At 72.6% G+C, this 55116-nt stretch carries 56 protein-coding genes and 1 pseudogene (2 of these 57 running past the window's edge); 31 read left to right on the forward strand and 26 right to left on the reverse strand.

Annotation, left to right across the window (positions count from 1 at the left end; all coding sequences use genetic code 11):
- Both ACIG87_RS13070 and ACIG87_RS13075 read right to left on the reverse strand, forming a co-directional pair.
- Window positions 1–184, reverse strand: the 5' end (the start) of a protein-coding gene (locus tag ACIG87_RS13070) for a hypothetical protein (protein ID WP_396850709.1). Its footprint begins 782 nt before the window's first position; only the first 184 of its 966 coding nucleotides appear in the window; it begins with the start codon at window positions 182–184; its stop codon lies off the left edge, out of view.
- A 13-nt stretch (window positions 185–197) separates the two neighbouring features.
- Entirely contained in the window at window positions 198–791 is a 594-nt protein-coding gene (locus ACIG87_RS13075) for a hypothetical protein (RefSeq protein WP_396850710.1), read from the reverse strand.
- 432 nt (window positions 792–1223) lie between these two features.
- Here ACIG87_RS13075 and ACIG87_RS13080 point away from each other — a divergent pair, with 432 nt between their 5' ends.
- The 7 genes from ACIG87_RS13080 to ACIG87_RS13110 all read left to right on the forward strand — a co-directional run bounded on the left by ACIG87_RS13080 (window position 1224) and on the right by ACIG87_RS13110 (window position 9789).
- Window positions 1224–3563 (forward strand): nitrate- and nitrite sensing domain-containing protein, encoded by a 2340-nt coding sequence (locus ACIG87_RS13080; RefSeq protein ID WP_396850711.1) that lies wholly within the window; start codon window positions 1224–1226, stop codon window positions 3561–3563.
- The gene (locus ACIG87_RS13085) at window positions 3563–3985 is read left to right on the forward strand and encodes a roadblock/LC7 domain-containing protein (RefSeq protein WP_396850712.1); all 423 of its coding nucleotides are present in this window, start codon (window positions 3563–3565) and stop codon (window positions 3983–3985) included. The genes ACIG87_RS13080 and ACIG87_RS13085 overlap by 1 nt, the downstream gene beginning before the upstream one ends.
- Window positions 3975–4364, forward strand: coding sequence for a DUF742 domain-containing protein (locus ACIG87_RS13090; RefSeq protein WP_396850713.1), 390 nt, complete (start codon window positions 3975–3977; stop codon window positions 4362–4364). The genes ACIG87_RS13085 and ACIG87_RS13090 overlap by 11 nt, the downstream gene beginning before the upstream one ends.
- On the forward strand, window positions 4345–4947 hold the full coding sequence (locus tag ACIG87_RS13095) for a GTP-binding protein (RefSeq protein ID WP_396850714.1): 603 nt from the start codon (window positions 4345–4347) through the stop codon (window positions 4945–4947). Before ACIG87_RS13090 ends, ACIG87_RS13095 begins: the two co-directional genes overlap by 20 nt.
- 198 nt (window positions 4948–5145) lie before the next feature.
- Window positions 5146–6177 carry a lactonase family protein gene (locus ACIG87_RS13100; RefSeq protein ID WP_396850715.1) on the forward strand — a complete coding sequence of 344 codons (1032 nt, stop codon included), beginning with the start codon at window positions 5146–5148 and terminating at the stop codon, window positions 6175–6177.
- A 165-nt stretch (window positions 6178–6342) separates the two neighbouring features.
- Window positions 6343–8085 carry a VWA domain-containing protein gene (locus tag ACIG87_RS13105; protein ID WP_396850716.1) on the forward strand — a complete coding sequence of 581 codons (1743 nt, stop codon included), beginning with the start codon at window positions 6343–6345 and terminating at the stop codon, window positions 8083–8085.
- A 216-nt stretch (window positions 8086–8301) separates the two neighbouring features.
- Window positions 8302–9789 carry a sugar transferase gene (locus ACIG87_RS13110; protein ID WP_396850717.1) on the forward strand — a complete coding sequence of 496 codons (1488 nt, stop codon included), beginning with the start codon at window positions 8302–8304 and terminating at the stop codon, window positions 9787–9789.
- 55 nt (window positions 9790–9844) lie between these two features.
- Here ACIG87_RS13110 and ACIG87_RS13115 read toward each other — a convergent pair whose 3' ends face one another.
- Window positions 9845–10975, reverse strand: coding sequence for a PP2C family protein-serine/threonine phosphatase (locus ACIG87_RS13115; protein ID WP_396850718.1), 1131 nt, complete (start codon window positions 10973–10975; stop codon window positions 9845–9847).
- A gap of 96 nt (window positions 10976–11071) precedes the next feature.
- Here ACIG87_RS13115 and ACIG87_RS13120 point away from each other — a divergent pair, with 96 nt between their 5' ends.
- Window positions 11072–11575: a MarR family winged helix-turn-helix transcriptional regulator gene (locus ACIG87_RS13120; RefSeq protein WP_396850834.1), complete on the forward strand. Its 504-nt coding sequence runs from the start codon at window positions 11072–11074 to the stop codon at window positions 11573–11575.
- Window positions 11576–11627: 52 nt separating this feature from the next.
- Here the strand turns inward: ACIG87_RS13120 and ACIG87_RS13125 are convergent, their stop codons facing one another.
- Complete coding sequence (locus ACIG87_RS13125; RefSeq protein ID WP_396850719.1) at window positions 11628–12890, reverse strand: ROK family protein; 1263 nt, start codon at window positions 12888–12890, stop codon at window positions 11628–11630.
- 65 nt (window positions 12891–12955) lie between these two features.
- Here ACIG87_RS13125 and xylA point away from each other — a divergent pair, with 65 nt between their 5' ends.
- The 4 genes from xylA (at window position 12956) to ACIG87_RS13145 (ending at window position 18407) form a co-directional block, all read left to right on the forward strand.
- Window positions 12956–14143 carry a xylose isomerase gene (xylA, locus tag ACIG87_RS13130; RefSeq protein WP_396850720.1) on the forward strand — a complete coding sequence of 396 codons (1188 nt, stop codon included), beginning with the start codon at window positions 12956–12958 and terminating at the stop codon, window positions 14141–14143.
- Between the two features lie 11 nt (window positions 14144–14154).
- Window positions 14155–15618 (forward strand): xylulokinase, encoded by a 1464-nt coding sequence (gene xylB, locus ACIG87_RS13135; RefSeq protein ID WP_396850721.1) that lies wholly within the window; start codon window positions 14155–14157, stop codon window positions 15616–15618.
- 136 nt (window positions 15619–15754) lie between these two features.
- On the forward strand, window positions 15755–17167 hold the full coding sequence (locus tag ACIG87_RS13140; protein ID WP_396850722.1) for an MFS transporter: 1413 nt from the start codon (window positions 15755–15757) through the stop codon (window positions 17165–17167).
- Window positions 17168–17849: 682 nt separating this feature from the next.
- Entirely contained in the window at window positions 17850–18407 is a 558-nt protein-coding gene (locus tag ACIG87_RS13145) for an AAA family ATPase (RefSeq protein ID WP_396850723.1), read from the forward strand.
- Between the two features lie 589 nt (window positions 18408–18996).
- On the opposite strand, the gene ACIG87_RS13150 is transcribed toward ACIG87_RS13145, so the two are convergent.
- The 5 genes from ACIG87_RS13150 to ACIG87_RS13170 all read right to left on the reverse strand — a co-directional run bounded on the left by ACIG87_RS13150 (window position 18997) and on the right by ACIG87_RS13170 (window position 25370).
- On the reverse strand, window positions 18997–20667 hold the full coding sequence (locus tag ACIG87_RS13150) for an alpha-amylase family glycosyl hydrolase (protein ID WP_396850835.1): 1671 nt from the start codon (window positions 20665–20667) through the stop codon (window positions 18997–18999).
- A 140-nt stretch (window positions 20668–20807) separates the two neighbouring features.
- The gene (locus ACIG87_RS13155; protein WP_396850724.1) at window positions 20808–21878 is read right to left on the reverse strand and encodes a LacI family DNA-binding transcriptional regulator; all 1071 of its coding nucleotides are present in this window, start codon (window positions 21876–21878) and stop codon (window positions 20808–20810) included.
- A 68-nt stretch (window positions 21879–21946) separates the two neighbouring features.
- Window positions 21947–22909 carry a carbohydrate ABC transporter permease gene (locus tag ACIG87_RS13160; RefSeq protein WP_396850725.1) on the reverse strand — a complete coding sequence of 321 codons (963 nt, stop codon included), beginning with the start codon at window positions 22907–22909 and terminating at the stop codon, window positions 21947–21949.
- 1 nt (window position 22910) lies between these two features.
- On the reverse strand, window positions 22911–23960 hold the full coding sequence (locus ACIG87_RS13165; RefSeq protein ID WP_396850726.1) for a carbohydrate ABC transporter permease: 1050 nt from the start codon (window positions 23958–23960) through the stop codon (window positions 22911–22913).
- A gap of 69 nt (window positions 23961–24029) precedes the next feature.
- Window positions 24030–25370: an ABC transporter substrate-binding protein gene (locus ACIG87_RS13170; RefSeq protein WP_396850727.1), complete on the reverse strand. Its 1341-nt coding sequence runs from the start codon at window positions 25368–25370 to the stop codon at window positions 24030–24032.
- Between the two features lie 278 nt (window positions 25371–25648).
- Here ACIG87_RS13170 and ACIG87_RS13175 point away from each other — a divergent pair, with 278 nt between their 5' ends.
- Window positions 25649–26173, forward strand: a complete 525-nt coding sequence (locus ACIG87_RS13175) for a peptidoglycan DD-metalloendopeptidase family protein (RefSeq protein WP_396850728.1) — start codon at window positions 25649–25651, stop codon at window positions 26171–26173.
- 49 nt (window positions 26174–26222) lie between these two features.
- Here ACIG87_RS13175 and ACIG87_RS13180 read toward each other — a convergent pair whose 3' ends face one another.
- The 5 genes and pseudogenes from ACIG87_RS13180 to ACIG87_RS13200 all read right to left on the reverse strand — a co-directional run bounded on the left by ACIG87_RS13180 (window position 26223) and on the right by ACIG87_RS13200 (window position 28674).
- Complete coding sequence (locus ACIG87_RS13180) at window positions 26223–26717, reverse strand: TspO/MBR family protein (RefSeq protein ID WP_396850729.1); 495 nt, start codon at window positions 26715–26717, stop codon at window positions 26223–26225.
- Between the two features lie 169 nt (window positions 26718–26886).
- Complete coding sequence (locus ACIG87_RS13185; protein ID WP_007464364.1) at window positions 26887–27030, reverse strand: GPGG-motif small membrane protein; 144 nt, start codon at window positions 27028–27030, stop codon at window positions 26887–26889.
- A pseudogene (locus tag ACIG87_RS13190) lies at window positions 27021–27795 on the reverse strand (metallophosphoesterase). The gene ACIG87_RS13185 and the pseudogene ACIG87_RS13190 overlap by 10 nt, the downstream one beginning before the upstream one ends.
- A 10-nt stretch (window positions 27796–27805) precedes the next feature.
- A complete protein-coding gene (locus ACIG87_RS13195; protein ID WP_396850730.1) occupies window positions 27806–28072 on the reverse strand; it encodes a hypothetical protein in 267 nt (88 codons plus the stop codon).
- Window positions 28069–28674, reverse strand: coding sequence for a nucleotidyltransferase family protein (locus ACIG87_RS13200; RefSeq protein ID WP_396850731.1), 606 nt, complete (start codon window positions 28672–28674; stop codon window positions 28069–28071). Before ACIG87_RS13200 ends, ACIG87_RS13195 begins: the two co-directional genes overlap by 4 nt.
- 154 nt (window positions 28675–28828) lie before the next feature.
- On the opposite strand from ACIG87_RS13200, the gene ACIG87_RS13205 reads away from it, so the two are divergent.
- From ACIG87_RS13205 to ACIG87_RS13220, 4 genes are all read left to right on the forward strand, one after another.
- Window positions 28829–29569 carry a dTMP kinase gene (locus ACIG87_RS13205; RefSeq protein ID WP_396850732.1) on the forward strand — a complete coding sequence of 247 codons (741 nt, stop codon included), beginning with the start codon at window positions 28829–28831 and terminating at the stop codon, window positions 29567–29569.
- A gap of 151 nt (window positions 29570–29720) precedes the next feature.
- Window positions 29721–30635 carry a MurR/RpiR family transcriptional regulator gene (locus ACIG87_RS13210; RefSeq protein ID WP_396850733.1) on the forward strand — a complete coding sequence of 305 codons (915 nt, stop codon included), beginning with the start codon at window positions 29721–29723 and terminating at the stop codon, window positions 30633–30635.
- Window positions 30632–31606, forward strand: coding sequence for an N-acetylmuramic acid 6-phosphate etherase (locus ACIG87_RS13215; RefSeq protein ID WP_396850734.1), 975 nt, complete (start codon window positions 30632–30634; stop codon window positions 31604–31606). The genes ACIG87_RS13210 and ACIG87_RS13215 overlap by 4 nt, the downstream gene beginning before the upstream one ends.
- Before the next feature lie 451 nt (window positions 31607–32057).
- A complete protein-coding gene (locus ACIG87_RS13220) occupies window positions 32058–33047 on the forward strand; it encodes an RNA polymerase sigma factor RpoD/SigA (RefSeq protein WP_396850836.1) in 990 nt (329 codons plus the stop codon).
- A gap of 129 nt (window positions 33048–33176) precedes the next feature.
- Here the strand turns inward: ACIG87_RS13220 and ACIG87_RS13225 are convergent, their stop codons facing one another.
- On the reverse strand, window positions 33177–34166 hold the full coding sequence (locus ACIG87_RS13225) for an NlpC/P60 family protein (RefSeq protein ID WP_396850735.1): 990 nt from the start codon (window positions 34164–34166) through the stop codon (window positions 33177–33179).
- 484 nt (window positions 34167–34650) lie between these two features.
- Between ACIG87_RS13225 and ACIG87_RS13230 the strand changes: the two genes are divergently transcribed.
- Entirely contained in the window at window positions 34651–35166 is a 516-nt protein-coding gene (locus ACIG87_RS13230; protein ID WP_396850736.1) for a DUF6232 family protein, read from the forward strand.
- 132 nt (window positions 35167–35298) lie between these two features.
- Here ACIG87_RS13230 and ACIG87_RS13235 read toward each other — a convergent pair whose 3' ends face one another.
- The gene (locus ACIG87_RS13235; RefSeq protein ID WP_396850737.1) at window positions 35299–35625 is read right to left on the reverse strand and encodes a DUF3817 domain-containing protein; all 327 of its coding nucleotides are present in this window, start codon (window positions 35623–35625) and stop codon (window positions 35299–35301) included.
- Window positions 35626–35649: 24 nt separating this feature from the next.
- Window positions 35650–36081 (reverse strand): hypothetical protein, encoded by a 432-nt coding sequence (locus ACIG87_RS13240; protein ID WP_396850738.1) that lies wholly within the window; start codon window positions 36079–36081, stop codon window positions 35650–35652.
- Window positions 36082–36209: 128 nt separating this feature from the next.
- Between ACIG87_RS13240 and ACIG87_RS13245 the strand changes: the two genes are divergently transcribed.
- The 3 genes from ACIG87_RS13245 (at window position 36210) to ACIG87_RS13255 (ending at window position 37481) form a co-directional block, all read left to right on the forward strand.
- Entirely contained in the window at window positions 36210–36530 is a 321-nt protein-coding gene (locus ACIG87_RS13245; protein WP_396850739.1) for a DUF6158 family protein, read from the forward strand.
- Window positions 36530–36847 (forward strand): hypothetical protein, encoded by a 318-nt coding sequence (locus ACIG87_RS13250; protein WP_396850740.1) that lies wholly within the window; start codon window positions 36530–36532, stop codon window positions 36845–36847. Before ACIG87_RS13245 ends, ACIG87_RS13250 begins: the two co-directional genes overlap by 1 nt.
- Window positions 36848–36938: 91 nt before the next feature.
- Window positions 36939–37481 carry a DUF1360 domain-containing protein gene (locus ACIG87_RS13255; RefSeq protein WP_396850741.1) on the forward strand — a complete coding sequence of 181 codons (543 nt, stop codon included), beginning with the start codon at window positions 36939–36941 and terminating at the stop codon, window positions 37479–37481.
- A gap of 72 nt (window positions 37482–37553) precedes the next feature.
- Here ACIG87_RS13255 and ACIG87_RS13260 read toward each other — a convergent pair whose 3' ends face one another.
- Genes ACIG87_RS13260 through ACIG87_RS13270 form a run of 3 tightly spaced genes read right to left on the reverse strand, consistent with a single transcriptional unit; the run spans window position 37554 to window position 39159 of the window.
- Window positions 37554–37763 (reverse strand): hypothetical protein, encoded by a 210-nt coding sequence (locus ACIG87_RS13260; protein ID WP_396850742.1) that lies wholly within the window; start codon window positions 37761–37763, stop codon window positions 37554–37556.
- A 30-nt stretch (window positions 37764–37793) separates the two neighbouring features.
- The gene (locus ACIG87_RS13265) at window positions 37794–38036 is read right to left on the reverse strand and encodes a hypothetical protein (RefSeq protein WP_396850743.1); all 243 of its coding nucleotides are present in this window, start codon (window positions 38034–38036) and stop codon (window positions 37794–37796) included.
- A 37-nt stretch (window positions 38037–38073) separates the two neighbouring features.
- On the reverse strand, window positions 38074–39159 hold the full coding sequence (locus ACIG87_RS13270) for a 3-deoxy-7-phosphoheptulonate synthase (RefSeq protein ID WP_396850744.1): 1086 nt from the start codon (window positions 39157–39159) through the stop codon (window positions 38074–38076).
- 311 nt (window positions 39160–39470) lie between these two features.
- Between ACIG87_RS13270 and ACIG87_RS13275 the strand changes: the two genes are divergently transcribed.
- The 10 genes from ACIG87_RS13275 to ACIG87_RS13320 all read left to right on the forward strand — a co-directional run bounded on the left by ACIG87_RS13275 (window position 39471) and on the right by ACIG87_RS13320 (window position 50211).
- Window positions 39471–40625: an alkaline phosphatase PhoX gene (locus ACIG87_RS13275; protein WP_396850745.1), complete on the forward strand. Its 1155-nt coding sequence runs from the start codon at window positions 39471–39473 to the stop codon at window positions 40623–40625.
- Window positions 40626–40845: 220 nt separating this feature from the next.
- Entirely contained in the window at window positions 40846–41061 is a 216-nt protein-coding gene (locus tag ACIG87_RS13280) for a hypothetical protein (RefSeq protein WP_396850746.1), read from the forward strand.
- Between the two features lie 110 nt (window positions 41062–41171).
- Window positions 41172–42464, forward strand: a complete 1293-nt coding sequence (locus ACIG87_RS13285) for a M16 family metallopeptidase (protein ID WP_396850747.1) — start codon at window positions 41172–41174, stop codon at window positions 42462–42464.
- Window positions 42461–43807, forward strand: coding sequence for a M16 family metallopeptidase (locus ACIG87_RS13290; protein ID WP_396850748.1), 1347 nt, complete (start codon window positions 42461–42463; stop codon window positions 43805–43807). Before ACIG87_RS13285 ends, ACIG87_RS13290 begins: the two co-directional genes overlap by 4 nt.
- 267 nt (window positions 43808–44074) lie before the next feature.
- On the forward strand, window positions 44075–45100 hold the full coding sequence (locus tag ACIG87_RS13295) for an aspartate-semialdehyde dehydrogenase (protein WP_396850749.1): 1026 nt from the start codon (window positions 44075–44077) through the stop codon (window positions 45098–45100).
- 219 nt (window positions 45101–45319) lie between these two features.
- Window positions 45320–46024, forward strand: a complete 705-nt coding sequence (locus tag ACIG87_RS13300) for a TMEM175 family protein (RefSeq protein WP_396850750.1) — start codon at window positions 45320–45322, stop codon at window positions 46022–46024.
- A 76-nt stretch (window positions 46025–46100) separates the two neighbouring features.
- Entirely contained in the window at window positions 46101–46517 is a 417-nt protein-coding gene (locus ACIG87_RS13305; RefSeq protein WP_396850751.1) for a CBS domain-containing protein, read from the forward strand.
- Between the two features lie 465 nt (window positions 46518–46982).
- Entirely contained in the window at window positions 46983–47354 is a 372-nt protein-coding gene (locus ACIG87_RS13310; RefSeq protein ID WP_396850752.1) for an SCP2 sterol-binding domain-containing protein, read from the forward strand.
- Window positions 47354–49414: a glycogen debranching N-terminal domain-containing protein gene (locus tag ACIG87_RS13315; protein ID WP_396850753.1), complete on the forward strand. Its 2061-nt coding sequence runs from the start codon at window positions 47354–47356 to the stop codon at window positions 49412–49414. Before ACIG87_RS13310 ends, ACIG87_RS13315 begins: the two co-directional genes overlap by 1 nt.
- Window positions 49415–49461: 47 nt before the next feature.
- Window positions 49462–50211, forward strand: a complete 750-nt coding sequence (locus ACIG87_RS13320) for a lysophospholipid acyltransferase family protein (protein ID WP_396850754.1) — start codon at window positions 49462–49464, stop codon at window positions 50209–50211.
- Between the two features lie 52 nt (window positions 50212–50263).
- On the opposite strand, the gene ACIG87_RS13325 is transcribed toward ACIG87_RS13320, so the two are convergent.
- From ACIG87_RS13325 to ACIG87_RS13350, 6 genes are all read right to left on the reverse strand, one after another.
- Window positions 50264–50995 carry a hypothetical protein gene (locus ACIG87_RS13325; protein WP_396850755.1) on the reverse strand — a complete coding sequence of 244 codons (732 nt, stop codon included), beginning with the start codon at window positions 50993–50995 and terminating at the stop codon, window positions 50264–50266.
- A 75-nt stretch (window positions 50996–51070) separates the two neighbouring features.
- Complete coding sequence (locus tag ACIG87_RS13330) at window positions 51071–51787, reverse strand: response regulator (protein ID WP_396850756.1); 717 nt, start codon at window positions 51785–51787, stop codon at window positions 51071–51073.
- Window positions 51757–52947, reverse strand: a complete 1191-nt coding sequence (locus ACIG87_RS13335) for a hypothetical protein (RefSeq protein ID WP_396850757.1) — start codon at window positions 52945–52947, stop codon at window positions 51757–51759. The genes ACIG87_RS13330 and ACIG87_RS13335 overlap by 31 nt, the downstream gene beginning before the upstream one ends.
- The gene (locus tag ACIG87_RS13340; RefSeq protein WP_396850758.1) at window positions 52937–54151 is read right to left on the reverse strand and encodes a sensor histidine kinase; all 1215 of its coding nucleotides are present in this window, start codon (window positions 54149–54151) and stop codon (window positions 52937–52939) included. The genes ACIG87_RS13335 and ACIG87_RS13340 overlap by 11 nt, the downstream gene beginning before the upstream one ends.
- A gap of 197 nt (window positions 54152–54348) precedes the next feature.
- The gene (locus ACIG87_RS13345; RefSeq protein WP_396850759.1) at window positions 54349–54969 is read right to left on the reverse strand and encodes a DUF4240 domain-containing protein; all 621 of its coding nucleotides are present in this window, start codon (window positions 54967–54969) and stop codon (window positions 54349–54351) included.
- A gap of 129 nt (window positions 54970–55098) precedes the next feature.
- Window positions 55099–55116, reverse strand: partial view of a DUF397 domain-containing protein gene (locus ACIG87_RS13350; protein WP_396850760.1) — the final stretch only. The gene runs 180 nt beyond the window's last position; 18 of the gene's 198 nt are visible here — the last part of the coding sequence; the start codon falls outside the window, past its right edge — the gene reads right to left on this strand; the stop codon is at window positions 55099–55101.

Genomic DNA, 55116 nt, shown 5'->3' on the forward strand with positions numbered 1-55116 from the left:
TCGGGTCGTCGAAGGTGCCGCGGTCGTCGAGGGCGTCCTCAGGTGTCCCCGCGTGCCGGTCCCGGTCGTGCCGGCCGGCGGCGTCCGTGTCGGTGTCCACCGCGTCCGGGGGCGGCACCGCCACCGGGGTGGACCGGACGACCTCCGGGTGGTCGTTGTTGAGCTGTTGCTGGTCCTGGCGCATGGCGGTGTTCTCCTCAGCGGGTGGTGGCGTCCTGCGGGCTGTCCGGGTGCTGCTGCTCCATGGGGCGGTGCCCGACCGGTTCCGCACCGAGCAGGTCGGCGAAGAGGGCCCGGTAGTGGACGACGGCCTGGCGGAGGTCCTCGGTGCCGGCCTCGCCCCGCTCGTTGCGCAGCCGGATCTCGTGCGCCTCCCGGTAGTGGGTCAGGGTGCGGGCGTGCTCCACGGAAAGGTGGGCGACCTGCTCGGTGAACTCCCCGGTCGGGTAGCCACGGTCGGCGATCAGCTGGCTGACCAGTTCGTCGGCCTCGCCGACGGTCTCGGCCGGTGCGTCGACGAAGCGGACCTGGAGTTCCTCCCAGGCGGCGGTGTAGCGGGCCCGGTCCTGCGGGCTGAGCGGGGTGAGTGTCAACTCCGCGTGGCGGCGCTCCCGCTCGCGTAGTTCCCGCTCGGCGGCGCCGCGGCTGTCCTGCTCCGCGACCACCCGGTCGTACTCCGGCCCGAACCGGGACCTGAGGGCACGCCGACGGTTGGCCACCACGGCCACGGCGACCAGCGCCGCCACCACCAGTACGGCGAGAACCAGTAGGACTATCTGCGTGGGCGACATGGCTCCTCCTTCGCCCTGCGGTATTCCCTCCCCGCACCGACCGCCAATCCCGATCCGGCGATTTTCCTCCGTCGCTGCCGGATCGGATCGTGACGAACTGGTCACGGCACACCCTCCGGGGACGACCGGGGGCGTGGGAGACCATCATGTTTCGCGCCGGTCCCGACGACGGCCGCCGGTTTGCCGTGGGGCTCGCGGCCGTGGTCGATGCCTGATCAACCCGGCTGCGACCCGATACTCCACCGCTCCGGCGGGGGCCGTCGTCGAACCCGGCGCCGACGACGCAGCGGTGACGCCGGAAGACGCACGGTAGTGCTGAGCGTCAGGATTACGTATCCTGCCCAAGGTGCCGTGCCGGTGCCCGGCACCGATGCCGGAACCGCCCGGCCGGTGCCGGCGCCACCGCTGACACTCCCGCCCGGGCGAGGACTCATGGACACCCGCGACTGGCCGATCCGCGCCAAGCTGACCGCCCTGGTCGTCACCCCGGTGGCCGCCCTGCTGGCGCTCTGGATCTTTGCCACCACGCTGACCTTCGGGCCGGCTCTCAACCTGCTCGCCGCCAGGACCCTGCTGTCGGACTTCGGACGACCCGGCGAACGGGTGGTGGCCGAGCTGCAACGCGAGCGCCGGGCCTCGGTGGTCCAACTGGCCGGCACCGACACCCTGCCCGCCCTCGGCGAGCAGCGGCGACGCACCGACGAGGCGGTCGCCGAACTGCGTCGGATGATGGACGGGGAGCAGCTGCGGGACGCCGCCGGCGACCTGCTCGACGCCCGGCTCGACGCCCTCGGCGCCGCCCTGGAGGCGCTGCCGGCCGGTCGGGGGTTCATCGACCGCAGGCAGGTCGACCGGGCCGGCGCGATCGGGCTCTACAGCGGCATGATCTCCTCGGCGTTCCAGGCGTTCGCCGCGACGGCGGCCCTGCCCGACGTCGAGCTGAACCGGCAGGCGCTCGCCCTGACCGCGGTCGGCCGCTCCCGCGAGCTGCTCGGCCAGACCGACGCGGTGCTGGCGGGCGCGTTCGTCACCGGCCGGTTCACCGAAGGCGAGCACCTGCGGCTGATCCAGACCATCGCCAACGAGCGGTTCGTCGCCGAGACGGCCGTGGCCGACCTGCCGGCCGCCGACCGGGCCGCCTACCAGCGGCTGGTCACGGGGGAGGCGTTCGTCCGGCTGCGCACCATGCAGGAGCAGCTGCTGACCGCCGGGCCGTCCGCCGCCCCGCCGGTCGACCCCCGGGACTGGCAGGCCAGTCAGGAGGCGGTCCAGCAGGAGCTACGCGACTTCGAGCTGAGTCAGGCCGACGGGCTCACCCAGCGTTCCGTGCCGGTCGCCGTCAAGATCCTGGTCCGGCTCGGTGCCGCCGGGGTGCTGGGACTCGTCGCGATCGTGGTGTCGTTGCTGGTCGCCGTCCGGGTCGGCCGGACGCTGGCCCGCCGGTTGACCGCGGTGCGCAGCGCCGCGCTGGAGCTGGCCGAGCACCGACTGCCCGACGTGGTGACCCGGTTGCGCCGGGGTGAGCAGGTCGACGTGGCCCGGGAGGCCCCGCCGTTGTCCTACGGCGCAGACGAGATCGGCGACGTCGGCCGGGCGTTCACCGAGGTCAGCCGGGTGGCGGTCCGGTCGGCGATCGACGAGGTGACGTTGCGGCGCGGGCTGAACGAGGTCTTCCTCAACCTCGCCCGGCGCAGCCAGGGGCTGGTGCACCGGCAGCTCGCCGTGCTCGACCGGATGGAGCGCCGCGCCGAGGACCCGGACGAGCTGGCCGAGCTGTTCCGCGTCGATCACCTGGCCACCCGGCTGCGCCGGCACGCCGAGGACCTGGTCATCCTGGCCGGGGCCGCGCCGGGGCGGGGCTGGCGGCAGCCGGTCGCGCTGCTGGACGTGCTGCGCGGCGCGATCTCCGAGGTCGAGGCGTACGACCGGGTGGACATCGGCCGGGTCGAGCCGGCCGGGCTGCTCGGCCGGGCGGTCGCCGACGTCATCCACCTGCTCGCCGAGCTGATCGAGAACGCCACCGCGTTCTCGCCACCCGAGCGTCGGGTCGAGGTGACCGGGGCGTCGTCGGCCGACGGTTACCTCGTCGAGATCAGCGACCACGGGCTCGGGATGTCCCCGCAGGCGATCGAGGACGCCAACCGACGGCTGGCCACTCCGCCGGAGTTCGATCCGGCCGACAGCGCCCGGCTCGGCCTGTTCGTGGTGTCCCGGCTGGCCGCCCGGCACGACGTCCGGGTCACCCTGCGTACCGGGACGCCGGTCGGGCTCATCGCGCTGGTGCGTATCCCCGCCGATTTGATCACCGAGGAACCGCCGATCGCCCCGCCGGCCCGTGATCGTCCGGCGACGTCGGTGACCCGGCTGACCACGCTGCCCCGGCCGCGTACCGCCCGGACCACCCGGGAACGGCCGGAGCAGACCGTGCTGCCGTTCGCCCCGGCCCGTACCTCGTCGGTGGAGGCCGCCGTCGACGGCGACGGCCTGCCCCGCCGGGTCCGCCGCCGGGGGCCGGTGGCCCACCCGCGCCCCCAAGCCGGTCCCGACGTGCCCACCGCACGCTCGCCCGAGGAGGTGCGGCGGCAGATGTCGGCCCTCCAGGCCGGCACCGCCCGGGGACGCCTGGAGAGCAGCGGCGTCCACCCGGTGTCGCCGGCCCGTTCCGATCCGGCCGTCGGCGACGGCACGGGGAAGCGGGTCGGCGTCGAACCATCCCCGTCGCCGGCCGGCCCGGCGACGCCCGATTCGACCGCGACTGAGAGGGACGCCTAGTGGTGCACACGACAAGGCAGGACGCCGACCTCGGCTGGTTGCTCGACGAACTGGTGGAGCGGGTGCCGGCGGCCCGACAGGCGGTGGTCCTCTCCGCCGACGGCCTGCTGCTCGGCGCCTCCGCCGGGCTGGAACGCTCCGACGCCGAACACCTCTGCGCGCTGGCCTCCGGCTTCTCCAGCCTGGCCAAGGGGGCCAGCCGGCAGTTGGCCGCCGGTGGCGTCCGACAGACCGTGGTGGAGATGGAGGAGGCGTACCTCTTCGTGACCGCCGCCGGGCAGGGTGCCTGCCTGGCCGTGGCCTGCGCGGCGGACGCGGACATCGGCCTGGTGGCGTACGAGATGGCGATGCTGGTCGTCCGGGTCGGCGAGAACCTGACCGCGCCGTCCAGGGCGGCGGCGGGGATCGCCGATGCGGGCTGAGCAGCCAGGTCCCCAGCACGAGTGGTTGGACGGCGCCGCCGGTCCGGTCGTCCGCCCGTACACCCTCACCGGTGGTCGGGTGCGGCCCGCCGTCGGCGGTTTCGACCTGGTGGCCTTCGTGCTGGCTGCGGCGGGCATCGACCCGTACGGCCAGCCGGGTCTCCAACCGGAGCACCGCCGGCTGGTGGAGTGCGCCCGGCACCCGGTGGCGGTCGTGGATCTCGCCGCCGACCTGGACCTCGCCCTCGGCGTGGTCCAGGTCCTCCTCGGTGACCTGCTCGCCCGTGGGCTGGTCACCGTGCACGAACCGCCGGCCGCCGCCGGCCTTCCCGACGACGACATTCTCAAGGCGGTGGTCAGTGGACTACGTGCGCTCTGATCGCGACTCATCGGCGGCCCGGCTGCCCCTGGCCCTCAAGATCCTCATTGCCGGCGGTTTCGGTGCCGGCAAGACGACGCTGGTGAGCGCGCTCAGTGAGGTCCGGCCGTTGCAGACCGAGGAGGTGCTGACCGACGCCGGCATCGGCACCGACGACCTCTCCGGGGTGGAGGGCAAGTCGACCACCACGGTGGCGATGGACTTCGGTCGGATCACCATCACCGACGATCTCCAGGTCTACCTGTTCGGCACCCCGGGTCAGGACCGGTTCTGGTTCCTCTGGGACGAGTTGGCCTTCGGCGCGCTCGGCGCGGTGGTGCTGGCCGACACCCGCCGACTGGCCGACTGCTTCCCGTCGATCGACTACTTCGAGCAGCGCGGCATTCCGTTCGTGGTCGGGGTCAACTGCTTCGAGGACACCCGCCGGTTCGGCACCGACGCGGTCCGGCAGGCGTTGGACATCGAGCCGGAGGTGCCCGTGGTGCTCTGTGACGCCCGGGACCGGCAGTCCGGCAAACTGGTGCTGATCTCGCTGGTCGAGCACGTGGCCCGGCAGCGCGGCGAACCGGTGCCGGTAGGCTGACCGACCCGGTTTCGTCGACCGGGCCCGGCTCGGTGTGTCGTCCGGGCCCGGCTCGGTGTGTCGGCCCGCCCCGGTCCGGTGCGCCGGCCCAGCCCGGCCCGGCCCGGCGGGGTGAGGAAGTCCGGGAAATCAGGGGTGACGGCCGGTGATTCCGGGAAGTCTGGAGATCGACGGCGGGATTCGGCGGAGGGTGGTTCGGTGACGGGCACGATCGTCCACATCGGCGGTTACACGGCGCAGACGGGTGGGCGCGGGGAGGGCATCGTCGCCGCCCGGCGTGATCCGGAGTCGGGGGAGCTGACCCCGCTCGGCACGGTCGCGGTGACCCCGGCACCGTCCTTCCTCGTGCGGCATCCCGTCCGGCCGGTGCTGTACGCGGTCAACGAGCTGTCCGAGGGGCAGGTGAGCGCCTTCGACGTCGACCCCGACGGCGGTCTGACCCCGCTGGGGGTGTGGTCGACCGGGGGTGCCGATCCGGCCCACCTGGCGGTCACCCCCGACGGTGGGCACCTCTTCGTCGCCAACTACGGCGGGGGCAGCGTCGCCGTCCTGCCGTTGGACGGGCGGGGGGTGCCGGGGGAGCGTACCGACCTGGTGGTCCACCAGGGGCACGGCCCGGACCCGGAGCGTCAGGAGCAGGCCCACTGTCACATGGTGTCGCCCGATCCCGGCGTCGGTCCGCTGCTCGCCGTGGACCTGGGCACCGACTCGGTCTACCGGTACGACCTGGACGCCGCCTCCGGCCGGTTGACGCCACGGGCGCCACGGGTGCGGACGGCCCCCGGCACCGGTCCCCGGCATCTGGCCCGGCACCCCGACGGACGGCGCTGCTGGCTCGCCGGCGAGCTGGACGCGACGGTGACCGCCTTCGAGGTGACCGCCGAGGGGGTGCTGCACCAGCGGGGCCGGGTGGACGCCAGCGCGCGGGCCGGCCACGTCCAGCCTTCGGAGATCGCCGTGGGACCGGACGGCCGGTTCCTCTACCTGGGCAATCGTGGGGTGGGCACGGTGGCGGTCTTCGCCCTCGACGGGGAGCTGCCCCGGCTGGTCGACGAGGTGGACACCGGTGGGGAGTGGCCCCGGCACTTCGCGCTGGCCGGGCGGCATCTCTACGTGGCCGACGAACGGGCCGACATGATTCGGGTGTTTTGGGTCGACCCTGACTCGGGCGTGCCGTCGCCGGTGGGCGAGCCGGTGCCGACCCCCAGCCCGACCTGCGTACTGCCCTGACATTCGTCTGTCCGATGTGGACCAGTGCCACGTCGCGGCACTATTCGCTTACGCAGAGTACGGAAATAGTGATCAACTGTTTCTCCTGCGTAACTTTCGTCCGAACGGTTATGGCAGAAAGCGAACGAGATGCGCAAGATGGTCAGCGTGTCTGGCCGCCATCGCATGCGTTCAACTATCCGTGGAGCAGGAGCCGCTGCGGCGGCGACCGCTCTCGTCGTCGTGGTCGCGGGCTCCTGGGTCGGCTACCAGCAGCTGGCCGGACCGTCATGCTCGGGTGGGATCCAACTCGGCGTGGCCGCGGCACCCGAGGTCGCGCCGGCCGTCGAGGCGGCGGCGGCCCAGTGGGTCGCGGACGGGGCAGCGGTCGGTGGCACCTGCATCAAGGTGAACGTCACCGCCTCCGAGCCGGTGGAGGTAGCCGCCGCGGTGGCCAGCAAGCACGGGGCCAGCCTCGCCGGGGTGGGCCAGGCGAGCGGCACTGCGGTCACCCCCGACGTCTGGATCCCGGACTCGTCGACCTGGCTGCTGCGCCTCAAGAGCGGCGGCGCCACCGCGTTCGCGCCGGGCAACGGCGCCTCGATCGCCCGCAGCCCGGTCGTGGTGGCCATGCCGCAGCCGGTCGCCACCACCAAGTTCGGCTGGCCGGACAAGAAGCTCACCTGGAACGACATGCTGCGCGCCGTGAGCAGCGACAAGCCGCTGCGCGCCGGCATCGTCGAGCCGACCCAGGACGCCGCCGGGCTCTCCGGCCTGCTCTCCCTCACCGCCGCCGCGAGCGGTAGCGGCGGCGACGCGCAGCAGGCGACCACGGCTGCCCTGCGGGCGCTGGCCACCGGCCGCTCCGCGCTGCGGCAGGACCTGCTGGCCCGGTTCCCGCGTTCCAACGATCCGACCTCCATCGCCAGCGCGCTCGGCGCCGCCGCGCTGTCCGAGGAAGACGTCATCGCGTACAACAACACCAAGCCGCCGATCCCGCTGGCCGCGCTCTACCTGGAGCCGTCGCCGATGCCGCTGGACTACCCGTACGCGGTGCTCCCCGGGATCGACGAGGCCAAGTCGTCGGCCGCGAAGGTGCTCTTCGAACTGCTCACCACGCAGAGCTTCAAAAATCGGCTGGCCGTCCAGTCGCTGCGCGCTCCGGACGGCAACTGGGGTGACGGCTTCAAGCCGCCACAGGGGGCGCCGAGCCCGTCCGGTGGCGGCACGGCCGTGCCCCCGGCGGGCGGGACCGCCGCGGGTGGCCTGGACCCGGTGGCCATAGACCGGGCGGTCTCCGGGTGGTCGATCGCCACCCAGTCGGGGCGGATGCTCTGCGTCATCGACGTCTCCGGCTCGATGAAGGCCCCGGTTCCGTCGGCCAACAACGCCAGCCGGGAGCAGGTGACCGTAGCGGCGGCCAGCCGGGGACTGAACCTCTTCGACGACTCCTGGTCGATCGGGCTGTGGACCTTCTCCACCGAGCTGGTCGGCTCGCGGGACTGGCGGGAGGTCGTGCCGATCAACCCGCTCTCCGGCAACCGGGGCAGGCTGGAGCAGGGGCTCGCCGGCATCCGCCCGTCCAGCGGCGACACCGGCCTGTACGACACCATGCTGGAGGCGTACAAGACCGTCCAGGACGGTTGGGAGCCCGGCCGGGTCAACTCGGTGGTGCTCTTCACCGACGGCAAGAACGAGGACAAGAACGGCATTTCCCAGGGCGCCCTGGTCAGCCGGCTCAAGCAGCTCAACGACCCGGAGCGTCCGGTGCAGGTGGTCATCATCGGCATCGGCAGCGAGGTCTCCAAGGCCGAACTCCAGTCGATCACCAATGTCACCGGTGGCGGCGCGTTCGTCACCGAGGACCCGTCCAAGATCGGTGACATCTTCCTGAAGGCCATCGCGTTGCGTCCGAACGCACCTCGCTGAGCCCTCGCGCAGTGTCGAGGAACCCGCCGCGCCGGGCGATCCGGTGCGGTGGTGCGGTTTCCGGTTTCGGCCGGGTGAACAAGACTGACGGTAATGCGTCCGAGGCGATCGGTGAGCATCATTGTGGGGCAGGATGTCGGGAGTGCTCCGGCGGCGGGATTCCACAGCGATGACCACCAGGCCCGGAGTCGACAAGTGTGATGTGGGGGAGGTTGGGTGACCTCGGCGACACTGTCCACGCCCGTCCGTACCCCGCCGTCGGCGCCCGGTGGCCGGTCGGCGGGTACCCGGTCCCAGACCAGCCAGCGGGGCTACGTACGAATGCTGGTGGTGCTGGACACCGCCGTGCTGTCGTCCGCGGTGCTCGCCGGCTACGCCACCCGCTTCGGCGACGCGGTGCCGCGCGGCTCCGAGATCCCGTACGTGGTGGTGGCCCCGGCCCTGGTGCTGGTCTGGCTGGTCTCGCTCAAGGCGCTGCGCTGTTACGACGACCGGGTGCTCGGCTACGGCGCGGACGAGTACCGGCGGGTCAGCGGGGCCAGCCTCCGACTGGCCGGCGGCATCGCGATCGCCGGTTACATCTTCGACGTCGGGGTCTCCCGGGGCTTCCTCGGCCTTTCCTTCGCCGTCGGCACGGTGGGGCTGGTGGTCACCCGGTTCGCCGCCCGCAAGGCGCTGCACCGGGCCCGCTGCCGGGGCGGCGGCTGGTCCCGTCGGGTCCTCGTCGTCGGGGACACCGCGCACGTGTTGGAGCTGGTGCACACCCTGCGTCGGGAGCCGTACGCCGGTTACCACGTGGTCGGCGCGTGCATCCCCGACGCGCTGCTCGCCCCGGTGCCGCAGCGGCTCAGCGACGTGCCGGTGGTGGGCTCCCTGCGGGGCATCCCGGAGGCGGCCACCGCGATCGGTGCGGACACCGTGGCGGTCACCGCGTCCGGCGAGCTGACCGCGACCCGGCTGCGCCGGCTGGGCTGGCAGTTGGAGGGCACCGGGATCGACCTGGTCGTCGCCCCCGCGCTCACCGACGTGGCCGGCCCGCGGATCCACACCCGGCCGGTGGCCGGCCTGCCGCTGATCCACGTCGAGGCACCCGAGTTCCGGGGCGCCCGCAAGGTGGTCAAGGAGTTCGTCGACCGGTCCGCCGCCGCGGTGGCACTGGCGCTGCTGCTGCCGCTGGTGGCGCTGATCGCGCTGGCCGTCAAGCTGGACAGCCGGGGCCCGGTGCTGTTCCGGCAGACCCGGGTCGGGCAGGGTGGCCGGGAGTTCGGGGTGTTGAAGTTCCGCACCATGGTGGTCAACGCCGACGCGCTCCTCGCCGAGCTGGCCGCCCGCAACGAGACCAACGGGCTGATGTTCAAGATGCGCGACGACCCGCGGGTCACCCGGATCGGGCGGCTGCTGCGCAAGTGGTCGTTGGACGAGTTGCCGCAGCTGGTCAACGTGCTGATGGGCCAGATGAGCCTGGTCGGCCCCCGCCCCCCGCTGCCCTCCGAGGTGGCCCGCTACGACGGCGACGTGGCCCGCCGCCTGCTGGTCAAGCCGGGCATGACCGGTCTCTGGCAGGTCAGTGGTCGGTCCGACCTGAGCTGGGAGGACGGCATCCGGCTGGATCTCTACTACGTGGAGAACTGGTCGCTCGCCGCAGACCTCACCATCCTGTGGAAGACCTTCGGCGCGGTGCTGCGGGGGCGGGGGGCCTACTGACCCCGGGCCCCCGGAACCCGGCCCTCGGCCCTGGACGCCGGCTGCGCAACCCGGCTCACGGCTGCGGGCCGGCCCAGTCGAGGCAGACGACCACGGCGTCGTCGACCAGGTCACCGGCGACGAAGGCACGCAGGTCGCCGATGAGCGAACGGACCGCCTCCAGCGGCGTCATCGGGCCGGTACGACGCAGGAAGCGGTCCAGCGCCGTCTCCCCGTACCGGACGTGCTCGCCGGTCGCGTCGATCACGCCGTCGCTGAGCACGAAGAGCCGATCGCCACGGCGTAGCTCGAAGCGCTGATGTTGGTAGTCGGTGTCCTCGAACATGCCCAGCGGGAACTGCTTGTCCAGCACCTGTTCGGTGACCTCGCCGTCGCGCAGCAGCACCAGCCGGGGCGACCCGGCGTCCACCGTCGTCAGTACGCCGGAGGCCAGGTCCAGCTCCATGACCAGGGCGGACAGGTGCAGCTCGCCCTGGTGCAGGGCGTAGATCGCCTGGTCGGCGAGGGCGACCTGGTCGGCGAGGTCGAGCCCGCCCCGACGCGCGTTGCGCAGCGCGTGGGTGGCCAGCGCGGTGAGTAACGAGGCGGCCACCCCCTCACCTGTCCCGTTGATGGTCGACAGCCACAGCCGGTCGCCGTCGTCGGACCAGTCGAAACTGTCCCCGCGCACGGCGTACGCCGGTTCGAGCTGGCCGGCGAGGCGGAACGAGGGCCGGTCCCGGCTGCGCCCCGGCAGCAGCTCCCACTGCATCTCTGCGGCCAGGGTGAGTCGTCGGGCCCGGCGGGAGGCCCGGTAGACGTCGGTGCCGGCGGTGACGGCGGCCAGCTCGTGCCCCAGGGCGGTGGCGAGGCGGGCCAACTCCTCGACGGTCGTCCGGTCGTCCGGCACCGGGGCCAACCGCAGCACCCCGCGTCGCTCACCCCGCATGCCGACCGGGAACCAGCCGACGCCGTCGGCGCGCAGCGGCTGCTGATGGTCGAAGCAGCGCCAGGCCGGGTGCCCGGGGCCGGTCAGCGGCTCCCCGCCACCCAGCGGCAGCAGCACCGACAGCCGGTAGTCGACCTGGAACAGCTCCACCTCGGTGATCCGATAGGCCCGCGCCAGCTCGGCGGCGAGCCGGTCCAGCAGCAGGTCCGCGGGCGCCTCGGTCAGCACCCGCCGGGCCCGGTCCTCGGGTCCGCTCATCAGCACGCCTCCTGACAGGGCAGATCCCCTGGTACGGGGGGTAGTCTCGGGCCCACCATGGCCGAAGAGAACGGTCCTCGCGGACCAGACGTGAGTATGGTCGCCGAGCTGGACGCCGCGACGGGGGCCCTGCTGTCCGTGTGGGAGGCGGCCCGGGAGAGCACCACAAGTCGGCTGTCCAGCGCGCAGCTCCGCGCCGTCATGGTGGTCGAACGGTACGACGGGATCAATCTGCGCCGGCTCGCCGCCCTGCTGAACATGCTGCTCTCCTCGGCGAGCCGGCTCTGTGACCGGCTGGTCGCCGCCGGCATGATCGAGCGGGAGCCGGGCCGGCTGGACCGGCGGGAGATCGCCCTGCACCTCACCCCGGAAGCTGTTCGCCTGCTGGGTGAGCTGCGCCGGGACCGCCGACAGCGGCTCGCCGACGTACTGGCCGAGATGAGCGGCGAGGGGCGGCAGGCGTTGCTGCACGGTCTCGTGGAGTTCGACCGGGTGGCGCGGGCCCGGGAGCGGGCGACCGGGCCGGTCGTCGAGTTCCCGTCGGCGTCGGCCCCGCCCCGGGCGTCCTCGGACGGCCCGCCGACGGTCCGCTCGGCCTGACCCCGCAGCCCGGCGCGGATCCGCCGGGGATCGCCCGGCGGGCAAGCGGGGGTCACCCCGGGCCGGACAACCATCCCGACGGGCGGGCGATGATCCGGCGGACCACCGAACCGGCTCCACCGACGGTGGCGGACTCGGCCCCGAGCGCCGCCGGGCGGACCGTCACCGGGGACCACCCGCTGGTGAGCACCCGGTCGTCGAGTTCGGCCAGCACCGGCGGGCACAGCCACTCCGCGAGGGTCGCGTATCCGCCGCCGAGCACGACGGTGTCCAGGTCGAGCAGGTTCACCACTCCGGAGACGGCGACCCCGAGGGCGGTGCCGGCGGCCCGCAGCGCGGCGAGCGCGGCGGGATCGCCGGACCCGGCCAGGTCGGCCAGCCGGCGGGCGGCGGTGTCGGCCGGCAGGTCCGCGCCGGCCAGCCCGGCCGCCGCCAGCACGGCTTCCTGCCCGGCGTACGTCTCCAGGCAGCCCCGGGCGCCGCAGCGACAGGTGGGGCCGCCCGGGTCCACCGGTACGTGGCCCAGCTCGCCGCTCCAGCCCCGGGAGCCCCGGAACAGCGCCCCGTCGAGCACGATCCCGGCGCCGATGCCGATTTCGCCGGAGACGTGCAGAAAGCTCTCCGGCCCGCCGGGGCGGGCGTGCAGTTCGCCCAGCGCGGCGAGGTTCGCCTCGTTCTCCACCACCAGTGGTGGCACCCCGTCGACCGGGTCGGTGAGGGCGGGGTGGCCGGTGAGCAGGCCCGGCACGTCCACGTCCCGCCAACCCAGGTTGGGGGCGAGCCGGACCAGCCCTCGGGCGTCGACCAGACCCGGTACGGCCAGGGTCGCCCCGGCCAGGGTGAGCCCGGCGTCCTCGGCGGCGGCGCGGGCCCGGCGGGCCAGGGCGACCAGGCCGGTGAGCGCGTCGGTGGGGGACAGGGGGCGCAGGTCGATCCGGCGTACCTCGTGGTGCCGGACGGCGCCGGTAAGGTCGACCACGCAGGCCGCCAGGTAGTCGACGTTGACCTCCAGCCCGAGCCCGGCCGGCCCGGTGTCGCCGAGCAGCAGGCCCCGGGCGGGGCGGCCGGCCCCGGTGCGGGGGGCGGGGTCGGCCTCGGTGACCAGCCGTCCGGCGATCAGGTCGTCGACGACGGCCGACACGGTGGCCCGGGTCAGGCCGGTGTCGGCGGCGATCTCGGCCCGGGAGGGCGGCCGGCCGGTGGTGGCGATCCGCCGCAGCACCACGGCGAGGTTGAGTTCGCGCAGGCTGCCCTGGCGGACCGCGCCGGCGGTCCGGGTGTCGGTCACCCCTTGACAGTGCCACAGCCCGGCCATTTAATTCAACCACTGAACAAATTGCGGACGACACCCGCCACCATCATCACCACCGGAGGTCTGCCATGGCACCCCGTCCCACCCCTGCCGACAAGTTTTCCTTCGGGCTCTGGACGGTGGGCTGGCAGGCCCGTGACCCGTTCGGCGACGCCACCCGCCCCGAGCTGGACGCCGTCGAGGCCGTGCACCGGCTCGCCGAGCTGGGCGCGTACGGCATCACCTTCCACGACGACGACCTGATCCCGTTCGGCGCCGACAACGCCGCCCGGGAGGCCCAGCTCGCCCGGTTCCGCAAGGCGCTCGACGAGACCGGCCTGGTCGTGCCGATGGTCACCACCAACCTCTTCACCCACCCGCTGTTCAAGGACGGCGGTTTCACCAGCAACGACCGCGACGTCCGCCGCTACGCGCTGCGCAAGGTGCTGCGCAACGTCGACCTCGCCGCCGAGCTGGGTGCCAAGACCTTCGTCATGTGGGGCGGCCGGGAGGGCTCCGAGTACGACGTGGCCAAGGACATCCGGGCCGCGCTGGACCGCTACCGGGAGGCCGTCGACCTGCTCTGCCAGTACGTGGTGGACCAGGGCTACGACCTGCGGTTCGCCATCGAGCCCAAGCCGAACGAGCCGCGCGGCGACATCCTGCTCCCCACCGTCGGGCACGCGCTGGCGTTCATCTCCGAGCTGGCCCGGCCCGAGATGGTCGGCCTGAACCCGGAGGTGGGGCACGAGCAGATGGCCGGCCTCAACTACGCCCACGGCATCGCCCAGGCGCTCTGGCAGGGCAAGCTGTTCCACCTCGACCTCAACGGCCAGCGTGGCATCAAGTACGACCAGGACCTGGTCTTCGGCCACGGTGACCTGATGAACGCGTTCGCGCTGGTCGACCTGCTGGAGAACGGCGGCCCCCAGGGCGGCCCGGCGTACGACGGCCCGCGCCACTTCGACTACAAGCCCTCCCGCACCGAGGACATCACCGGGGTGTGGGCGTCGGCCGAGGCCAACATGCGCACCTACCTGCTGCTCAAGGAGCGGGCGGCGGCGTTCCGGGCCGACCCGGAGGTGGCCGAGGCGCTCGCCGCCAGCAAGGTCGCCGAGCTGGCCAGCCCGACGCTGAGCCCGGGTGAAGGATACGCCGACCTGCTCGCCGACCGGTCCGCGTTCGAGGAGTTCGACGTGGACGGGACGGCCGCGAAGGGCTTCGGCTTCGTCCGGCTCAACCAGCTCGCCGTCGAGCACCTGCTCGGCGCACGCTGAGGCGGCCCGCCATGCCGCTCGTCGCGGGGGTGGACTCGTCCACCCAGTCCTGCAAGGTGGTCGTCCGGGACGCGGAGACCGGCGCGCTGGTCCGCCAGGGCCGCGCGCCGCACCCGGACGGCACCGAGGTCGACCCACGGGCCTGGTGGGATGCCCTGCTGGCCGCCATCGAGGCGGCCGGCGGGCTGGCCGACGTGGCGGCCGTGGCGGTCGCCGGCCAGCAGCACGGCATGGTCTGTCTGGACGAGGCGGGTGAGGTGGTCCGGCCGGCGCTGCTGTGGAACGACACCCGCTCCGCCGACGCCGCCCGGGACCTGATCGCCGAGGCCGGCGGTGCGGAGACCGGCCGCCGGTTCTGGGCCGACGCGGTCGGCTCGGTCCCGGTGGCCAGCTTCACCGCCACCAAGCTGCGCTGGCTGGCCCGGCACGAGCCGGAGCAGGCCGCCCGGGTCGCCGCGGTCTGCCTGCCGCACGACTGGCTGACCTGGCGGTTGGCGGGTGCCCCCGGACTGGCGGCGCTGCGCACCGACCGGGGCGACGCCAGCGGCACCGGCTACTGGTCCCCGGCCACCGGTCAGTACCGTTTCGACCTGCTGGAACGGGCGTTCGGCCGGGTCGTCACGGTGCCCACCGTGCTCGGCCCGGCCGACCCGGCCGGGGTGCTCGACCCGGCCGGGAACGCCCTGCTCGGCACCGGGACCGGCGCGGGGGAGATCCTGCTCGGCCCCGGCACCGGGGACAACGCCGCCGCCGCGCTGGGGGTCGGAGCCGGGCCGGGCGACGTGGTCGTCTCGATCGGCACCTCCGGCACGGTCTTCGCGGTGGCGGACACGCCGGCTGCCGACGACAGCGGCGCGGTGGCCGGCTTCGCCGACGCGACCGGCCGGTTCCTGCCGCTGGTCTGCACGCTCAACGCGGCCCGGGTGCTCGACTCGGCGGCGACGCTGCTCGGCGTCGGCCTCGACGAGCTGTCGGAGCTGGCGTTGAGCGCCCCGCCCGGGTCGGACGGCCTGGTCATGGTGCCGTACCTGGAGGGGGAGCGGACCCCGGACCGCCCCACGGCCACCGGCTCGGTGCACGGCCTCACCCTGCGCACCGCCACCCCGGCCCACCTGGCTCGGGCGGCGGTGGAGGGGATGCTCTGCGCGCTGGCCGACGGTCTCGACGCGCTGGTCGCCCAGGGGGCCACGGTCGAGCGGGTGATCCTGGTCGGCGGCGGCGCGCGCTCGGCGGCGGTCCGCCGGATCGCGCCGCAGGTCTTCGGCCGTCCGGTGGTGGTGCCCCCGCCCGGGGAGTACGTCGCCGACGGCGCGGCCCGCCAGGCCGCCTGGGTCGCCCTGGGTGGGGCGACGCCGCCCACCTGGGCGCCGAAGGACACCGAGGAGTACGCGGCGGAGCCCGTCCCCGCCATCCGGCAGCGGTACGCCCAGGCCCGCGACCACACCCTCGACCGGGTGGCCACGGCCGGGGAGTGACGGCCCACCGACGTCGTCGGCCGGCGACCGACCCACGGGGGTCACCGGCCGACGACCGGTCCGTCCGGCACCGGCCGACGACCGGCTCACGGGGGTGGTCGTCGGGCCGTGACCCGCACCTGGTTTGCTGCCGGACATGACCGGCAGCAGGATCCCCCGGCGTGGGAACGCGGCACACCGCCTCTACAGCGTCGTGGTGTTCGTGGTGCTCGCCTCGCTGGACAACGTGGCGATCGGCCTGGTGCCTCCGTTGTACGGGCCGATCTCCGGGGCGCTGGGCGTACCGCAGCGGCTGCTCGGCCTGGTCACGGCGGTGAGCTTCCTGGTCAGTGCGGTCGCGGCGGTGGCCTGGGCGTACGTCGGCGACCGGACCAACCGCAAGCCGTTGCTGATGGTGGGCACGTTGGTCTGGGCGGCCGGCACCGGTGGCAGCGCGCTCGCCACCGGCTTCTCGACGTTCCTCGCCGCGCAGTTGGTCGCCGCGGTCGGGCTGGGCGCGGTCGGATCGGTCGGGTTCTCGGTGGTCACCGACCTGATCTCGCCGCGCCGGCGGGGCCTGGTGATGAGCTTCTGGGGGCTGTCCCAGGGGGTCGGCACGTTGGCCGGCACGCTCACCGGCGGGTTGCTCGGGGCCACCGACTGGCGGCGACCGTTCCTGCTGCTCACCGTGGTCGGGCTGGCCGCCACGGTGGCCTACCTCCTCACGTACGACATCCGGCGTGGGCAGAGTGAACCGGAGTTGGCCGAGGCGATCGACGCCGGTGCCGAGTACGACTACCGGATCACCCGGGCCGACCTGCCGCGCATCCTGGACCGGCGGACCAACCGGTGGTTGATCCTCCAGGGCCTCACCGCGCAGGCGGCGTTCGGCTCGCTGGTGTGGCTGCCGGTGCTCTTCGCCGAGCGGGCCGAGGACCAGGGCTACTCGGCCGCGACGGCGGTCGTGGTGGGCAGCGTCTTCGCCACCCTGTTCCAGCTCGGTGGGGTGTTCTCCATCGTCGGTGGGCTGGCCGGAGACGCGCTGCAACGGCGTACCCCCCGGGGGCGGGCCCTGGTCGCGGCGGTCGGCGTCCTCGCGGCGCTGCCGTTCTACCTGGTGCTGTTCTTCGTCCCGATCCGGATCGACGTGCCCGACGGCGGCGGCACCGGCGCAGTGGTGGGCGCGGTGCTGGCCAGCGTGGTGACCGAGCCGACGGTCGGGCTGAGCCTGCTCACCGCCGTCGTCGCGTTGGCGCTGACCTCGGCGAACTCGCCGAACTGGTTCGCCCTGATCGCCGACGCCAACCCGCCGGAGCACCGGGGCACCGTCTACAGCCTGGGCAACCTGGTCAACGGGGTCGGGCGGGCGGCCGGCAACGGCCTGGTCGGGGTGGTCTTCCACGCGCTGCGGGCGGCCTTCCCGCCGCCGCTGAACTATGCGGTCGGGCTGGCCGCGTTCCAGCTCTTCTTCATCCCCACCGGGCTGATGTACTGGCTGGCCTCGCGCACCTCGCCGCGCGACATCGAGGCGGTACGCGACCTGCTGCACCGCCGCGCCGACCGCCTCTGAACATCCTCCCCGCCCGCTGTAGCCTGCCCTGCTTTCTCTTGCCCTGCCCTTGCTCACCCTGCCTCTCTCCTGCCCTTGCCCTGCTCTTTCTTGCCCTTCCCCTGCCTTGCCTTCCCTGCTCTTGCTTGCCTTACTCAGCCGGCTGCCCTGCTCCTGCCTGGCGGTCTGCCGTCGCCGGCCTGCCCGTCTCGACTCTGCCGAGAACCTGCTGTCGCTCGACCGCCTGCTGTCGCTCGACCATCGGTTGTTGCCCGGATGTCTACTGTTGTCGATGTCTTTTGTTGTCTGATCTGGGCTGTTGCGTCGACGCCCTGTTCGCCGTCGGCGCGGCTCCGTCGGAGTAGGACATTGCTCCCTCGCGTCCTTTCGAGCTGATGACGGCAACGAGTCAACAACTGGGCGATCCGCCAACCCCCGCTGGGTATCGATGGTCAGCTAGAGTTTCTCGGGTAGGTCCAGTTCGTCAATGATGGTGTGTGTCGCCGCCGTCACGACTTGGGTACGACCTTCCTCCGGCGTTCCGCCTTCGTGCCCCGCGAATCGTTGAGCCGGCTCCTGCCGGTGCGCCCCGGCCTGACGCCTGTGCGTTCTGGCCTGACGCCTGTCCGCCCTGGGCTGCGATGCCTGTCCGCCACCCCCGTCCCTGCCGCAGAGCGGATCTCGGACCTGAGAACGGAACACCATGACCTCTGTCCACCGTGGCCTGGTCGTCATCACCGGCGGTCCCGGAGCCGGCAAGACCACCCTGGTCAACCTGCTGCACGAGGCGGGGTTCGCCACCGCGCCCGAGGCCGGGCGGGCGATCATCCAGGACCAGACCGCAATCGGCGGCCCGGCCCTGACCGACCCGATGCTGCGCGCCGAGCTGGACCTGTGTTGGGATCTGCGCTCCTACCGTTGGGCGCTCACCCAGCCGGCACCGGTCTTCTTCGACCACGCGTTGCCTGGCCTGCCCGTCCACTACCGGCTGAGCGCCAGGTCGGTGCCCGCACACGTCGAGGCGGCGATCTCGGTCTTCCGGTACCGGCCGCAGGTCTTCCTCGCGCCGTGGTGGCCCGAGATCTACCGCAACGACGCCGAGCGACGGCAGAGTCTCGCGGAAGCCCGGCAGACCCACGAGGCGATCGTCGAGGCCTACCGCCAGCGCGGCTACCAGTTGATCGACCTGCCCCGTGCCGAACCCCGAGCGCGACTGCGCTTCGTGCTCGATAGCCTCGGTGCTCCTCGGGGGACATGGTGAGCATGTCCCCGGTGCCGCCCGCTGAGGCGGTGCCCGCTCAGCGGTCGGCCCGCTCAGCGGTCGGCCCGCTCAGCGGTCGGCCCGCTCAGCGGTCGGCCCGCTCAGCGGTCGGCCCGCTCAGCGGTCGGCCCGCCCAGCATCCCGCCTTCCCAGCAGGCTGCACGCCCAGCACGTCGCCCGCTGAATCGTTGACGACATCAGCTCCAAAGGACGTGTATGGAGTAGTGCCCCCCAGCGGGCCCAGCCATCGGCGAGCAGGGCTGACCTGCGCCTGCGCCTGCGCCTGCACCGGTCGGTCAGCAGCCCGGGATGCCACCAACACCACTGTCGGCAGGGCCTGCTCCGGCATCGGCCTGATCAGCCGGAGGGCTCGACGACAGCATCGGCGCGACCGCCCGACCCGTCGGCGGTCGCGCCGCCGTCGGGGAACGACGCCGACGTCGCGCACCGGGTGCGGCGTCGGCGTCCGGCACTGTCCGGTAGGTGTGCCGATGGCCGCCGCGTCGGAGGGCGGCGCTGTCCGGGCAGGTACGCCGATGCCCGCCGGACGGCACCGGCGGGCATCGGGTCGGTCGGGGCGGGGATCAGTTCAGGGGCGGACCCAGACCGTCACGTCGGTGGGTACCCGGCCGTCGGCGTCCAGTGGCGCGCTGCTGTGCAGCAACTCCCCGGCCGGTGGCGGCACCGCGGTGGCACCGAAGTTGGTCAGCACGGTCAGCCCGGCGTTGCGGAAGGTCAGCACCTCGTCGCCGGAGGAGAGCCACGCCAACGTGCCCCGGCCCAGGCCGTACTCGCGGCGCAGCCGCAACGCGGTCCGGTACGTCTCGTACGTCGAGCCGGGCACGCCCTGCTGCCGGTCCAGGGCGTACTCGGCCCAGAGCGGTGGCTGCGGCAGCCAACTGGCGTCGGTCGGGCCGAAGCCGTACGACGGGGCGTCGGCCTCCCACGGGATCGGCACCCGGCAGCCGTCCCGGCCGCGTTGGGTGTGACCGCTGCGTTCCCAGGTCGGGTCCTGCCGGGACTCGTCGGGCAGCGTGGTGTGTTCCGGCAGCCCCAGCTCCTCGCCCTGGTAGAGGTAGGCCGAGCCGGGCAGGGCCAGCATCAGCAGGGTGGCCGCCCGCGCCCGGCGCAGGCCCCGCGCGGCATCGGGTTGGGGGTCGCCGACGCCGATGCCGTTGGGTCGGCCACCCTTGACCGACAAACCCATCCGGGAGGCGTGCCGGATGACGTCGTGGTTGGAGAGCACCCAGGTGGTGGGGGCACCGACGGCGTCGGTGGCCTCCAGTGAACGGGTGATCACCGCGTACTGGGCGGGAGCCGTCCAGGGGGCCAGCAGGTACTCGAAGTTGAACGCCTGGTGCATCTCGTCCGGGCGTACGTAGCGGGCGATCCGTTCGGCCGGCTCCACCCACGCCTCGGCGACCAGGATCCGCTCGCCGTCGTAGGAGTCCAGCACCCGCCGCCAGTCCCGGTAGATCTCGTGTACGCCGTCCTGGTCCCACATCGGCGGGCGCGGCTTGTCCACCTCGCTGCCGGAGAGGATCTCCTGCGGCTCCTCCCAGTTGGCCAGGTCGGCCTGCTTGATCAGGCCGTGCGCCACGTCCACCCGGAAGCCGTCGACGCCCCGGTCCAGCCAGAATCGGAGCACGTCCAGGAACTCGGCGCGGATCTCCGGGTTGTCCCAGTTGAGGTCGGGCTGAGCGGTGTCGAACAGGTGCAGGTACCACTGGCCGGGCCGGCCGTCGGGTTCGACGAGCCGGGTCCAGGCGGGGCCGCCGAACACGCTCTGCCAGTCGTTCGGCGGCTCGGCGCCATCCGGGCCGAGTCCGTCGCGGAAGACGTACCGGGCCCGTTCGGGGCTGCCGGGGGCGGCGGTGACGGCGGCCCGGAACCACTGGTGCGCCGACGAGGTGTGGTTGGGCACCAGGTCGACGATGACCTTCAGGCCCTTCGCGCGGGCCTCGGCGATCAGCGTGTCGGCGTCGGCCAGGCTCCCGAAGAGCGGGTCGACGTCGCGGTAGTCGGCGACGTCGTACCCCGCGTCGGCCTGGGGCGACGGGTAGAACGGCGACAGCCACACGGCGTCGACACCCAGCTCGGCCAGGTGCCCCAACCGGGCGGTGATGCCGGGCAGGTCACCGATGCCGTTGCCGTCGGAGTCGGCGAAGGACCGCGGATAGATCTGGTAGATGACGGCCTCGGTCCACCAGCCGGGGACCACGCCCGCGGACTGTTCCTGCTGCCTCGCGTCGGTGTTCAGAGCCTTCTCCCTGTGTCGAGCCTTCTGATCCGTGTCGAGCCCGGACTGTCTCGAGCCCGGACTGTGTCGAGCCGTCGCCTGTGTCGAGCCCGGACTGGTCGAGCCTGTCCGGCCGGGTCCAGCGGTGCGGTCGGATTCGTTCAGTGTGCCCGTGGTGGCCCGGTCGACTCCCGCACCACCAGCCGAGTGGGCAGGATCACCGGCGGGCTGGCCGCGACGGTGGCCGCGGGGTCGACGCCACGCGGGGCCGGCACCCGGTCGGTGGACGGGTCCACCGTGCCCAGCGGGTCGAGCAGCAGCCGGGCGGCGAGCCGGCCCTGCTCGGCGGCGGGTTGGGCGATGGTGCTCAACCCGAGCACGCCGGACAGGTCGTGGTCGTCCACGCCGATCACGCTGACGTCCTGCGGAACCCGCAGCCCGGCGTCCCGCAGCGCGGTCATCGCGCCCATCGCTATCTCGTCGCAGGCGGCGAAGATCGCCGTCGGTGGTTCGCCCCGGGCCAACAGTTCGACGGTGGCCTGGTTTCCGCCGTTGATGGTGAACTGCGACTCCATGTCCAGGCTGGGGTCGGGGCGCAGGCCCGCACGGCGCAGCGCCTCCTGGTAGCCCCGGCGACGGTCGGTGTGGGTGGTGAAGGCCAACTCGTCGTTCGGATCGCCGGAGATGTGGGCGATCCGTCGGTGGCCCAGGTCGATCAGGTGTCGGGTGGCCGTCCGGGCCGCCGCCACGTCGTCGATCCGGACACAGGGCCAGCCCGGCACCGTGCTGCCGGAGCTGATCGTGATGCCGGGCAGGTCCAGCTCGGCCAGGGCGGTCAGGTCGGCCGGCCGCAGCGGGGTGGCGACCAGCATGATCGCGTCCACCCGCTTGTGCAGGTTGGCGGTGCGCAGCACCCGTTGCCGGACCTGCTCGCGCCCGCCAAGGTTGTAGAGCAGCAGGTCGTAGCCGGACTGGTGGAGGGTTTCCTCGACCGCTTCCACGACGGTGCCGAAGAACCAGCGGGTGATCCGGGGGACCACCACGGCGACCGTGCCGGTCCGGCCGCCGGCCAGCCGGGAGGCGCTCGGCGAGACCGCGTACTGGAGCTGTTCGGCGGCGGCGAGCACCCGGCGGCGCGTCGCGGCCGACACCGTCGGCAGGCCGCGCAACGCCCGGGAGACGGTGGCGGTGGAGACCCCGGCCAGCCGGGCCACGTCGTCGATCCTCGTCACGCTTGAGTTCCCCCGCTCCGCGCCGACCTGCGCCGCCGCCCGGTGCTGCCGGGCGGCGGCGCAGGTTGTCAGCCCTTGACGCTGCCGGCGAGTAGACCGCGCACGAAGAAGCGCTGAAGCGACAGGAACACGACCAGCGGTACGACGATCGAGACGAACGCGCCGGCCGTGAGTCGCTGCCACTCGTTGCCCCGGCTGCCGGCCATCTCGGCGAGTCGGACGGTGAGCGGGGCGGTCTCGTTGCCGCCCCCGGCGAAGATCAGCGCGACCAGCAGGTCGTTCCAGACCCAGAGGAACTGGAAGATGCCGAACGCCGCCAGCGCCGGGGTGATCAGGGGCAGCACGATGGTGCGGAAGATCTTCGGGTGGGTGGCCCCGTCGACCCGGGCCGCCTCCATCAGGTCCTTGGGCAGCTGCGCGATGAAGTTGTGCAGCAGGAACACCGCGAAGGGCAGGGCGAAACAGGTGTGCGCGAACCACACCTGGGCGAACTTCTGCTCGTCCACCAGGTCCCAGGCCGGCAGCAGTTGCACGCCGGCCACGGTGACCCCGGTGGAGAAGAACTTCAGCAGCGGCACCAGGGCCATCTGCAACGGCACGATCTGCATCGCGAAGATCGCGATGTAGAGCCAGTCCCGTCCCCGGAAGTTGATCCAGGCCAGCGCGTACGCGGCCAGCGAGGCGAAGGCCGTGGGGAAGAGCACCGACGGGATGGTGATGGCCAGCGAGTTGATGAAGTAGCTGGCCAGTTGCCCCGACGACGAGGAGGACCCGAAGAGCACGTCCTGGTAGTTGTCCAGGGTGAACTGCGGGTCTCTGAAGAACGTCCACCAGCCGGTGGTCTTGATCTGGTTCTCCGGCCGGAACGAGGAGACGAGGAGGCCGAAGGTCGGGATCGTCCAGAACAGGGCGATGACGATCGAGACCAGCGTTGCGGTGCGGCTGTTCAGCCGTTTGCGGACCCGGCCGGCGGCGGTGGTCTCCCGGGTCGCCTGGGTGCCGGTCGGCACGGTGGGCGTGGCGGTGGTCATCTCAGCCCTCCCGCTGCTGACGCAGGTTGCGGATCTGGTAGATCACGATCGGCACGACCAGGATGAACAGGAAGACCGCCAGGGCGGAGCCCTGCCCGGCCTCGCCGTACCGGAACGCCTGGTTGTACATCTCGTTGGCGATCACGCTGGTGTCGTAGTTGCCGTTGGTCGCGGTCCGGACGATGTCGAAGACCTTCAGGGTGGCGATCGACAGCGTCACCACGACCACGATCAGCGCCGGCCGGATCGCCGGCATGGTGATCTGCCAGAACATCTGCCACGGGGTGACGCCGTCGAGGCGGGCGGCCTCGACGATGTCGGCGGGAATGGCCTTGATGGCGGCGGAGAGCACCACCATCGCGAAACCGGCCTGGATCCACACCATGATGACGATGAGCAGCAGGGTGTTCAGCGGTGAGTCGAGCAGCCACTGCCTCGGCTCGCTGCCGAAGCTGACCACGATCTGGTTGAGCAGACCGATCTGCTCCTGCCCGTCGCCGCGGTAGGCGTAGACGAACTTCCAGATGATGCTGGCGCCGACGAACGAGATCGCCATCGGCAGGAAGATCAACGACTTGGCGACGGACTCGAACCGGGCCTTGTCCACCAGCACGGCGTAGAGCAGACCGAACGAGGTGGCGACCAGCGGGACCAGCAGCACCCAGGTCAGGGTGTTGAGCAGGACCCGGACGATCGAGTCGTCGGAGAACATCCAGCCGTAGTTCTTCAGCCCCACCCATTCGGTGCTGCCCGAGTCCATGAAGGAGAGCAGCGTGGTGCGGATCGCCGGCATCACCAGCCCGACGGAGAGCAGCAGCAGCGTCGGCAGCAGGAAGAAGAGCGCGAACAGCCCTTCCCGATCCTTGCGCCGGCGGGGCAGCGGGGTGCCGTTGGTCGCGGCGGCGATCAGCTGCGCCTCCCGGCGGCGGGCGAACCAGGCCGGCACCACGTCGAGGAGCAGGAGCAGACCGCCCACCACCGCGACGAAAGCGATCAGCCCGTACATCAGCATGAGGAACTTCGGCTGTTCCTCCGCGAAGTCGAACTCCATCGACCCTCCTTCAAGGGTTCGGTCGAGGACGGTGGCCCGGTCCGGGTGGGACCGGGCCACCGCCGCAGATCACTTCCAGCTGTTCTCGATGCCGCCCAGCACGGTGGCGGTGTCCTTACCGTTGAACCACTGGATCATGCCCTTCCAGAAGGTGCCCGAGCCGACCGCGGCCGGCATCAGGTCCGAGCCGTCGAAGCGGAACACGGTCTTCGGGTCCTGGAGGATGCCCACGGAGAGCTTGTCCACCGGGTTCGGCACGTTGGCCAGGTCGAGCTTCTTGTTCGCCGACACCCAGTCGCCGATCTTGGCGCGGCTGTTGGCGTACTCGCCGGAGGCCAGGTAGGTCTGGACCGCCTGGACCTCGGGACGGTCGGCGAAGGCCGCGACGAACTCGCCGCCGCCCAGCACCGGCTTGCCCTTGGCCGGGTCGATGGCCGGGAAGTAGAACGCGAAGACGTCGCCGTCCTCGGCCACCTTGGTGCCCTTGGGCCACTGGTTGGCGTAGAAGGACGCCTGGCGGTGCAGGGCGCACTTGCCGGTGGTGATCGGGACGCCGGCCTCCTGGAAGGAGGTGGTGGCGATGCTCTTCACGCCGCCGAAGCCGCCGTTGACGTACTTCTCGTTCTTGAGGATGGTGCCGGCCCGGTCGAGGGCGTCGGCGACCTTCGGGTCGTTGAACGGGATGCCGTGGGTGGTCCACTGGTCGTAGACCTCGGGGCCGGCCGTGCGCAGCAGCACGTCCTCGATCCAGTCGGTGGCCGGCCAGCCGGTGGCTTCCTGGGACTCGATGCCGGCGCACCACGGCTTGGTGCCGCCTGCGGCGATCTTGTCACTCAGGGCGATGAGCTCGTCCCACGTGGTGGGGACGGTCCAGCCCTTCTCCTTGAACGTCTTCGGCGAGTACCAGACGAAGGACTTGACGTTCGACCCCAGCGGGGCGCCGTAGAACTGGCCGTTCACGGTGCTGTACTTCAGCCAGTCGGGGGAGAAGTTCGCCTCCGCCTCGGCCTTGGTGTCGGCGCTGGCCGGCTTCACCTTGCCCGAGTCGACGAACCGCTTGAGCAGACCGGGCTGCGGGAAGAAGGCCAGGTCGGGGGCGTTGCCGCCGTCGACACGGACGCTGATCTGGGCCTCGAACTCGCCGGAGCCCTCATGGTCGATGTCGATGCCGGTGCAGTCCTCGAACTGCTTCCAGGACTCGGCGAGGCGGTCGGCCTCGATTTCCCGGATCGACGAGTAGGCAGTGACCTTCTTGCCGTCGTGGTTGCCGTACTTCTCGTATGCGGCGCACTCCGCGGAACCCGCGTTGCTGCTCTTCTTGTCGTTGCCGGTGCCACAGGCGGCGGCGCCGAGCGCCAGCCCCAGCACGCCGGCGATCGCGAGAGCCTGGCGTGATCTGGCAAACGCCATGCCGTTCTCCTTCCTTGCCGGCGCATCCACAGGTGGGGGAACCCGACGCCGGTCCGATGAGTCGTCACCACATGTAAGCGCTTGCATCCCGTTCGGTCCACCCCCCTGGTGGACACGGCCCGGTAACAATCCCGAAACCCCCTCACGGGCGATGGGTGCGCTCCCACCCGTGCTCGTCGGGGTACGGGGGGACAGGGGGTCCGGTCGCTTCCCATCGATGGCGATATCTGCCACCCTCGGGGTAGGGCATTGAAGGATCTCAACATCGTAGGTGTTGGATGCGTAGACGGCGGTGGAGCGTGGTGGCGGCGGCCCTGCTCATCACCGGGGCCCTGGTCCCGGCGAGCCCGGCGTGGGCCGCGCCCACGTTCAAGGTGCCCTTCCCGTGCGACCAGTCCTGGTCCGGCCAGACCCGCTCGGACCACAGCCCGGCGTACGCGGTGGACTTCAACCGCACCGACGACCTCGGCGACCCGGTGGTGGCCAGCGCCCCCGGCACCGTCGACCGGGTCACCGACCTCGGCGGGACGAGCTACGGCAAGTACGTCCGGATCGACCACGGCGGCGGCTACACGACGTACTACGCCCACCTCAACGGGTTCAACGTCTCGGTCGGCCAGAGCGTCGGCTACGGCAAGGTGATCGGCTGGGTCGGCAGCACGGGTGGCTCCACCGGCCCGCACCTGCACTACACCTACGGGACCAGTTCGATCTGGGACCGGATCGGCTCCGGCCGGTTCATCGCCGACGCCTACGTCTACACCGGCCACGACGGCTACATCCCGAACGTGCCCCGCTGCTGAAACCCGGGTCACCGGGCCGGGCCCGCGCTGCTCCGGCCCGGTGACCCGGTCAGCTGTTGAGCTGCCAGATGGAGAGGTTCAGCGCGGCGGCGAAGGTGACCCAGGCCCAGTAGGGCAGCAGCAGGGCCGCCGCCGGCCGGGAGATCCGCCAGAAGGCGGCCACCGTGACGGCGATCGCCAGCCACATCAGCACGATCTCGGCGAACGCCAGGCCGTAGCGGCCGGCGCCGAAGAAGAGCGGGGTCCAGATCGCGTTCAGCACCAACTGGAGCGACCAGGCCCAGAGCGCGGGACCGAAGCCGGCCCGCCGCCAGACCGACCAGCCGGCGATCGCGATCAACGCGTAGAGCAGGGTCCAGACCGGGCCGAACAGCCAGGAGGGCGGGGCCCAGCCCGGCTGCCGGAGCGCGGCGTACTCGTCGGCGGTGCCGGACACCCCCAGCCCGCCGATCGCGGCGGCGACCGCGACGGCCACGCCGAAGCCGAGCAGCGCCCACAGGGTCCGCGCGGTGCCGGTCCGCCGGTCGCTCCGGGTTGTCTCCATGGTCGAGATGTTTCCCCGGTACGCCGTGGCAAACCCCTGCCGTCCGCCGACCGAACCCGACGTCGCCCGGCGGACGGCATGACGCCGGGGTCGTCGGCGCCGGGCGCTCCTGTCTGGGAGGACGGAGGCCCGGGGGCGACGACCCCGGCGGGTCAGGTGCGGACCGGCGTCAATTGAAGATGCTGACACCACCCGGGCCGACCAGGAGGCCGACCACGATGAGGACGATGCCCCACAGGATCTGCCGGCGGAACAGCGCGAGGATGCCGGCGACCACGAGTACGACTGCGAGAATCCAGAGAATCAGCTCCATGGCTGCTGGATACCCGGCGGCCCGATCCCGAAAACCTGCTTCTCAGTCGATCTGATCTCCCAGGTGGAAGACGCTGTACGCCTGTTTGATGACCGGGTGGGCGACGTTGCGCACCCGTACGCCGCCGGGGGTGGTGCCGCGCTCGGTGCCGGCGTGCGCGTGCCCGTGCAGGGCGAGCGCCGTCGGCGCCGAGTCGATCGCCTGACCGAGCTGGTACGACCCGAGGAACGGGTAGATCTCCAGCGGCTCACCGGCCAGCGTGTCCGGCACCGGGGCGTAGTGGGTCAGCGCGACGAGCAGGTCGCAGTCCAACCCGCGCAGCGCCTCCCCGAGCGCCGCCGAACTCTCGTTGGTGGTGCGGACGAAGGACTTCATCTCCGGTTCGCCGAAGTCGCTGGCGCACCGGCCGGCGAACCCGCCGCCGAAGCCCTTCACCCCGGCCACGCCGAGCCGACCCGCGGTGCACTCCACCACGGTGCCGGTGCCCTCCAGCACGGTGATCCCGGCGTCTTCCAGCACGTTCACCAGCTGCGGCACCTGGTCGGACTGGTGGTCGTGGTTGCCCAGCACGGTGATCACCGGCACCCCGAGGCCGCCGAACTCCTGTGCGACGCAGCGGGCCTCGGACTCGGTGCCGTGCCGGGTCAGGTCACCGGCGAGCAGCAGCACGTCGGCGCAGTCGGGCAGCTCCTCCAGGGCCGGTCGGAACCGGCCCACCACGTCGGAGTCCAGGTGGACGTCGCCGACAGCGGCGATCCGGATCATCGGGTCCTCCTCACGGCAACTCCTCGACCTGGCTCGGCGCCTGGGCGCGGATCACCCCGATGTCACTGGTGATCGCCTCGTCCGGGAACCGCTCGGCCACCCGCCGCAGGATCTCCGCCCGCCGGTGCGGGCTCTCCACCTCGCCGGTGAGGACCAGGCCGCGCTCCCGGCGGACCACGGTGATCCCCTGCTCGGCGACGTCCGGGTCCTCGGTGAGTAGCCGTTGGATCTCCGCCTCGACGTACTCGTCCGGCGGGCCGACGCTGCGCTCGGTCACGGGATCTCCCTTTCCTCGGGGATGCGGGCGTACGGCACCGGCGTGCCCCCGTAGGGGACGACGTCGAGCCGGTCCAGCAGCATCAGGAACGCCTCGGCGTACGGGGAGTGCTGGGTCTCCTTCCGTACCCGTTCCCAGTCGATCTGTTCGCGCAGCGACCGGGCCAGCGGCAGGCCCCGGGCGAAGTCGCAGTAGTGCTGGGAGAAGCTGAGCAGCTTGTGCACCATCAGCCGGGTCGCCGACAGCACCGGCATGTGGATGGCGTCCACCGGGCGGATCACGGTGTCGGCGAGGGTCTCGTGGGTCACCGGGGTCTCCACCGGCCGGTGGATCAGGTCCACCATCCGCCCGTCGTCGTAGACCTTGACCAGCCAGTCCTCCGGCGGGCGCTCGGCGGTGAAGCCCTCGTCGGTCAGTGCCTGGAGGGCCCGTTCGACGTCCGCCTCGGGAAGCAGGAAATCCACGTCGTGCTCGCTGGAGTGGCCGCCGTGCGCGTAGACGGCGAAGCTGCCGCCGAGCGCGAAGGGGATCTCGTTCTGCTTGAGCACGGCGGCGACCCGCTTGAGGGTGTGCAGGAGGCTGACGTCCCCGCGCTCGGCCATATGGTCTCTCCCGTCATGGATGGTCGGTGGGAAATGACGTTGCGTACCCTGCTGTCCGCCCACCCACACCTGCGCCGGGGCGACGATCCGGTCATCACGCCCGGCAGGGGATCAACCGGGCAGGGAGAAGCGTGGGTCGGATAGCGTGGGGAGGGTGGCCAGATCACGGCGTGCGACCGACGGCGGGGCCCGACTGCGTCGCGTCGCGTTGATCGGCATCGACGGTTCGGGCAAGACCACCCAGGCGCACCGCCTCGCCGCCGCGCTCACCTCGGCCGGGCGACCGGCCACCTACCACCGGAACGCGGGCGGTCGGCGCTGGCTCGGCCGGGTCGCCCACCGGTTCGGCCGCTCCGACCCGCAGCTCCTGGTGGGCCGTAACGGGATGCTCGCCGTGGAGTCGGTACTGCGCTGGCTGGCCATCGCCGCCGCGCTGCTGAGCTGCCTGGTGACCGGTCGCACCGCGGTGATGGACCGCTACTCCGCCTGCCAGTACGCCAGCATCCGGGCGCACGGCGGGCAGCGGTGGGAGCGGCTGGCCCGGGTCGGGTACAAGGTCTTCCCCGCACCGCAGGTCACCTTCCTGCTCGCGGTCGACCCGGTCGAGGCGTACCGGCGGATCGAGCGGCGGGGCGAGGACCACGAGACGATGGGCTGGTTGACCGCCGCCGACGCGGCCTACCGGTCGCTGCCCGAGTACCCGGGCTTCGTGGTGGTCGACGCCGGTGGCGGGCCGGACGAGGTGTCCCGGCGGATCCGGGCGCACCTGGCGCGCTGGCTGCCGCCGGAGGAGGCCGGGCCGGCGGTCGACAATCCGCCGGACGACACCGGCCCGTCCGCCCCGGAGGGCGACGACGGGGCCCGGGAGCCGGTGGCGGCTCAGGCCCGACCGTAGACCGAGCCGATTCCACCGGACCGGCGGAGGCGCGTCAGGCTGCGGAAATGAGAGCCTGTGCCGGAACGCCCCCCGGCCCCGGGGGGATACTTCCTGTCGGATACGCGTGGTCATGGTTGACGCTCGCGGCTCATGAAAGTAAGTTTCATCCGTGGCGAAGAGTCCGAAGATTTCTGTGAGTCACGAGCCGGGTGGACTGATCGTCCACATCAGTGGCCTGCTCCCGTCGCTGTCCCCCGCCGAGCAGCGGGTCGCCCGGCTGGTCGTCGCCGACCCGGCCGACGCCGCCCGACGGACCATCACCGACCTCGCCACCGCCGCCGACACCTCCGAGGCCACGGTCATCCGGTTCTGCCGGTCCGTCGGCATGGACGGCTATCCGCAGCTACGCATCCGGCTCGCCGCCGAGGCCGCCCGCCGGGTCGAGCCGCCGGACGCCCGGGTGGTCGGCGGCGACATCCCGCCCGGCGCCGACCTGGCCCAGATCATCGCCACCATCGCCTTCAACGACGCCCGCGCCGTCGAGGAGACCGCCGAGCAGCTCGACCCGGCCGTCTGCGAACAGGTCGTCGAGGCGATCGTCGCCGCCGGCCGGATCGAGGTCTACGGCGCCGGCGCCAGCGGCTTCGTCGCCTCCGACTTCCAGCAGAAGCTGCACCGCATCGGCCGGATCGCCTTCTCCTTCCCGGACGTGCACTCCGCGCTGACCTCCGCCGCCCTGCTCGGCAGGGGTGACGTGGCGATCGGTATCTCGCACACCGGCACCACCTCGGACGTGATCGAGGTGCTCGAACAGGCCCGGTCCCGAGGCGCGGTCACCGTCGCGCTGACCAACTTCCCCCGGTCACCGATCACCGAGGTCGCCGACTTCGTCCTCACCACCGCCGCCCGCGAGACGACCTACCGCGCGGGCGCGATGGCCAGTCGGCTCGCCCAGCTCACCGTGGTGGACTGCCTCTTCGTCGGAGTGGCCGCCCGGAACCGGACCCGGGCCCGGCGGGCGCTCGAGGTCACCGCCGAGGCGGTGCGAACACACCGGGTCGGCGGCAGCCGGAGGCGCTCGTGACCGCCGGCCCGGTCGGGCCGGACGGCGTGGGGGAGCAGCGGGGCGGCGAGGGCGTGGTCGACCTGCACCCGGTGGTCCGCGTCGGTGCCCCCACCGAGCGGCGCAACCCGCACAGCACCGACCTCGACCTGATGTCGACCCGGGACGTGCTCACCGTCATCAACGACGCCGACCGGCGGGTGCCGGCGGCGGTGGCCGCCGTCCTGGACGAGATCGCGGTCACTGTCGACCTGGCGGTGACCGCCCTGCGCGGCGGGCACCGGGTGCACTACTTCGGGGCCGGCACCTCCGGCCGGCTCGGGGTGATCGACGCCGCCGAACTGGCCCCCACCTACAACTCCCCGGGCGGCTGGTTCTGCGCCCACCTGGCCGGCGGCCCGGACGCGATGTGGCACGCCGTGGAGGACGCCGAGGACGACCTGCGCGGCGGCGCGGCCGAGGCTGCCGAGTGCGTCGTCGCCGGGGACCTGGTCGTCGGGTTGGCGGCCAGCGGACGCACGCCGTACGTCCTCGGGGCGCTCGGTGCGGCCGGGGACCGGGGTGCCGCGACGGTGCTGCTCTGCGCCAATCCGGAGGTCAGGGCCGCAGCCGAGGTGGACGTGTTCATCGGGGTCGACACCGGCCCGGAGGTGGTGACGGGTTCGACCCGGATGAAGGCGGGCACCGCACAGAAGTTGGTGCTGAACACCTTCTCGACGGCGGTGATGGTGCGTCTGGGGCGGGTCTACTCGAACCTGATGATCGACATGGTCGCCACCAACGCCAAGCTGCGGGGCCGCATGATCTCCATCCTGATCGAGGCCACCGGGTGCTCCGAGGAGGTCTCCCGGCGGGCCCTGCACGAGGCCGACGGAGACCTGAAGACCGCCCTCGTCTCGCTGCTCTCCGGCGTAGAGGTCGACGCGGCGCGGGCCGCGCTGGCCCGCGCCGCGCACCAGGTCCGCGGTGCCATCGCCCTGCTCGCCTCCTGACTTCCTCCCGGTGGCGTGCCGAGGTCCGCCGTCCGGGGGTGACGGAGAACACCGCGCCGGGGGGACGTCCGCCACGCCACGGATTGTTGTTCGGGGCGTGGGGTAATCCAGGACCGCTGGATGAACCAACCGGTCCACCGGCCCGTATCTGGCAGTGACCAGGATCGCAGCCGAGCGGTGACGAGGGTCGCTGTGTGCCGGGGTGTCGCAATGACGCGACGCTCCGGAAACGGACGACGACCCCCCGTCCCGTCAGCGGTGGTCGTGGGGGTTCCGACGGTGGCTCCGAAGGCCGCTGACAGCAAACGTGGACCGGGCTTTCAGCTGGTACTCAGGCATTCGTGACACTTTCGACTCACGACATGGAATCCCCAACCCGTCTCGACTGTTGTGCAGGTGTCAGCACCGGCGGGCAGTGCGGCGCTACGGGGGAGGGCTGATGGACGTGGGGATGGCAAGGAACCGGGCAACCGGCGCGAGCGAGGGGACCGTGGACACCGTGGACAAGAACATCGGCATGCGAACCGACGAGGTCGCCGAGGAGCGTGACCTGGTCGGCGTCTACCTTCACGAGATCTCCCGGACGCCACTGCTGGACGCCGCCAAGGAGGTCGATCTCTCCAAGGCGATCGAGGCCGGGCTCTACGCCGAGCACCTGCTCGGCGAGGACCGCGTCCCCGTCGGGTTCGACCGGGACGACCTGGAGCGGCTGGTCGTCGAGGGGGAGCGGGCGAAGGATCTCTTCATCCGGGCCAACCTGCGGCTGGTCGTGTCGATCGCCCGCCGGTACGTCCGGTCCGGGATGCCCATGCTGGATCTGATCCAGGAGGGCAACACCGGCCTGGTGCGCGCGGTCGAGAAGTTCGACTACGAGCGCGGCTACAAGTTCTCCACCTACGCCACCTGGTGGATCCGGCAGGCGATCAGCCGGGCGATCGCCCAGCAGGAGCGCACCGTGCGGCTGCCCGTGCACCTGGTCGAGGACGTCAACCGGATGCGCAACGTGGCCCGGCAGCTCACCCGCGAGCTGGGTGGCGACCCGGAGCCGGAGCAGATCGCGGCCTCCCTCGGCGTCACCGTCGAGCGGGTCAACGAGCTGGTCCGCTGGTCGCAGGACACCGTGTCGCTGGACACCCCGGTCGGGGACGACGGCGACACCAACCTCGGCGACCTGGTCGCGGACAGCGACGCCCCGTCACCGGAGGACATCGTCCTCACCGGGTTGGAGCGGCAGCGCATCGAGGGCCTGCTCAACCACCTCGACGACCGGTCCGCCGGCATCATGCGGGCCCGGTACGGCCTGGAGGACGGGCGGGAGCACTCGCTGACCGAGGTCGCGTCGCGCTTCTCGCTCTCCCGGGAACGGATTCGTCAGCTGGAGATCCAGGCGCTCGGCCGGCTCCGCGAGCTGGCCCGCGCGGAGGGCCTCCAAGCGGCCTGACCGGGCACCGCCGATCAAGCCCGACCTGGGCGGGCACCGAGCGGCCATTGGCCGCCTGAGCTGGTAGGAATGACGGCGAACGGCCGGCGTCCGTAGGGGGACGCCGGCCGTTCGCCGTTCGGCTGCCGATCAGTCGACCCGGCCGTAGCCGGCGATGCTCATCATGTTCATCTTCCGCTTGAGGACGTTACGACCGGCGCTCGGCGCGTCGATCACCTGCCCGTCGCCCACGTAGAGCGCGACGTGCCCCAGCCCCGAGTAGAAGACCAGGTCGCCGGGCTGTAGCGCGCTACGGCTGACCCGGGAGGTGGCGTTCCACTGCATCGCCGCGTTGTGCGGCAGCCGCTTCCCGGCCGCCCGCCAGGCGGCGAGGGTCAGGCCCGAGCAGTCGTACCCGTTGGGGCCCTCGGCTCCCCAGACGTACGGCTTGCCGATCGCCCCGTACGCGTACTGCACGGCGGTGCCGGCGCTGCCGGAGGCGGCCGGTGGGTTGGCGGCGGGGGTGGTGGACGTGGTGGAGCGGGCCGGCTTCTTCGCCGGTGCCTCGGTGGCCCGACCGTACGCGGCCCGGCGCATCTCGTAGAGCTTCGCCAGATCCTGCTCGATCCGCTTCTTCGTCTTGGCGACCGCCCGGGACTGGGCGGCCTGCCGGGCCAGCGTGGCGTCGAGCCGGGTCTTCTCGTCCAGCAGCGCCCGCTGGTCGGCGGTGTACCCGTCGATCTGCTGCTGGCGCTGCCGGGTGAGCTGGTCGAGGGTGCCGAGCCGGTCGACCAGGGAACCGCCGGCCGGGTCGAGGATCGCCTCGGCCGTACGCAGCCCGCCGGTCTTGTACGCGGTGGCGGCGATCTGGCCCACCGCGGCCCGGCTCTGGGCCGCCTGGGCCTCCAGCGGACCGATCCTCGCGTGCAGGTCGGCCGCGGTGGCCTGGTTCGTCTTGATCTCCTCGTTGAGCTTGTTGTACGACTCGACGATCCGTTCCAGCTCCGTCGAGGACCGTTCGATCCGGGCGGTGAGTTCGGCGACCGAGGGCTCGGCCCGGACCGGTGCCGACGGGGCGATCAGCGCGGCCGACAGGCCGGCGACCGCCAGAGTGCGCAGCAGCATCCGTAAGGACGACAAGAGCGGAAGACTCCTCTCCCACCGGTCACCGGGGGATGCTGTCGCCCCCGGCGACACCGGCCGGGCCCGTCCGGGCGGACGGCCGTTTACCGTGCCGGCCTGATCAACCTAACCCGTGACGGGAGTGACGCGCAGACAAAGCCGCGGCGAATGTTGACGAAGCGGTGCGGCGTGTCGTTGTGGCAGGTGACACCGATGAGCCTGGTGAACGGCCTGCCGACGGGGTCCTGGACGGTTAGCGAGGAAGGTCTGATTCGTCGTTCCAGGCGGATACCGGTGGGGATCGGACGGGAAAGGAGGGATAAAACCGAAATGGTGGTCAGATGCCGGCGAAGCAGGGAGGTCGTGCTCGCCGGATCTGTCGGAAATCGGGAAGCGGTCCGGGCGTGCCGGCAACAGAATGGAGCCCCGGCCGGGAATCCCGCCGTACGCACGTTGGCGTCGCGGTGGGACAACCGGCTCCGTCGGCCCCTGGGAGGACGCCGTGCAGGCAGACCACGCCAGCACCCGACCGCCACGCTGGTCCCGACCGACCACGCTGCTGTACGCCCGGCCCGGGATCGTGGTGACCACCGAACGGTTCACCGCGGGCCGGAGCAGCTACGCCGTCGCCGACCTCACCCACCTGCGGATCGGCCGTGGGCCGCACGACCGGCTCGCGGCCCGGGTCGTCACGCTCGCCGCCGTCGGCGCGGGCACGGCCGGCGTGCTGCTCGGCTTCACCGGCGGGCTGGAACGGCTCACCGCCGGGGCGTACCTGGCGCTGGGCGCGGTGTGCCTGCTACCCGTGCTGCTGGTGCTGCTCGGGGACCGCTGGCGGCCACCGCCCCACGAACTGCACGGCCACTGCCACGGCACCGAGCTGCTGTTGTTCAGCAGCGACGACCGGGAGCAGCTCGACCAGGTGGTCGACGCCCTGCAGCAGGCCCGGGAGCAGCACCGGTACGCCGACGCCGACGACCCGTCACCCACCGCCACCTACTGGCGGCCGGACCGCTGAGGCCGGGCGGTCGACCCGGCAGCGCCCTGCCGACCGACGGCGCACGGCCGACGCCACGCCGGCCGGCCGGGCCGTCAGAGGGCGGGCCAGAAGTTCAGAGGGCGGCCGGGCCGTCAGAGGATGGGCCGGGCGTCAGAGGACGGCCGGCTCCGGGGTGCGGGGACGCGCGGTGGACAGCTCGCGGGTCACCTTGCGCTCCGCCACGAACGACACGAACGGCACCGTGCCGGCGAGCATCACCAGCAGCATCCGCTTCAGCGGCCAGTGCACCCGACGCCCCAGGTCGAAGGTGGCGGCCAGATAGAGCATGTAGAGCCAGCCGTGCGCGGTGCCGACGACCGCCACCACGATCGGCTCGTCGAACACGTACTTCAGCGGCATGCCGATCAACACCAGTACGGCCAGCGCCACGCCCACGATCCAGGCGATCACGCGGTACCGGGTAAGTGCTCCGCCCACCGTCGTCCGTCCTTCCGACCGGCCTCAGCCGGGATAGTCGCCGGGCCTCGCGCCCGGGTTGGCGTTCAACCAGGTCAGATAGCGGTTGTACGCGGCCAGGTCGGCGTCGTCCGCGCCGTCGGCCGGTGCGGCCGGCACCCGGGCGACCCGCACCGGACGGCGTACCGCCGGGGTGGTCGACGGTGCGGTGGCGGCACCGGCCGGGGCCACCCCGTCCGGTACGGTGGTCCGCCCCGGGGCCGCGCCCGGGTCGCGCAGCGTGTGCCGGACCTCACGCCACCAGACGAAGACCACGAAGCCGGCGAAGATCGGCCACTCCACCGCGTAGCCCCAGCTCAGCGTGTTGCCGTCGGCGGCCCGGCTGATCTGCCACCAGCCCAGCCCCAGAAAGCCCGTCACCAGGACGACCAGGGCCACGTGGCGGGCGATCCACGCCGGTGTCCAGAGCCGCTTCATGCCGTCGAGGGTACCGGGACGGCCCGGTGTCTCCGACGCGGCGTCGTAGCCGGGGTGTCGGAGGGTTTGGTGACACCCCGGCTGGGCATCCGTCTAGACACCAGCCCAGTCGAACCCGAGGGGGCGACATGACCGAATCAGCACACCGCTCCGGCGACGCCAGTCCGGAACAGCGGATACCCGAGTGGGACGGCGACCACGTCCACCGCACCGCCACCGTGGTCTCCGAGACCGACGGCGAACTGCTCGGGGTGGACCCGGCCGACCTCGACGACGACGACCTGATCCGCGAGTTGCAGAGCCTGCACCGCACCCGGCTCGACACACTCCGGCACGCCGCCGACTCGGCGCTCGCCAACCACCTGCGGCGCACCGCCGAACTGGAGACCGAGTACCTGGCCCGGCACCCCGGCCGCGAGGTGGACCCGCACCGGCTACGGGACGCCTGATGGGCACGCTCGCCGAGCGTGGCATGTCCGCGCCGCCCGAGGTGGTGTTCAGCACCGCCACCGACCCCGACCGGATCGACTCCTGGTTGCCCGAGACGCTGCGGGTCGACGGCACGGCCCCGACCACCCGCTCCGACCACGAGCTGCGGGCGCGCTGGGACGGCCCGAACGGCACGGCCGAGCTGCGGGTCGCGCCGGCCGACGCCGGAGGCACCCGGGTCCGGCTGGAACTGCCCGCCGGGTCGGCCGCCGGGCTGGCCGACGAATCCCTGGTCAACCTCGAACGCGAGGTCGCCGAGAACCTGACCGCGGGCTGACCCACCCGCTCCCTGACCCACCGGCTCCCTGACGCGACCGCCGAACCGATGCGAACCGCGAACCGATGGGTACGACGAACGAGGAGATCCGGTGACCGACGGTGGCCTGAAGCAGAAGGTGGCGCGGCTGCGCCAGGCGTACGCGCCGCACGAGCATCGCCCGCTGGACGGCTACCTGGCGGCGATGGGCACCTACGCCGGGGTGACCGCGTCCATCGCGGCGCTGGTGAAGGCGACCGGCCGGCCGGTGCCCGAGCGGCCCGCCCCGGCCGACGTGGTGCTGCTCGCCGTCGCCACCCACAAGCTGAGCCGGCTGCTCTCCAAGGACGCGGTGACCAGCCCGCTGCGGGCCCCGTTCACCCGCTACGACCACCCGATCGGCAGCGGTGAGGTGATGGAGCAGGTCCGGGACCAGGGCAGCACCACCCGGCACGCGATCGGTGAGCTGCTCAGCTGCCCGTTCTGCCTGGCCGTCTGGGTGGCCACCGGACTCACCGGCGGCCTGGTGCTGGCCCCCCGGCTGACCCGGCTGGTGGCGACCGCGCTGACCGCGGTCGCCGCGTCCGACTTCCTCCAGATGGGGTACGCGATGGCCCAGCAGGCCGCCGAGGGCGGACGTCACGACGAGAAGTGACCCGTACGCGGAAGGGGCCGACGGATCGTGTCCGTCGGCCCCTTTCCGTCATCGCTGACCAGGTGTGGGTGATCAGGTGGGGGTGGTGCCGTGGTCCTCGCCGGCCCAGCCGCGTGACGTCTCCGGTTCCCGCTCGTCGGCGTCCGCGTCGGTGACGACGTCGCGGTCGACCGCGGTCCGGTCGTGCTCGTTGGCGAAGTCCGGCTCGGGCAGGGTGTCCTGTCCCTCGGGGGGTTGGCCGAGGGCCGGCATCTGCGCGTGGTGCTCCTCGTGGTCGGACATCTCCATCTCCTCTCGCCGGCGTACGGCCGGTCAGCCCGCCGACCCGCCCAGCAGGTCGGCCGCCTCGTCCACCGCGTACTCGCCCTCGGGGAGCGCGGCGATCCGGGTGAGCAGCTCCGCCGGCAGGTCCGCGCTGACCGCCGCACGGTAGATGGCGGCCTGACTGATCCGTTCCTGGCCGTGGTAGATCTCGTCGAGCAACTCGTCGAGCTGTCGGAGGTCCGGCTGTCCGGCCACGGTCACGTCGTCGGTCACGGGTATGTCGTCGGTCACTCCGCCCTGCTACCCGGGGCCGAAACGGTCAAACCCGTCAGGCCGGGGTGGGCAGGGTGGCCCGGCGGGCCCGGACGGCGGCCCCGAGGTGCTCCAGCACCTCCGTGGTGGTGTCCCACCCGATGCAGGCGTCGGTGACCGAACGGCCGTAGGTCAGCTCCCGGGTCGGGTCCAGGTCCTGGCGGCCCTCCAGCAGGAAGCTCTCCAGCATGATGCCGACGATGCCGCGCTGCCCGGCGGCGAGCTGGGCGGCCACGTCGGCGGCCACCTTCGGCTGGTTGCGGTGGTCCTTGCCGCTGTTGGCGTGGCTGGCGTCGACCACCAGCCGCTCCGGCAGCCCGGCCGCCCGGAGCAGGTCCAACGCCCCGGCCACCGACCCGGCGTCGTAGTTCGGCAGGCCCCCGCCGCCGCGCAGCACCAGGTGCCCGTCGGCGTTGCCCCGGGTGTGCATGATCGCCGGGGTGCCGGAGACGTCGATGCCGGGGAAGACGTGCGGCACCTCGGCGGCCCGGATCGCGTCCACGGCGGTGGCGATGCTGCCGTCCGGGCGGTTCTTCATGCCGATCGGCATGGACAGGCCGGAGGCGAGCTGCCGGTGCACCTGGCTCTCCACCGTCCGGGCGCCGATCGCGCCCCAGGCCACCGTGTCGGCGATGTACTGCGGGGTGATCGGGTCGAGGAACTCGCAGCCCACCGGGAGCCCCAACCCGACCACGTCGCGCAGCAGCGCGCGGGCGGTCCGCAGGCCGGTGTTCACGTCGCCGGAGCCGTCCAACGCCGGATCGTTGATCAGGCCCTTCCAGCCGACCGTGGAGCGCGGCTTCTCGAAGTAGACCCGCATCACCACCAGCAGGTCGTCGGCGTGCCGGTCGGCGGCCTCGCGCAGCCGGTGGGCGTACTCCAGGGCCGCCGCCGGGTCGTGCACCGAGCACGGCCCGACCACCACCAGCAGGCGGTCGTCGGCGCGGTCCAGCACCCGGCCGACCGCGCGTCGGCCGGCCAGCACGGCCGAGGCGAGCGGCGGGTCCAGGGGCAGCTCGTGCAGGAGCAGGGCGGGGGTGGTCAGCGGCACGACACGATCGATCCGTTGGTCGATGACCGCGCCGGTGTCCGGGGTCGTCACGGTGGGATTCCTTCCGCCGACCGTGCCCGGTGCCGGTGCCCGGGTCGAGCCGGCTGCTCGTAAACAGAAGGGCAGGAACTCAGGGATCCTGCCCGGCCGGCTCGAAACGCGATGACGTCAGCTCATGGTGAGGTCACCGGCTCCGCAGCCGGCTGGCTAAACCATCGATACGCACGCGTCACGCCGACAAGCGTACCCGACCGGAGGGAAGGACTCATCCGGTCGTCGGCCAACCCTCGTCTGACGTTCACCTTCATCGCTCTGACCGTCGGTAACTTCGGCGGCACCGATCGCATCCCCCGGAGGTTCCGATGGACCGTCGTACCGTCCTGCGCGCCACCGTCGCCGGTGGGGCCGCCGCCTTCGCCGGCAGCCTCTGGTCCGGCGTCGCGCTGGCCGCCCCGGCCCAGCCCGGCACCGGCCCGTACGGGCCGCTCGGCACCGCCGACGGCAACGGCCTCCAACTCCCCGCGGGCTTCACCAGCCGGGTGATCGCCCGCTCCCGGCAGGTGGTGCCGGGCACCTCGTACACCTGGCACAACGCCCCCGACGGCGGGGCCTGCTTCCCCGCCGGCACCGGTTGGATCTACGTCTCCAACTCGGAGATCCCGCTCAGCGGCGGCGCGTCGGCGGTGCGGTTCGCCGCCGACGGCACGATCACCTCGGCGTACCGGATCCTGTCCGGCACCAACCAGAACTGCGCCGGTGGCGCGACCCCGTGGGGGACCTGGCTCTCCTGCGAGGAGGTCAGCCGGGGCTTCGTCTACGAGACCTATCCGCAGGGCGGCACCGACGCGGTGCAGCGACCGGCGCTGGGCCGGTTCACGCACGAGGCGGCGGCGGCCGACCCGGTGCGCCAGGTGATCTACCTGACCGAGGACGAGTCCGACGGCTGCTTCTACCGGTTCCGCCCGACCGTCTGGGGCGACCTCTCCGCCGGCACCCTGGAGGTGCTGGTCGCCGGCACCGCCACCAGCGGCCCGGTGAGCTGGGCCCGGATCCCCGACCCGGACGGCTCGCCGAAGGCGACCCGCAAGCAGGTCTCCGGGGCGAAGAGGTTCGACGGCGGCGAGGGCTGCTGGTACGCCGACGGCACCTGCTGGTTCACCACCAAGGGCGACAACCGGGTCTGGGCGTACGACGTGGTCGGTCAGCGCATCGAGCTGGCGTACGACGACTCGCTGGTGACCGGCGGCAGCGCCCCGCTGACCGGGGTGGACAACATCACCGGCACCCGCTCCGGAGACCTCTACGTCGCCGAGGACGGCGGCGACATGGAGATCAACATGATCACCCCGAGCGGGGTGGTCACGCCGTTCGTGCGGATCACCGGGCAGTCCTCGTCGGAGATCACCGGACCGGCGTTCTCGCCGGACGGCAGCCGGCTCTACTTCTCGTCCCAGCGCGGCACGTCCGGTGTCTCCGCCGGAGGCATCACCTACGAGGTACGCGGCCCGTTCCGCTGACCTGTTCCTGCCAGCCTGGCGTGCCGGCTTGGCCTGCCGGTCTGGCCCGCCGGTCTGGCCCGGCGGCCGGTTCCTGTGGTCTGGCCTGGCGGTCTGGCCACCCGGCCGGTTCCGCCGGCCTGGCGTGGCGGTCCGGCCGGGTGGGCTTCCGAGGAGTGGGCGGTCGGCGGTGGGCGATCTTGTGGCGTGGCGGGGACGCCGACGGGGTAACGGGATCCGCATGACCCACGAGCAGAGCGACCAGGAACGGGTGGAGTCCCGGGCCCACCTGCTGCCCGAGGAGGCAGCGGTCGGCAGCGACGACCCGCAGGCCCAGGCCGAGGCGATCCTCGCCGAGTCGGATCTCCGCACGGCCGACCAGCAGGCCGCCCCCGGCACGGTGCTGGAGCACCGGACATCCGAGCAGACCGTCACCCCGATCGAACCCCCCGACTGAGCCACCCGTCGGCGTCGGCGACGTGCACACCTGCGCCGCCGCGCCGGTCGACCGCCGTCCGGACGGCGACACGTCGCCATCGCGGCGCGGAGATCGGATAGCGTCGGGGCATGCCCGACAGCGGTTACCCCTGGCCCATCGAGACGACCCGACTGGACAACGGCCTGTGCGTGGTGGTGAGCGAGGACCGCACCGCCCCGGCGGTCGCGGTCAACCTCTGGTACGACGTGGGCTCCCGCCACGAGCCGGCGGGACAGACCGGCTTCGCCCACCTCTTCGAGCACCTGATGTTCGAGGGCTCGGTCAACGTCGCCAAGACCGAGCACATGAAGCTGATCCAGGGCTCCGGCGGCTCGCTCAACGCCACCACGAACCCGGACCGGACGAACTACTTCGAGACCGTCCCGGCCGAACACCTGGAACTGGCCCTGTGGCTGGAGGCCGACCGGATGGGCGGCCTGGTCCCCGCGCTGACCCAGCAGACCCTGGACAACCAGCGGGACGTGGTCAAGAACGAGCGTCGGCAGCGCTACGAGAACGTCCCGTACGGCGACGCCTGGCTGCGGTTGCTCCCGCTGCTCTACCCGCCGGGGCACCCGTACCACCATGCGACGATCGGCTCGATGGCCGACCTGAACGCCGCCGACCTGGCCACCTTCCAGACGTTCCACCAGACGTACTACGCGCCGGACAACGCCGTGCTCACCGTGGTCGGTGACGCCACCGCCGCCGAGGTCTTCGCGCTGGCCGACCGGTACTTCGGGGCGATCCCGGCGCGTGGTGACATCCCCGCCGCGCCGGACGGGCACACCGTCGCCGGCACCGGCCGGCCCGCCGTCGAGACGGTCACCGCCGAGGTGCCGGCCGCCCGGGTCTACGTCGCGCACCGCACCCACCCGTTCGGCAGCACCGGCTACGACGTGGCCACGGTGGCCGCCACGGTGCTCGGCAGCGGCCGGGGCAGCCGGCTCTACCAGCGGCTCGCCGACGGCGAACGGCTCGCCCAGCCGGACCTGGTCGGCGCGTACGGGGTGGACCTGGCGCACGCCCCGGCACCGGTGATCGCCACCGCCACCGCCCGCCCCGGGGTGACCGCCGAACGGCTCGCCGCCGGGGTCGCCGAGGTGGTCGACGAACTCGCCACCGTGCCGGTCACCGCCGCCGAGCTGGACCGGGCCAAGGCGCTGCTCAGCACCGCCTGGTGGCGGCAGATGTCCACGGTGGACGGCCGGGCCGACGCGCTCGGCCGGTACGCCACCCAGTTCGGCGACCCGGCGAAGACCGGCGACCGGCTGCCCGGCTGGCTGTCGGTGACCGCCGCGCAGATCGCCGAGCTGGCCGCCGACGTCCTCGTCCCCGCCGACCGGGTGACCCTGACCTACCTGCCGGAGGAGACCTCATGACGCTGATCACCGCCCGTCCGGGTCCGGGCACCGCCCGCCCGTACCGGTTCCCGACGGTGGTCCGCCGGGACGTCGCCGGTGGCCGGGTGGTCGCCGCGCACCTGCCCGGACAGACCCTCGCCGTCGCCCTCCTGCTGCTCGACGCGGGCGCCGGCCGCGAGCCGGTGGGCAAGGAAGGGCTCGGCGCGGTGCTGGCCAAGGCGCTGGAGGAGGGCACCGCGCAGCGGGACGCCACCACCTTCGCGTTGGCCGTCGAGGGCCTCGGCACCGAGCTGGCCACCGGGTTGGACTGGGACAGCTTCCAGGTCAGCGTCCAGGTGCCGGTGGACCGCCTCGGCGCGGCGGTGGAGCTGCTCGCCGAGGCGGTGCGTACGCCCCGGCTCGACCCGGACGACGTACGCCGGGTCCGTGACGACGAGGCGACGGCGCTGCGGATGGACTGGGCCAACCCCGGCCCGCGCGCCGACGCGGTGCTGCGCGCCGACCTGTTCGGCGCGGAGAACCGCTGGGGCCGCCCGCTGTACGGCGACCCCGACTCGGTGGCCGGGCTGGACGTGGAGGACGTCACCGTCTTCCACTCCGAATGGTTCATCCGCCCCGGCACCCTGATCGTCGCCGGTGACCTGGACCGGCTCGACCTGGACGCGCTGGGCGCGGCGGCCTTTGCCGGCACCGGCGGCGGTCCCGTCGAGCGGGGCGGCCCGATCGAGGTGCCGATGCCCGCCGGGCGGCGGATCATCCTGGTGGACCGGCCCGGCTCGGTGCAGTCCACGCTGCGGCTGGGCCACCCGTCGCCGCACCGCGCCCACCCCGACCACGTGCCGATGACGCTCGCCGGCACGGTGCTGGGCGGGGCGTTCACCTCCCGGCTCAACCACCTGATCCGCGAGGTACGCGGCTACACGTACGGCATCCGGGGCGACTTCGCCTCGTCCCGCCGGTTCGGCCGGTTCGCGGTCAGCTCCGGGGTGCAGACGGCGGTGACCGCGCCGGCCCTGGTCGAGGCGGTCGGCGAGATCACCCGTACCCGGGTCGGCGGGGTGACCGAGGACGAGCTGTCGGTGGCCCGCTCCTGGCGGGCCGGGCAGCTCTCGGTCGAGTTGCAGAGCCCCCGGGCGATCGCCTCGGCGTTGACCACCCTGGTCGTGCACGACCTGCCGGACGACTACCACGCCCAGCTGCGGGAGGCGCTGCTCGCCGCCGACGTGGCGCAGGTCTCGGCGGCTGCCGCCACCCACCTGCACCCGGATTCGCTCACCCTCGTCATCGAGGGCGACGCGGCGCTGATCCGCGACGAACTGGTCGCCTCCGGGCTCGGCGAGGTGACCGACCACGCCGGTTGACCGTGCGTGTGCCGGCCGGGCGGGGTGCTTCGGGGGCGGGGCGGTGTGATTCCGGTCGCGCCGCCCCTTGCCGTCGGGCCGGGGCGGCGCTGCGGATGCTGCGGCCGGACGGCCTGCTCACGGCCGATTTTCCGGGCTGTCGGGGCGTACCGTCGGGTGGTTTGCGGCCCGGCGGCCGGTCCGGTCGCCGGGCCGACCGACGGTCCGGCCCCCGGGCGGTGGGAAAGGCTTCCCGCCGTCGGCCTGCGGCTGGGTAGCCTCGCGGGCATGAGGATCGGCATTGTGGGAGCCACCGGCCAGGTCGGTGGCGTCATGCGGCAGGTGCTGGCGGAACGCGAGTTCCCGGCGGAGCAGGTGCGGTTGTTCGCCTCGGCGCGGTCGGCCGGGCGCACCCTGCCCTGGCGGGACGGCGAGGTCACGGTCGAGGACGCGGCGACCGCCGACTACTCCGGGCTGGACATCGTGCTCTTCTCCGCAGGCAAGGGCACCGCGAAGGAGCTGGCCCCCCGGGTCGCCGCGACCGGCGCGGTGGTCATCGACAACTCGTCGGCGTTCCGGACGGACCCGCAGGTGCCGCTGGTCGTCGCCGAGGTCAACCCGCACGCGATCGCCGACCGGCCCAGGGGCATCATCGCCAACCCGAACTGCACCACGATGGCCGCGATGCCGGTGCTGCGCCCCCTGCACGACGAGGCCGGGCTGGTCAGCCTGGTCGTCGCCACCTACCAGGCGGTCTCCGGCGCCGGCCTGGCCGGGGTCGCCGAACTCGACGAGCAGGTACGCAAGGTCGCCGAGGGCGCTGCCGCGCTCGCCCACGACGGGACGGCCGTCGAGTTCCCCGCGCCCCGTTCCTTCGCCCGGCCGATCGCCTTCAACGTGCTCCCGCTGGCCGGCTCGATCGTCGACGACGGCTCGTTCGAGACCGACGAGGAGCAGAAGCTGCGCAACGAGAGCCGCAGGATCCTGGAGATCCCCGAGCTGAAGGTCTCCGGCACCTGCGTACGGGTGCCCGTCTTCACCGGCCACTCGTTGCAGATCAACGCCCGGTTCGCCCGGCCGATCACCCCGCAGCGGGCCCGGGAACTGCTCGACGGGGCGCCCGGCGTGGCGCTGTCGGACGTGCCGACCCCGCTGGAGGCGGCCGGTCAGGACCCGACCTTCGTCGGCCGGATCCGCGCCGACGAGACCGTCGAACACGGCCTGGCGCTGTTCTGCTCGAACGACAACCTGCGCAAGGGCGCCGCGCTGAACGCGGTGCAGCTCGCCGAGCTGGTAGCCGCCGAGCGCCGCTGACGGCAGCCACCGGACGGCGTTGACGGTGGCCGTCGAGCGGCGCTGAGCGTCGTCGCCGGACGGCGTTGGCTGTCGTCCGTCTCCGCCGACCGGCCGGCTCCTCCGTCCATGACGGCGGCACCGCGGTGTACCGCCGTCGTGGGCGGGTGTCGTGCCGTTCGGCGGGTATACCGGCCTCCCGGGCCGGCAGTGCCGCCCCGGCACCTCGGGGAGGACGGGATGGGAACCGGCCAGGGCGGCGACGACGCGGGGCGGCCCGCCGACGCCGTCCGCCCCGGTGGCCCGGACCTGCGGTCGGAGACCTCCCGCCTGCTGGCGTTCAGCGACGGGGTCTTCGCCATCGTCATCACGCTGCTGGTGCTCGACCTCCAGCCGCCCGACGTGGGCCGGGGCCGGATGCTGCACGCGCTCGTCGAGCAGTGGCCGGCGTACCTGGCCTACCTCACGTCGTACCTGTACGTGGCGGTCAGCTGGCTGAACCATCGGACCACCTTCCACCGGGTCGCCGGCAGCAGCAGGGGGCTGCAGTGGTGGAACCTGGCGGTGCTGTCCAGCACCGCGCTGCTGCCGTTCGCCACCTCGGTGGTCTCGACGACGATGCAGCACGGCGACCGCAGCGACCAGCGGGCCGCCGTTGCCGTCTACGGGCTGGTCGGCGTGCTGCTCTCGGGTGCCTGGCTGGGCCTCTACCACTACCTCGGCCGGCACCACGACCTGCTGCACCCGGCGGTGCCGACCGGCATGTACCCCGCGGAGCGGCTGCGGGCTCTGGTCGGCGTCGTGGCGTACGTGCTGGCGGGGTTGTTGGGTTTCCTGGTCGCCCCACCGATCGCGCTGATCGTCTACCTGGCTCTGCCGGTCTTCTACGCCTCGACCAGCGAGGGGCTCTACGGCCTGCGCAGGCGGGTGCGCGGTTCCGGATAGCTGCCGGGTGACAGCGCGCGTTACCCGCCCCGGACGACGGGTAGACGACGCGTGCCGACACCGAGAGGGGAGCACCATGACAACGGTCGGAGAGTTCATGACGACCCGGTTGGTGACGATGGACGGCAACGACACGCTCACCGCCGCGGCGCAGGAGATGCGGGACAGCGCGATCGGCGACGTGGTGGTGACCGATGGCGACGACGTGGTGGGAATCGTCACGGACCGGGACATCACCGTCCGGGCCGTCGCCGGGGAGATGGACCCGAACCGCACCACGCTCCGCCAGATCATCAGCCGGGACGTGATCACGGTCAGCCAGTACGACGACGCGGTCGCCGCCGCCGACCTGATGCGCACCTACGCCGTACGCCGGCTGCCGGTCGTCGAGGACGGTCGGCTGGTGGGCCTGGTGTCGATGGGCGACCTCGCGGTGGAGCGGGAACCCCAGTCGGTGCTCGCGGACATCAGCGCCGACGACCCCAACAACTGACGCCACCGCAGACGACCGTGACGCCGGCCCCGGGCACCCCCCCGGGGCCACCCCCCCGGGGCCACCCCCCCCGGGGCCACCCCCCCCCCCCCCGGGGCCACCCCCCCCGGGGCCACCCCCACCCCCACATCCCCCACCCAGCCCAGCCCTCACCCAGCCCAGCCCTGCTCGGCCCCGCCCGCCTCGCCCCACCCGCCTCGCCTCGCCCCGCCCCGTCGATCATGGAGTTGTGGTGGGGCGGAAAGGTGTGAAAAGTGCCCTAACCAGGCACCATAAGTCCAAGATCGACGGGGTGGGAGCTGGGCTGGGTGGGGCGGGTAGGGCGAGGCGGGGAGGGAAGGGGCGAGGGCAGGAAGGGTGGGGCAGGGGGAGGGGTCACCTGGTTGGGGTGAGGTTGGGGGCGGGGTGGGTGGGGATTCGTGGGGGGTAGGTGGAGGTGGGTGGGAGGACGGGGGAGAGGGGCTGATGGTGGACGCGACCACGAGGTTCTTCGAGAGCCTGGACCGGCGAGGTTACGAGCCGTTGCTGGACAAGGCCTCCGGAACGCTGCGTTTCGATCTGCACGAGGGTGCGTACACCACCCACTGGCTGCTCCGGGTGGACCGGGGAAAGCTGGAGGTCAGCCAGGAGGACCGGGAGGCGGACACGGTCATCGTGACGACTCCGGCGCTGTTCGAGGAGATGGCAGCCGGCCGGGAGCACGGCCTGGCGGCGCTGCTGCGCGGGGACATGACGGTGACCGGTGACGCCCGGCTGGTGGTGCAGATCGAGCGGATCTTCCCCACCTCGCCGGACGCCCAGGGGCCGCGCCGGCTCCACCAGCGGGAGGTGTGGTGATGGGGCAGAGCAACACGGTCCGGATCCTGGACGGCAACACGTTCGTCGTCTCGGAGGAGACCGGCGACATCGAGGCGACGCCGAGCGAGCCGACCGGCCTGTTCTCCCTCGACGTCCGGTTCCTGTCCCGCTGGGTGCTGACCGTCAACGGGGAACGGCTCAACGCCCTGTCCTACGACGATCTGCAGTACTTCGAGGCGCGGTTCTTCCTGGTGCCGGGGATGGCCACCCACTACGTCGACGCCAAGCTGTCGATCATCCGGGAACGCGCGGTGGGCGGCAGTTTCCGCGAACAGTTGACCATCCTGAACCACGACGAGAAGGCGGTCGACCTGGAGGTCCGGATGGACGCGGGCGCGGACTTCGCCGACCTCTTCCAGGTCAAGGACGAGATCCTCAACAAGAAGGGCGAGTTGTACGCCGAGGCGGAGTCCGACCGGCTGCGGCTGGGCTACCGGCGGGGCAACTTCCGGCGCGAGACGGTCATCTCGTCGTCCCGGCCGGCCCGGTACGACAAGCACGGCTTCGCGTACTCGGTGCACCTGGAGCCCAACGAGCAGTGGACCGCCGAGATCGACGTACAGACCTTCGCGATCGGGCCGGGCGGCCGGGACCTGCGGCTGGGGTTGACGGTGCACGGCCACGAGCGGCTCGCCCTCCAGCACGACCTGGAGGAGTGGATCGCCAAGTCCCCCAAGCTCAACAGTGAGCACGAGCAGTTGGCCGCCACCTACCGGCGCAGCCTGGTCGACCTGGCCGCGTTGCGTTTCGCACCGCTGTCGCTCGGCGGCCAGACCCTGCCCGCCGCCGGCCTGCCCTGGTTCATGACCATGTTCGGCCGGGACAGCATCCTGACCTGCCTCCAGGCGCTGCCGTTCGCCCCGGAGCTGTCCAAGACCACGCTGCGCATCCTGGCCGCCCTCCAGGGCACCCGGTTCGACGACTTCCGCGAGGAGGACCCGGGCCGGATCCTGCACGAGATGCGCTACGGCGAGACGGCCGCCTTCGAGGAGCAGCCGCACTCGCCCTACTACGGTTCGGTGGACGCCACCCCGCTCTTCGTGATCCTGCTCGACGAGTACGAGCGGTGGAGCGGGGACGTCGCGCTGGTCATGGAGATGGAACGGGAGTGCCGGGCCGCGCTGAAGTGGATCGACGACTATGCCGACCTGATCGGCGACGGCTACATCTGGTACGAGCGGCGCAACACCGACACCGGCCTGGAGAACCAGTGCTGGAAGGACTCCTGGGACTCCATCTCGTACGCCGACGGCAGCCTGCCACCGTTCCCCCGGGCCACCTGCGAGGTGCAGGGCTACGCGTACGACGCAAAGCGGCGGGCGGCCCGGATGGCCCGGGAGTTCTGGGGCGACCCGGTGTTCGCCGAGCGGCTGGAGCAGCAGGCCGCGGCGCTGAAGGAACGCTTCAACCGGGACTGGTGGGTCGCCGATGGGGAGTACTACGCGCTGGCGCTCGACCCGGACGGGCGGCAGTGCGACGTGCTCGGCTCGAACATCGGGCACCTGCTGTGGAGCGGGATCGTCGATGACGACCGGGCCGAGAAGATCGCCCACCACCTGGTCGGGCCCCGCCTGTTCACCGGCTGGGGGGTGCGCACCCTCGCCGAGGGGGAGGTGCGGTACAACCCGATCGGCTACCACAACGGCACGATCTGGCCGTTCGACAACTCCTTCATCGCCTGGGGGCTGCGCCGGTACGGCTTCGCCGAGGAGGCCGCCACCATCGCCAGCGGCATCCTCGACGCGGCCGGCTACTTCGACGGGCGGCTGCCCGAGGCGTTCGGTGGTTATCCCCGGGAGCAGACCAAGTTCCCGGTCGAGTACCCGACGGCGTGCAGCCCGCAGGCCTGGTCGACGGGGGCCCCGCTGCTGTTGCTGCGCACCATGCTCGGCCTGGAGCCGCACGAGGGGCACCTGGCGGTGGACCCGGTGCTGCCGGTGGGGATGGGCCGGATCGAGGTGCTGGACATCCCGGGCCGCTGGGGACGGGTGGACGCCTTCGCCCGGGGTCGGCTGGACCTGCACAACCTGGCCGGCTGACGGCTCCGCCCTACGGTTCCGTAACCTACGCGGGGTAAAGTAACCGGATGCCGGAACTCGTGTACCCGCCCGTGATCGCCGCTGCCAAGACGTTGTTCCGGGTTCTCGACCTGCGCCTGACCGTCGACGGCAACCAGCACGTCCCCCGTACCGGCGGGGCGGTGTTGGCCAGCAACCACGTCAGCTACCTCGATTTCATCTTCTGCGGGTACGGGGCGCACGAGTCCCGGCGACTGGTCCGGTTCATGGCCAAGCACGAGGTCTTCGCCCACAAGGTCTCCGGCCCGCTGATGCGCGGCATGAAGCACATCCCGGTGAACCGGTCGGCGGGGGTCGGGTCGTACAACACGGCGGTGGACGCGCTGCGGCGCGGCGAGGTGGTCGGCCTCTTCCCGGAGGGGACGATCAGCCGCTCCTTCACCGTCAAGGAGTTGAAGAGCGGGGCCGCCCGGATGGCGCAGGCGGCGGGGGTGCCGCTGCTGCCGGTGGCGCTCTGGGGCACCCAGCGGCTCTGGACCAAGGGCCGGCCGAAGACCCTCACCCGGCGGCACACCCCGATCACCATCCTGCTCGGCGAACCGATGGACCCGGGGGCCTACCCGGACGCGAACACGATGACGGCGGAGCTGAAGGTCCGTTTGAGCGCCCTGGTCGACCGGGCCCAGCAGGAGTACCCCGACAAGCCGGCCGGCCCGGACGACACCTGGTGGCAGCCGGCGCACCTGGGCGGCACCGCGCCCAACCTCCAGGAGGCCGCCGAGCTGGACCGCCGCCCCCGCCGTTCGACCGCCTCCTGACCGCCCCCGCCCTGCGGCGACCTGCGCCGGGGGTAGGGGTCCGTGTGTCGGGTCAGATGCCGACCGCGTCCTGCCCGGCCCTGGCCGGGACGCGGTAGTAGTCGTCGCGGGACAGGAACTCCACCGGCAGCGAACCCGGCAGGGTCACCCGCGCCTCACCGGTCAGCGGGGCGGCGGTGGCCCGCCGGATCAGCACGTCCCGCTCCGGCGGCGCGAGTTCCACCAGCTCGGGACGGTTGACCCGGAAACAGGCCACCGTACGGCGGATCAGCCGGGCCAACTCGGTCACCGGGCCCACCGGGCCACCCAGGGCCAGGGTGGGCTGCTGGATCGTCCGCAGCGCGTCGCAGACCACCAGCAGTTCCGCCTCCGGACCCGTGCCCCGCGTCGCGGCGAGGGGGGCCGTCGACCGTAGCTCCAGCCGGGACGGCCACTGCCAGCGGATCTGCCCGCTGACCAGCCGAGGCAGCCGTACGGCCCGCCGGTGCCGGACACCCGTCGAGTCGATCTTCCCGGCGACCAGGGCCAGGTCGCCGGCCAGGCAGACGTAGGCGAGTCGCCGGTCGGTGACGGTGACCGAGGCGGGTGCCGGCAGCACCCAGTGTCGGCGGGTGCCGGTGGGGCTGAGCAGGCAGCCGGCCACCGAGGTCAGGTATTTGCCGAGCACCCGTTCACCGGGTTCCGGGACCAGTTCGTGGTGCCGGTCGAGCACGGGGGCGACATCGTCCTCCGGCGCGTCGAACCGATGCGGTGCGATGAAGAACGGGGACATGTCCTCGCGCATCGTCACGACCTCCCCCGCGCAGTGGTGTCCTGGCGTCCAGCCTCGCCGACCCCTGCCGCACTGTCATGACACCCGTTAGGGGGTCGGCCGGTCGTACGACGCCTGTGACCGGTAGATGCCGATCTCCTCCGGCCGGACTAGTCCGTCCTCGATCGCTCGGGCCAGGAGAGCGGCCTTCGTGGCGGCTGGTCGACCCGCCCGGGTGTACTTGATCCGGGCCCGGTCCACGTATTGTTTGACGGTGTGCTCGCTGATCTGCATCCGGCGGGCCACCGATGCCTTCGACATCGACTGGAACCACAGCAGCAGCGCCTCGCGTTCCTTGTCCGACAGGGCCGGCCGGTCCGGGCGCGGATCGCCCACCATCGCCCCGGCCAGGGTCGGCGGCACGTAGGGGCGGTCGCTGGCAGCGGCCAGCACCGTCGCCACGCAGTGCTCCCGTCCCTCGTGTTTGGCCAGGAACGCGGTCGCCCCGGCATCGAGCGCGGCGAGCATCGTCGCCGGGTCGGTGTGCTCGGAGTAGACCACCACCCGCCGACCGGCGGCGCTCAGCTCGACCAGCTTGTCGATCATCATCCGTCCGCGCAGCCGCAGGTCCAGCAGGATCACGTCGGCCTCTGGCGCGGCGCGCAGCACCAGGTCCGGGTCGTCACCGGTGGCGAGCACCCGCAGCCGAGGTTCGGTGGACAGCCAGGCCCGTACCCCGTCGATCACCACCGGATGGTCGTCGACAATCGACACCCCGACGGGGCGCTCCCCGCTCACGGCCTGCGCCATCGGGTCTGCGTCCACCTGATCTCCCCGTCCCGCTCGTGTACGTGTTCCACCTGGTCGTCGTCGTCCATCGGGGCGGACGGATCGGCTGCCCGCGGGCCGTCCACGTCCGGTGCCACCAGGCTGACCGCCACCTCGTCCGGGCCGGCCACCACCGTCAGCCGGGCCCAGCCGGTGGCGTCCGCCAGCGCGGCGGCCAGCGGATCGGCCAACCGTCGGCGGACCTCCACCGGCAGTGGCGGCGGCGTGCCGATGGCGATCAGCTCGATCGGCAACCCGTTGCGTTCGGCCAGATCGGCGGCGGCCCGCAGCTCGTGCAGCAACGGGTCCGGCACGTCGTCGGACTCGGCGATCAGCCGGCGCAGCCGGGTCGCCGCCAGCACGCACCGGCGCTGCACGAACGGGTCGGCCGGGTCGGCGCGACCATCGGCCAGCTCCGCCAGCACCTGCTCGGCGGCACCGCCGACCAGCGCCAGCCGGGCCCGCCGGTCCACCCAGGCCCGTTCGGCGGCGTCCCGCTCGGCGCGTACGGCGAGGGTCGCGGCGGCGGTGTCGGCCCGGTCCCGGGCGAGAGTGGCGATCACCGCGGCACCGGTGAAGGCCGCCACCGGCAGCGACGAGGTGCCGTAGACGTACATCGCGTAGCGGGTCAGGTCGGCGGGGCCGGTCGCGCCGTGGCCGACCAGCGCGGCGAGTGCGATCACCGCATGGCCGGCCAGCAGGGCGAGCAGCCACCGGACCCGGCGACCCCAGAGCACCACCACGAAGAACCAGGCCAGCCCGGTCCACACCCAGTTCCCGGCGGCGAAGAGCTGTCGCACGCCGGCCGCCGCGAAGACTGCCACGTCCACCGCCAGCAGCGCCGCCGCCAGCGGGAGCGCCGGAGGCAGCCCGCCGCGCAGCAGCCGGAGGGCGGCGTACCCGCCGATCAGGCAGGCGGCCAGCCAGCCCGCCGCGACCACCGTCGGGGTGGCCAGCTCGGACCAGCCGCCGAGCAGCGCCGGCAGCCCGATCGCGGCGTGCCAGACCAGGGCGATGGCCACCGCCGCGATGCGGGCCCCCCGGTCCGAGAACCGGGCCACGTCCACCGCCGTGCCGTCGGCTGCCGCCGGGCCTCCCGACCGCACCACCGGCCGGGGTACGCGGACCGGCGCGGTCGCACCGAGGTCAGTCGACATCCGGCCATTCCAGCCTGATCCGGGTGCCCTCGCCAGGGGCGGAGGTCACCTCCGCCAGCCCACCGACCTCGGCCAGCCGGCCACGGATCGACTCGCGCAGCCCGTACCGGTGGACCGGGACGGTGGCCGGGTCGAAACCGGGACCGTCGTCGACCACCTCGACCACGACGCTGCCGTCACACCGCCCCAGCCGCACGGCGACGTGCGCACCCGGCGCGTGGCGGGCCACGTTGGCCAGCGCGGCGGCGGTGGCGTCGACGAGCGCGGCGGTCACCTCCGGCGGCGCGGCGCAGGGCGGCAACGTGGCGGCCACGGTCAGCTCCGGGTGGGTGGCGAGCAGCGCACGCAGGCCGGCGTCGACATCGACCGGGCCGGCGTCGGCCGCCTCCGCAGCGGCGTCGGCCGGGTTGGCGGCCGGCGCGGACCGGGCGTCGGCGAGGCCGATCAGGGTACGCAGATCCGTCCCGGCCCGTTCCCGCAACGCCGCTGAGCCGGCCGGCACGGCACCCAGCCCGACCATGGTGAGCGTGGAGAGCACCGTGTCGTGCAGGTCCCGATTCTGCCGCCGTTCCACCTCCCGGGCCGTCCGGGCCAGCACCACGTCCCGGCGCAGCCGTTGGAAGTTGGCGAAGGCGGCGTCGGCACGCCCGATCCACCGGCGCATCACCGCCGCCACCATCGCCGCACAGCCGGTCTGCATCAACAGGGTCGCCGCGTGCGCGGAGGCCTCGACGGTGTTGCCGGCGGCCGAGGCACCGGCCGCGTAGCCGGCGGTGACCAGCACGCCCGCCGGCACCGACCAGCGGGCCGGCGCGGTGGCCTGCGTGTTGATCACGGTGGTGCTGGCCAGCACGGCGAGCCAGCTACCCTCGCCCGGCAGCACCTCGGGGGCGACCAGCAACGGGGCCAGCAGGCTCGCCGCGACGGTGAACGCGACGTCCCCGGCGACCAGTCCGGGACCGATGCCGACCCGCAGCGCCCGCGCCGCGTACCAGACCGACCAGCCGGTGAGCGCGACGACGGCCGCCAGCAGCACCGAGACCCGCACCGGCGGGGTACGCATCGCCAGCGCGGCCACCGCGCCGAACAGCCCGCAGGTCAGCCGCAGCAGGGCCGGCAGGGTGGTGAAGATGAGCTGGAGCGCGCCACCGGCCGGTCGATCCAGCAACGACGGTGACGAGGCCGGAGCGGGTGCGGCCGACATCAGGGGGAGGGCGTCCTTCGGGCGGTGACCCGTCCGGGTCTGCTCGGCGGTGCATCGATGCCGGAGAATAGCATGAGCTGCCCTAACTGATGACGATTGATGCACGTTCGACGCTGCGAAGGGCCAGCCGGCGCTGGCCGGGCGTGCGTGCCGGTGACCCTAGCGGCGGCCCGCGTCGCCGCCGGCCGCCGGGCGGCTCACTGTTGGGCCCAGCCGGCCGGGTTGCTGAACGACTCCCGGGAGATGCCGGAGCCGGTCCGTGGCCAGTCGCCGAAGCGCTGATTGTGCAGGTGGGCGAAGAAGTAGCACATCTGCTGGAAGTAGCCGTCCGGCAACGCTCGCGCCGGGTCGGCCCGCACCGCCTCGTAGTACTCCCGCCCCAGCGCCACGACGTGGCCCCGGCCGTAGAGGAAGCCGTCGTCGGAGCCGTCGAGCACCGCGTGCACGTCGGCCCGGTCGATGTCGTACAGCTTGCGTTCGACCACCCGGTCCAGGTCGGTCAGCTCGGGGCCGGACAGGTCGCCGCAGAGCTGGCCCAGCCGGTCGAGGAAGGGGTCGAGCCAGACGTCGACCGCGTAGGCGCCCTCGTCGTCGACGAAGGCGTCGCGGGCGTCGTGGGCATCGCTGGTGTCGTGGGCATCGCTGGTGTCGCGGGCATCGCTGGTGTCGCGGGCGTCGCTGGTGTCGCGGGTGAGCAGCGATTGGCGTAGCGCGGCGGGCTCGGGGCCGAGTTGTTCCCAGGCGGCCTCCACCAGGCCCCAGAAGCGGGCTTCCTCCGCTGCGGTGGGCAGTCGGGTCGACGTGTCGGTCTCACTCATGCGCCGGACGGTAGCGGGTCGCCCCGACGTTTCCGGGGTGCGTGTGGTCTTCCCAGGGTGATCGGGGGTGGACCGCAAGGGGTGGGGGCCGCCCGCCGGTGAGGTGGGCGGCCCCGGTCCCGGGTGCGGTCAGCGCCGCCCGCGCCG

This window comes from Micromonospora sp. NPDC051925 (genome assembly GCF_044548625.1).
GTDB lineage: Bacteria > Actinomycetota > Actinomycetes > Mycobacteriales > Micromonosporaceae > Micromonospora.

Bases quoted from the DNA above. Each gene is read 5' to 3' on its own strand.
- ACIG87_RS13075 (WP_396850710.1), bottom strand. From the start codon at position 791: ATGTCGCCCACGCAGATAGTCCTACTGGTTCTCGCCGTACTGGTGGTG.
- ACIG87_RS13080 (WP_396850711.1), top strand. From the start codon at position 1,224: ATGGACACCCGCGACTGGCCGATCCGCGCCAAGCTGACCGCCCTGGTC.
- ACIG87_RS13090 (WP_396850713.1), top strand. From the start codon at position 3,975: ATGCGGGCTGAGCAGCCAGGTCCCCAGCACGAGTGGTTGGACGGCGCC.
- ACIG87_RS13105 (WP_396850716.1), top strand. From the start codon at position 6,343: ATGCGTTCAACTATCCGTGGAGCAGGAGCCGCTGCGGCGGCGACCGCT.
- ACIG87_RS13115 (WP_396850718.1), bottom strand. From the start codon at position 10,975: ATGAGCGGACCCGAGGACCGGGCCCGGCGGGTGCTGACCGAGGCGCCC.
- ACIG87_RS13120 (WP_396850834.1), top strand. From the start codon at position 11,072: ATGGTCGCCGAGCTGGACGCCGCGACGGGGGCCCTGCTGTCCGTGTGG.
- ACIG87_RS13125 (WP_396850719.1), bottom strand. From the start codon at position 12,890: ATGGCCGGGCTGTGGCACTGTCAAGGGGTGACCGACACCCGGACCGCC.
- xylA (WP_396850720.1), top strand. From the start codon at position 12,956: ATGGCACCCCGTCCCACCCCTGCCGACAAGTTTTCCTTCGGGCTCTGG.
- xylB (WP_396850721.1), top strand. From the start codon at position 14,155: ATGCCGCTCGTCGCGGGGGTGGACTCGTCCACCCAGTCCTGCAAGGTG.
- ACIG87_RS13140 (WP_396850722.1), top strand. From the start codon at position 15,755: ATGACCGGCAGCAGGATCCCCCGGCGTGGGAACGCGGCACACCGCCTC.
- ACIG87_RS13145 (WP_396850723.1), top strand. From the start codon at position 17,850: ATGACCTCTGTCCACCGTGGCCTGGTCGTCATCACCGGCGGTCCCGGA.
- ACIG87_RS13160 (WP_396850725.1), bottom strand. From the start codon at position 22,909: ATGACCACCGCCACGCCCACCGTGCCGACCGGCACCCAGGCGACCCGG.
- ACIG87_RS13165 (WP_396850726.1), bottom strand. From the start codon at position 23,960: ATGGAGTTCGACTTCGCGGAGGAACAGCCGAAGTTCCTCATGCTGATG.
- ACIG87_RS13170 (WP_396850727.1), bottom strand. From the start codon at position 25,370: ATGGCGTTTGCCAGATCACGCCAGGCTCTCGCGATCGCCGGCGTGCTG.
- ACIG87_RS13175 (WP_396850728.1), top strand. From the start codon at position 25,649: ATGCGTAGACGGCGGTGGAGCGTGGTGGCGGCGGCCCTGCTCATCACC.
- ACIG87_RS13180 (WP_396850729.1), bottom strand. From the start codon at position 26,717: ATGGAGACAACCCGGAGCGACCGGCGGACCGGCACCGCGCGGACCCTG.
- ACIG87_RS13185 (WP_007464364.1), bottom strand. From the start codon at position 27,030: ATGGAGCTGATTCTCTGGATTCTCGCAGTCGTACTCGTGGTCGCCGGC.
- ACIG87_RS13200 (WP_396850731.1), bottom strand. From the start codon at position 28,674: ATGGCCGAGCGCGGGGACGTCAGCCTCCTGCACACCCTCAAGCGGGTC.
- ACIG87_RS13220 (WP_396850836.1), top strand. From the start codon at position 32,058: ATGGCAAGGAACCGGGCAACCGGCGCGAGCGAGGGGACCGTGGACACC.
- ACIG87_RS13240 (WP_396850738.1), bottom strand. From the start codon at position 36,081: ATGAAGCGGCTCTGGACACCGGCGTGGATCGCCCGCCACGTGGCCCTG.
- ACIG87_RS13245 (WP_396850739.1), top strand. From the start codon at position 36,210: ATGACCGAATCAGCACACCGCTCCGGCGACGCCAGTCCGGAACAGCGG.
- ACIG87_RS13250 (WP_396850740.1), top strand. From the start codon at position 36,530: ATGGGCACGCTCGCCGAGCGTGGCATGTCCGCGCCGCCCGAGGTGGTG.
- ACIG87_RS13260 (WP_396850742.1), bottom strand. From the start codon at position 37,763: ATGTCCGACCACGAGGAGCACCACGCGCAGATGCCGGCCCTCGGCCAA.
- ACIG87_RS13275 (WP_396850745.1), top strand. From the start codon at position 39,471: ATGGACCGTCGTACCGTCCTGCGCGCCACCGTCGCCGGTGGGGCCGCC.
- ACIG87_RS13280 (WP_396850746.1), top strand. From the start codon at position 40,846: ATGACCCACGAGCAGAGCGACCAGGAACGGGTGGAGTCCCGGGCCCAC.
- ACIG87_RS13285 (WP_396850747.1), top strand. From the start codon at position 41,172: ATGCCCGACAGCGGTTACCCCTGGCCCATCGAGACGACCCGACTGGAC.
- ACIG87_RS13290 (WP_396850748.1), top strand. From the start codon at position 42,461: ATGACGCTGATCACCGCCCGTCCGGGTCCGGGCACCGCCCGCCCGTAC.
- ACIG87_RS13295 (WP_396850749.1), top strand. From the start codon at position 44,075: ATGAGGATCGGCATTGTGGGAGCCACCGGCCAGGTCGGTGGCGTCATG.
- ACIG87_RS13300 (WP_396850750.1), top strand. From the start codon at position 45,320: ATGGGAACCGGCCAGGGCGGCGACGACGCGGGGCGGCCCGCCGACGCC.
- ACIG87_RS13305 (WP_396850751.1), top strand. From the start codon at position 46,101: ATGACAACGGTCGGAGAGTTCATGACGACCCGGTTGGTGACGATGGAC.
- ACIG87_RS13310 (WP_396850752.1), top strand. From the start codon at position 46,983: ATGGTGGACGCGACCACGAGGTTCTTCGAGAGCCTGGACCGGCGAGGT.
- ACIG87_RS13315 (WP_396850753.1), top strand. From the start codon at position 47,354: ATGGGGCAGAGCAACACGGTCCGGATCCTGGACGGCAACACGTTCGTC.
- ACIG87_RS13320 (WP_396850754.1), top strand. From the start codon at position 49,462: ATGCCGGAACTCGTGTACCCGCCCGTGATCGCCGCTGCCAAGACGTTG.
- ACIG87_RS13325 (WP_396850755.1), bottom strand. From the start codon at position 50,995: ATGCGCGAGGACATGTCCCCGTTCTTCATCGCACCGCATCGGTTCGAC.
- ACIG87_RS13335 (WP_396850757.1), bottom strand. From the start codon at position 52,947: ATGTCGACTGACCTCGGTGCGACCGCGCCGGTCCGCGTACCCCGGCCG.
- ACIG87_RS13340 (WP_396850758.1), bottom strand. From the start codon at position 54,151: ATGTCGGCCGCACCCGCTCCGGCCTCGTCACCGTCGTTGCTGGATCGA.
- ACIG87_RS13345 (WP_396850759.1), bottom strand. From the start codon at position 54,969: ATGAGTGAGACCGACACGTCGACCCGACTGCCCACCGCAGCGGAGGAA.